The organism is Pseudomonas sp. TUM25319 (genome assembly GCF_056388475.1).
This window is the reverse complement of sequence record NZ_CM150751.1, coordinates 2,581,971-2,639,185: the sequence shown is the minus strand read 5'-3', so window position 1 is coordinate 2,639,185 and position 57,215 is coordinate 2,581,971. Positions and strand designations below refer to the sequence as shown.

Here is a 57,215-nt window from a genome sequence, read left to right as displayed (position 1 = left end):
TTCTGTCGGAGCCAGATCGTTCACGCACAAATGAAGCCTGCCTTGTGGGAGCTGGCTTGTCGGGGCGCCGAACCGCAGCGATGAGGACATTGAGGACGACGTAAAAAGAGGACCATCGACCATCACACCAACCTGCCGGGCGCTGCCGGATATTTCCGAAAACGGACACCGAAAACCGTCGCCGAAGCATTTGCTTACATTTTTACCGACGGGTTTTCGATTCTCATCCGTCCTTATAAGTGCAGCCCTCAGGTTGAGCGTTGGCTCGACCCCACTTTTTACGAACAAGACAGAAGCAATGGCCCAACAATCGAAAAAGTCCAAATCCAGGTTGTGGTTCCTCGTCCACAGCTGGCTCGCCCTGCCGATCTGGTTCTTCGTGCTGATCGTCTGTGTCACCGGCACCCTGGCGGTGGTCAGCCAGGAGATCGTCTGGCTGGCCAACCCCGACGTGCGCGCCAGCAAGCCCGATGGCGACGCCGAGCGGCTGAGCTTCCAGCAGGTGCTCGATGCCCTGCACAAGGCCGAGCCGGACATGGCCGTGCGCTTCATCAGTCAACCCGACGGCTCGCACTTCGCCCTCAACGCCGCGGTGACCTTCCCCGACGGCACCGCGCCGACCCTGTACGTCAACCCCTACACCGGGGCGATCCAGGGCAAGAGCCCGGACTTCAACTTCGAAGGCTTCACCCGCGCCCTGCACGGCTGGTGGCTGGTGCCCTTCACCAACGGCTACAGCTGGGGCTGGTACCTGGTGTCGCTGCTGGGCCTGCCGATGCTGGCGTCGCTGGTCACCGGGCTGGTGGTCTACAAGAAATTCTGGAAAGGCTTTTTCAAACCGGTACTGCGCTTCAACCACGGCGCGCGGATCTTCTGGGGCGATTTCCATCGCCTGAGCGGCATCTGGTCGATCTGGTTCATCGCGGTCATTTCCATCACCGGCACCTGGTTCCTGATCCAGGCGATCCTCGGCGACAACCACATCACCATTTCCACCGAGCCGATCACCCCGGTCATCGCCCGCGAGGACGTGCCGCTGTCCGACAGCCGCGCGCCGGTGCAGCGCATCGACCTGGACGAAGCCACGCGCATCGCCACCACGCAGATTCCCGGCCTGGACGTGACCTTCGCGCAACTGCCGTCCAACGCCTACGGCCACATCTACCTGGGCGGACGCGGCTGGTATCCGCTGATGTTCCAGACCGCCAACGTCAACCCCTACACCCAGAAGGTCGATGCCTCGTTCCTGGTCTCCGACCGCTCGGCCCTGGAGTTCGTCACCGAATCCATGCGTCCGCTGCACACCGGTGATTTCGGCGGCCTGACCATCAAGCTGATCTGGGCCTTCTTCGGCCTGATCCTGTCGATGATGGTGCTCAGCGGCCTGCTGATCTGGACCAAGCGTACCGCCCAGGCCACCGCCGCCGCGCTCAAGCGCAGCGAGAAGAAACCGCGGCCGCGCAAGGTCGCCCAGGAAACCGCAACGGAGGTGCAGCCATGAGCCAGGCCCAGACCGCCATCGCCACCCCGAGCCCGCTGAAGCAGTGGTGGCTGAAATGGCGCTTCCACCTCAACATCCTGCTGTTGCTGATTCCGCTGGGCTTCATGCCCAAGTACTTCGCCGACCAGAAGCTGTTCCGCGGCGAAAGCGGCCTCGGCGCGACGCCCATCGAAAACATCCAGGTCGGCCCCTGGAGCCTGACCCTCGCCGAACTGCGCGACGAAGCACCGCGCCAGGACGGGCCGGCCGGCTACTTCAAGGCCTTCAACGCCGCGCTGTGCAACACCTGCGGCAGCGAGGTCAAGGCCGTCTACCTGCGGATCGGCAAACCCCGCAGCCTGCGCGCCGCCGGGACGATCTTCTTCGGCAACACCTACCGCATGGGCACCAGCCTGCCCGTTCCCGAACGCACCCGCGCCGACGCCGAACTGTGGATCACCGTCGAAGGCTGGGACGGCAGCATGCACCAGGCCTCGGTCCCGCTGGCCAAGGCATCCCCGGCGACCGTCGCCTGGCTGAACAAACAAGGAGGCAAACGATGAAACTCAAGGCCGGCAGGCTCGCCCTGCCTCTGTTGCTGCTGGGCCTGGCGGGCCCGGCGATGGCGCACAACCCGATGTGCCAGTGCGAACCGATCGAAGGCGAGCAGATCAAGTGCACCGGCGGCTTTTCCGATGGCAGCGGCGCCCCCGGCGTGACCCTGGATGTGATCGGCTACGACGAAACCGTGCTGGTACCCGGCAAGCTGGGCGACGACTCGACCCTGACCTTCAAGCGCCCCGCCGGCGAGTTCTACGTGCTGTTCGACGCCGGTCCCGGCCACGTCGTGGAAATCGACTACGCCGACATCGGTGAACCATGAGCCGGGTCCAGGTGGTGCGCCCGGCCGGCGCTGGGCATGAAACCCTCTATGTACTGCTGTTCAGCCTGCTGATCCTGGCGCTGGCCGCTACGGTGGTGACACTGCGCGGCGAGCGCCAGGACGAAACCGCGATCGAGGCCCATCAACTCGATGCCCGCCGCGACCTCAACGCCGCCGAGCAAGGCATTTACACCGACCTGCGGGTGGCCTTCGACGAGATCCAGGCGCGCCGTGAAGAAGAACCGGGCCTGGCCAGCGTCGAGTTGCTGGTCGAAGAAGGCTTTGCGCCCTTCGTCACAGACGCCAGCAGCGTCACCCGGGGCGCCCACCAGTGGCGCGCCGTACCCGGCAACGCCTACCTGGGCCTGAGCCCGCGTCCGGACACCGCCGGCAGCTTCCTGTTGCTGGTGCCCGAGGCCCACGACGGCGCTGCCGACGTCTGGCTCAACCGCGACGTCGAGCCCGCCCTGCCCGCCGAACTGACCACCAGCGCCCTGCAAGCCGGCGGCTGGAAGCAGATCGCCGCCCACTATGACGCCGGTGTCACCCGCCAGCATCAGCACTGACCGCCAAGGAATGCCCATGCTCCGCTCCGCCCTCGTCCGTGTTTTCAGCCTGTTCGTCGCCCTCGCCCTGCCTGCCCTGGCCCTCGCCGAAAACGGCAAGCCGCTGCGCATCGGCATCACCCTGCACCCTTACTACAGCTACGTCAGCAATATCGTCGGCGACCGCGCCGAGGTGGTGCCGCTGATTCCGGCCGGCTTCAATCCCCACGCCTACGAGCCCCGCGCCGAAGACATCAAGCGCATCGGCTCGCTGGACGTGGTGGTGCTCAACGGCGTCGGTCACGACGATTTTGCCGACCGCATGATCGCCGCCAGTGAAAAGCCGGGCATCGCCACCATCGAATCCAACGCCAACGTGCCGCTGCTGGCGGCCACCGGGATCGCCGCCCGTGGCGCCGGCAAGGTGGTCAACCCGCACACCTTCCTGTCCATCAGTGCCTCCATCGCGCAGATCAACAACATCGCCCGCGAACTGGGCAAGCTCGACCCGGACAACGCCAAGTACTACAGCCAGAACGCCCGCGAGTACGCCAAGCGCCTGCGCAAGCTGCGCGCCGACGCCCTGGCGCAACTGACCGAAGCACCGAACCCGTCGTTCCGCGTCGCCACCATCCACGCCGCCTACGACTACCTGGTGCGCGAGTTCGGCCTGGAAGTCACCGCGGTGGTCGAGCCGGCCCACGGTATCGAGCCGAGCCCGGCGCAACTGAAGAAAACCATCGACCAACTGCACGCGCTGGACGTGAAGGTGATCTTCTCCGAGATGGACTTCCCCTCCGCCTACGTCGAGACCATCCAGCGCGAAGCCGGGGTCAAACTGTACCCGCTGACCCATATCTCCTACGGCGAGTACACCAAGGAGAAATACGAGGTGGAGATGAAGCGCAACCTCGACACCGTGGTCCGCGCGATCAAGGAGAACCAGGCATGACCGTCGCCGAGAACGTGTTCGCCACGCCCCGCGGCCCGTCCATCGAGTTCGCCGGCATCGACCTGACCCTCGGCCGCACGCGCATCCTCGATCAGGTCAGCTTCAACGTGGCGGCCGGCACCGTACATGCCATCGTCGGTCCCAACGGCGGCGGCAAGAGCTCGCTGATCAAGACCCTGCTCGGCCAGATGCCGCATCAGGGCCGCCTGGCCCTGGACTGGCCGGACGCGGCCCAGGTGATCGGCTACGTGCCGCAGTCGCTGGAGTTCGACCGTGGCCTGCCGATGACCGTCGATGACTTCATGGCCGCCATGTGCCAGCGCACCCCGGCCTTCCTCGGTCTGTCGCGTCGGGTGACGCCGGCCATCGACGCAGCGCTGGAGCGGGTCGGCATGCTCGACAAGCGCAAGCGGCGCATGGGCGCGCTGTCTGGCGGCGAGCGCCAGCGCGTGCTGCTGGCTCAGGGGCTGATCCCGGCGCCACAGCTGCTGGTGCTGGACGAGCCGATGTCGGCACTGGACGAGGCCGGTATCCAGGTGTTCGAACGGCTGCTGCAGGAGTGGCGCCAGGCCGGCACCACCGTGCTGTGGATCGAACACGACCTGGAAGCAGTGACCCGCCTCGCCGACCGCGTCACCGGCCTGAGCCGGCGGGTGCTGTTCGACGCGCCGCCCAAAGAAGCGCTGACGCCCGAGCGGCTGCTCGGCCTGTTTTCCATCCACCCGCGCAGCGAGAGCACCGCCTGATGAACTACGAAGAATTTCGCCTGCTGATCCAGGGCTGGGCCGCCTCCGGCTACCTGCCCGAGGCCCTGGCCTATGGCTTCGTGGTCAACGCCCTGCTCGCCGGGTTGATGATCGGACCGGTACTGGGCGGCCTCGGCACCCTGGTGGTAGTCAAGCGCTTCGCCTTCTTCTCCGAAGCCGTGGGCCACGCGGCGCTGACCGGCGTGGCCATCGGCATCCTGCTCGGCGAGCCCTACACCGGCCCCTACGGCAGCCTGTTCGGCTACTGCCTGCTGTTCGGCATCCTGCTCAACTTCCTGCGCAACCGCACCGGTCTGTCACCAGACACCCTGATCGGCGTGTTCCTCTCGGTGTCGCTGGCCTTGGGCGCGAGCCTGCTGCTGATGCTGGCCGGCAAGATTAACGTGCACATCCTCGAGAACGTGCTGTTCGGCTCGGTGCTGACCGTCAGCGGCCACGACCTGGTGGTACTGGGCATCGTCGGCGCACTGGTGCTGGGCCTGGCCCTGCCGCTGTACAACCGCATCATGCTGGCCAGTTTCAATCCGCAACTGGCAGCCGTGCGCGGCGTCGCGGTGAAGAGCCTGGACTACCTGTTCGTGGTGCTGGTGACCCTGGTCACCGTGGCGGCGGTGAAAGTCATCGGCGCCATCCTGGTGGGGGCGCTGCTGGTGATTCCGGCGGCAGCGGCGCGGCTGGTGAGCCAGTCGCTCAAGGGCTTCTTCTGGGCCTCGGTACTGATCGCCACCTTCAGCACCCTGATCGGTATCCTCCTGCCCATCGTCTTCGACCTGCCCGTGCCTTCGGGTGCAGCGATCATTCTGGTCGCTGGCAGCTTCTTCGCCCTCGCCGCGCTGGCGCGCGGCGTGATTCCCCGCCTGCAAGGAAACCCGGCATGACTCCTACCCTCAAGCACCTGAGCCTGGCCCTGCTGCTGGCCGGCCTGCCCCTCGCCAGCGTCGTCCAGGCGGCGACCCCACCGGCTGCGCAACAGCGCGCCGGCATTACCGTGCTGGCGTCGCTGCCGGTGACCTACGGCCTGGGCAGCCTGCTGCTGGACGGCACCTCGGTGAAATTGCAGCGGGCAGCGCCGGCCAACATTCCGGCCAGCCGCCAGCCGTCATATTTCAGCGGGCGCGGCCTGCCCAGCCTGCAGAAAGCGGCCGGCCAGGCTGATGCGGTGATCGGCCTGCGTTCGATCTGGCGCGATGACCCGCTGTACCCGGTGGCGCGTCGCACCAATATCCGCATCGTCGAAATCGACGCGGCCAAGCCGGTGGACGGCGCCCTGCCGGGCATCGCCGTGCAGGGCAACGACGCGTTCTCCGGCTACCCGTGGCTGAACCCGACCAACCTGGGGCGCATGGCCGATGTGCTGGCCAACGACCTGGGGCGTCTGTCGCCCGCCGACCAGGCGAAGATCCAGGCCAACCTGGCCAGCGTCAAACGCCAGTTGCTCGACCTCAGCGCCAGCAGCGAAGCGAAGCTGGCCGAGGCGGATAACCTGAGCGTGGTGAACCTGTCGGATCGCCTTGGCTACCTCATCGGCGGCCTCAACCTCGACCTGATCGACCATCCGCAGGTGGCCGACGACCAGTGGAGCGCGGAACAGCTCAAGCACCTGGGCGATGAATTGAAGGGGCAGGATGTGGCGCTGGTGTTGCACCACAAGCAGCCGAGCCAGGCCGTGACCGAGGTGATCGCCGCCTCCGGGGCGAAGCTGGTGGTGGTGGATACCGACAGTGCCGATACCCTGGCCGGGTTGAAGGCGGGTGTGGAGCAGGTGGTGGGGGCGCTCGTCGGCCGTCAGGGGTGAAGCCGGCCGTTTTGTGGAGGGACTGATGGCCTCATCGCCGGCAAGGCCGGCTCCCACAGGATGGACTGCGTCTGGCAGTCCAATCTGTTGTGGCTGGCTTGCCAGCGATGACCCCCCCCGCTACCGCTTCATGCAGCGCTGATACCGCTCATCCACCCGTTTGGCGAACCACGCCGTGGTCAACTGACGGGTGATCTTCGGGCTCTTCAGCTCGATCCCCGGCAACACCGCCCGCGGCACGGGCTTGCCGGCAGTCTTGTCGGCCAGCGCCATCACCTGCTGGTACAGGCGGGTTTCCTCGAATTCATGACGGTCGCCCTTCTCCAGCTGGCTACGAATCGTCGGGTTGCGCATGCCGAACCGCTCACCCAGCCGCCGCGCCGCCTGTTCGGTGGCACCCGGCAGGATCGAGCCCGGCGCGATCAGGTCGCCGTCCAGCGCCAGCTCCACTCCCGTGACCCGGCTCAGCGCGCTCTGGAATGCCGCATTGCGACTCGCATACCACCCCGCATTGAAATCGGCGAAGCGGTACAGCGGCTGCTCGTAGTTGGCCGGATACCCCAGCAGGTGGGCGATGCCGAAATACATTCCGCCGCGCCGGCTGAACACTTCGTTGCGCAGGCTGCCGTCGTAGGTATAGGGATAACCACGGGCATGGGCCTGGGCAAACTCGATGCTGACCTGCATCGGCCCGCCGGTGTGCACCGGGTTGAGCCCGCCGAGCAAGGTCTTGCCCAAGGGCAGCGAACCGATCAGCTCATCGTAGAGCTGGCTCAGCTCACGCTCGCTGCGTACCGCGGCCAGGCGCTGGTTCCAGGTCTTGCCGTTGGCCGAGCGGGTATCCAGGGCGGCATCCACCAGCGCCTTGGGCACGAACACCCTGGCGGCGCGTCGGTCGATCTCAGCGCGGGCGATGCGGCCCAGGTTGGGCACCTTGGGGTCGGCGCTGAAGGTGGATTCCTGCTCGGTCACCGCCAGCACCGCACAGATATTGGACTGGCTGGGATCGAGCTTCTGGCTCGTGAACGCCGTCTCGATGTCCCGCGCCCAGCCCTGGCGGTCGCTGACGCTGGCCGGCAGCAGGGCGGCAATCCGCTTGCGCACCTGCTCCGGTGCCGCTTGCTCGGGGCCGCGCTGGCCGGTACAGCCGGCAACCACGACCAGCAGCGCAACGACCAGCCAGCGAGCGCTCAGGGCTGCTCTCCCACCAGGAAGGTCTTGCTGATGTGGCGGAATTTTTCGTGTCCGGCGCTGCGCATCAGTTCGAACAGGACCATCTCGCGGCTGACGATCTGCGCCCCGGCATCACGCATGCGCTCGAGCCCCGTGGCCTTGCTGAAGGCGGTGCGGCTGTCGCAGGCATCGGCGACGACGAACACCTGCTTGCCCGACTCGCGCAGCTCGAGCACGGTCTGCAGCACACAGACATGGGTCTCCATGCCGCAGACGATCACCTGCTCGCGCTGCAGCAGCGTCTCTGGCAGGCATTCACCCGCGACACAGGAAAAGTGCTGCTTCTCCACCACGATGGCGCCCGGCGCTGCCTCAAGCAGGCTGGCCACGGTCTGGCCAAGGCCTTTGGGGTACTGCTCGGAAATCACCGTCGGCACCCCCAGCTCGGCGGTCGCGGCCAGCAGCCAGCGGGTCCGGGCCAGGGTGCCGGCGGGGTCGCTGACCGCGCCGATGAGTTTTTCCTGAACGTCGATGACCAGCAGCGTGGCCCGGGAGGCGTCGATCAGCATTGCGCGAGAATCCTTGCAGTCGGGGAAAGGCCGACTATGGAACGCTCAGCCGATGCTGGCAACCTCCGCAGGCTCGGGAAGCGCATGCCCGCCTCCGGGGCAGCAGCGTCAGGTGAACCTGATCGCGTACCTCACCGGCAAATGATCCGACGGCCCCGGCACCCCGACCTCGCCGGGAGCGACCGGCTCGGTGGAGCCGTTGACAACGGCATAGTCGAGCATCGCACGGGCCGAGGTACCGGGATGGGTATCGCCTGCGGCAGGCTCGACGCGGGCGATCTGCGGCGGCGACACCCAGTTGCCGGCCCCTGACGGCGCTTCGGTCGGCGGACGCGGGTCGCGGTTGAAGTCGCCCAGCATGACGAACGCGGTCCCGCCGTGCCAGCTCACCTCACGCAGTAGGCGCGGCGCATTGGCGCCGCCACCGGAGAGCGCGTGAACGTTGTACACCGTGATCGGCTCCGCCGTGCCATGCACCAGGCGTACGCCCAATGCCGGCCGATAATCCGGAACACCGCCGCTGCCCACCAACCCATCGGACACCACCACGACACCGTCCAGGTCGAATCCCGACGATTGCGCCACCACAATGGCCAGGTTGACCCGCAGGCGCTGCACATCGAGGAAAAACACGTCATACCACTCCGGCCGGGTGGCCGTGCCGGCCTGCCAGACGTGCTGGCCGACCTCATGCTGATGGCCGTACTGGTCCTGGACCCGGTGGCGCATGATCAAGCGGGCCGACGGCGGCACCGCACCGGCTTCCTGGACCACCACGACGTGGTTGGCCCGCGCCAGTTGCAGCACGGCGGTGCGCCACTTGGCCTCGGAACCGAGCGACGATCCCTGCAGGTTCCAGGTCGAGACATGCAGGGTGAACGGAGCGCGGCGCCTGGCGCGCCCGATCTCCACCACCGGTGAACCTTCGGGCGTTGCCACCCGCGCATGGTGGTAATCGGCAATGGCCCCTTGCAGGCGAATGCAACTGTGCCAGGGACCATAGGCAGCACCCACGATGATCTGCAACAGGCGCAAGGCGTCGAACGCATCCTGCTGCGCCGGGCCCTCTTCGGCCTGCAGGCCATTGAGGATCAATCCATGGTGAATCTGGTAGAACATCACCAGCACCGGGTAGCCGTCCGCCCGTGAGACGCGCCCGATCTGGCCGATGGGTGTGCGGTGGTTGTAGACCCTGCGCAACACGGTGCCGATACCCTGGGCCCGACGCGCCTGCAGCGCTTCGTTCCGGGAGCGCATGTACAGCAGCGACAGGCGATGGATGAGGTAGGCCGCAGTGTGGCGGGCATCTTCGGGGCATGTGGTGAGCAACCGCAGGATATCGAGCACAATGATCTCGAACTGGGCGATGAACAGGTCATCGTCCATGATCGGCTGCAGCGCGTTGTCGATGTAGTTTCGTATCGAAGCATCAACAGGCATGTAGGAACTCCTGAGCCAGGAAAAACAATGGCGAACGATCCCCTTGTTCAGGGCTTTACGCGGTAGACCACCACGAGGGTGTCGTTGAGTACCGCGACGCCTGGACTCGCGTCGGCATCCACCGTGCTGCTGCGAACAGGCAGGCCGATCGCATTGCCGTCGTAGCCGAACTGATGAAGTTCTCCGACCCCGTTGTTTTTGCAGACCACCAGTACCTTCAACAAACCGTTGTGGACCACGGCGCCAACTGAAGGCCCGTCATCCTGGGCGACCAGCAACTGAGGTCGGGTACTGTGTTCGCCACTGATCTTGATCAGGTAGTAACCATCACTGGCCTTGTAGAGCAGATGGATCAACCCCTGATACTCGACGACCACCGGGCTGACGCTGGCACGGATGGGAACCATGTCGTCCATCACCGTTGTCGAGCGTGTCCAGCTTTTAAGGTCAGGGGTGGTGACGTAGAACACATTGCCGCTTTCCCAACGGTAAAACAGGTACAGCCGTCCCGAATGCACGACAGTGCCTGGGGTCATGACCACCCGCGAAGGCAAGCCCGGCGCGTCCTGAATCACGAATTGGCGCAAAGCGGTGTCGTAGGTCGCCAGCACGGTACTCCCCAGCTCACTGATGGCCAGAACGTGCAACGCGCCGTTGAACGTGAAGATATGCGGCACATGATGGGTACGCAGTTCCTCGAAGACCGACTGCGGCTCGCTCCAGCCCGCTGCCGGGGTCCAGCGCATGTATTTCGGCCGGCCCGGAAGGCTGCTTCCATCGATGTAGACGCAGTACAGCCTGCCCTCGAATTCGGTGACGCGGCACCCTTGTTCCGATTCCGCCGGGGTTTTGAGGGCGTTGTCCAGGAAGCACGATGTAGTTTGGGTGAGATAGAGGTTCATGGGTTGCCTTCTCCAGTGAGCGAGTCAGCGAGTAAAGCGCTTGCGCCCCGCGCCTGAAGCCATTCGCCATCCCTCCGGGCCGTACGAATCGGGCCTTTCTCCGACGGTTTTGCAACCAGGCCCCGGCCAGGGTTTCCTTCGAACCCCGCCCGACGCCGCTTGTCTACACTTGCAACCTTCCTTCTGCGCGAGTCCAGCACCATGAACCGGCTACTCCTGCTGTTCTGCTCCGCCCTGCTCGCCTTCAGCCCTGTCACACGGGCCGCGCCGACCCCGATCCACTTCGGCGACATCACCTGGGAGAGCGGCAGTTTCACCACCGAACTGCTGCGCTTCATCGTCGAGCACGGTTTCGGCTACCCCACCGATACCCTGCCCGGCAGCACCGTCAGCATGGAGGTGGCGCTGGCCCGCAATGACATTCAGGTAATCGCCGAGGAATGGGCTGGCCGCAGCCCGGCGTGGGTGAAAGCCGAGCAGGCCGGGCAGGTGTTCGCCGTCGGCGACACGGTGAAGAACGCCGATGAAGGCTGGTGGGTGCCGGAATACGTGGTCAAGGGCGATCCGCAACAGGGTATCGCGCCAATGGCCCCGGACCTGCGCACGGTGACCGACCTCAAGCGCTACCCCAAGGTCTTCGAAGACCCGGAAGCGCCCGGCAAAGGCCGCTTTCTCAACAGCCCCAGCGGCTGGACCTCGGAAACGGTCAACAGCCAGAAGCTGAAAGCCTATGGCCTCGATGACCTGTACGTGAACTTCCGCAGCGGTTCGGGGGCAGCGCTGGATGCCGAGATCACGTCGGCGATACGTCGGCACAAGCCGGTGCTGTTCTACTACTGGTCACCCACGCCGCTGATGGGGCGCTTCAAGTTGCTGCGACTGGAAGAGCCGCCCTTTGATCCCGCCGCCTGGGCGACCCTCACCGATGCCAGCCACCCGCACCCCCGGGGCAGCCGCTCGTTGCCGGCGAAACTGTCCATCGGGGTGTCGGCGGCGTTCCGTCAGCAGTATCCCGAACTGGTGGAGTGCTTCGCCAGGGTCGACCTGCCGATCGACACCCTGAACCGGGCCCTCGCCGAGATGAGCGAGAAACGCCAGCCACCGGCGGAAGCCGCCCGGGCATTCCTGCAAAACACGCCGCAGCTCTGGCAGTCCTGGGTCCCGAAAGAGGTGGCCGACAAGGTCTCGGCGGCCCTTGCCCAGGAACAGGCGCGGCGCCGTTAGGCGCCGCGCCGAACGGGGTGGACAGCCTCAGCCTTGTTGCAGCCCCGCCCGGTAGGTCAGGGTCTGCAGCAAGGTGGTCTCGTCTTTCCGGAACTGCTCTTCCAGCTCGCGGATCCGCGTACTGCTCTGCTCCGCGCTGTCATCGGGATAGCGGTCGAACAGCTCCGTGACGCTGTTTTCGAAGTTGTCTTTCAGCCTACGAAACGCCTCGGCGTGGGTTTCCCGCAGATACGTCGTCCAGAAGTCGCACTGGCTGGCGTAGTCCAGCATGGCCTGGCCCGTCTCATCGGCAGTCACCCGCTCCAGTGCCCGGTCCAGTTCGCCGGCGCGGATATCCGCCACACTGCGAAACAGCATGTGCCGCGGCGGCTGAGGAAGGTCCAGCGTTTCTGCCCAGCGCAGGCGATAGGCCAGACGCACTTCGGCCTCATCGCGCCCCACGGCCTGCTCGCGGGCAATGCTATCGAGCCGCTGCGAACGGAACAGCCGGCGCATCAGTCGATAAAGCTCCTCGCCGCGGTGCTCGGCAGGCACCTCGCGCAGGGCCCGACGCGTGTACACCTGGATCTCCATCTGGTTGAACTCCATGCGGATGCCGTCGGGGCAGGTGTCGTAATCACGAAACTGCTGCAGCGGCTCCTGGGCCATGCCATCGAGCAGCGCGCACAACGACGGGTCTTCCACCGCAGCCTGCAGGACCTCCCGGACACGGCCGGTCAACTCGACGCGGACGCCCGCATTGCGATAGTCGGCGCTTTGACGCAAGCGCTCGATCAGACCGAGCAAGTTGCCCGCCGAGCCGCCCTCCTGCAACTGCTCCCAGTGCCTGGTGAGGGCTTCGTTTTCTTCCACCGTGCCGGCGTTCCACGCCTCGGCCCCCGCCGGAGCTTCATCGCCGGCGGCTTCGGTTTCTGCCTCGTCCCAACTGAACTCCGCCTCCGAATCGGAGCTGTGCGCCTCGTTGTGCAGGCAGGCGATTTCCGGCGGAAGGTCCATGGCAAAGGAATAGGGACGGTTGAAATGCTGCGACATGTGGGCGCGGGTCATCACCTCGCGACTCAACGGATTGCCACGCAGCGACACTTCGGTGGCGCCCAGCTCGGAGCGCCGGTTCTCCAGCAGAAACGCCGGCAGGTCGGTCAACTGGTTGCCGTCCAGGTTGAGGAACTCGATATTGGCCGGAAGCAATGGCTGCAGCCACTCCGGCCATTGGGTCAGCGCCATCCTGGCCAGGCTGATGCTTCTGCCGCGGTCGTTCCAGACCCTCATATTGCTGATGTCACCCAACCGGTTGCCATCGAGCTGGACGTAACCCAGCGAGGGCATCCCGCCCAGAAAATCCATGGTCTGCTGGTCGATGGTCAAACCCGCGTCCGTCACCGAAAGGTCTTGCAGGCCGGTCAGCCCTGCCAGCTCCGGCGGCAGCCTGTCCAGAGGCTGGGCCACACCGGTGACCTGCAACTCTTCCAGGTTGTTGAACCGTCGCAGGAAACGCCCGAGCGCCGCCGCATCGCCGCTCGGGCGGACCAGTTCCATGCGCCGGACCCGCTGAAGGAAAAAGGCGGGCAAGTCGGCCACGAAATTGTCCAGCACCGGCTCCTGCAGATTGAGCATGGGCCGGTGGCCGACTTCCAGTTGATCGCGCCAGAACCCGAGCATGGTTTCGACCATCAGCCGCCGTGACCCGGCCGGCTCTGCCGCATCCGCTGGCGTGCTCAGCTCGCCTTCGACCCAGCGCTCCAGTACCTCGCTCAACCCGGCATGCTCTTCCAGCCCGCGATTGATCTGGCTCTCCATGGCGGCGGAGACCGTCATCTGATAGGTGAAGCCTTGCCCTCGCTGCTCACTCAACCGAAGGTCCATCACCGTGCTCCAGAGCAACCGGTTACCGTCCAGGTTCAGCCGTATCGGCTGCGTCCGGGTGGCCGCATTGCTGAACGCCTCGGCGGGCAGTTGCGTCAGGTGGTTGCCGGCCAGGGACACCTCGCCGATCCGGCTGATCGCCGTGCTGTCCAGCCACAGCGGCCAGCGCTGCAGGTTGCACCCCTCCAGCCCCAGAAAATCCAGCCGCAGACCTTGCAATCCGTTGATCTCCATTTCATCCAGGCGATTTCCGCTCAGGTCGAGGCGACGCAACTGGCGCAAACGGGCCAGGCTGTCGATCTGCACCCGGGCAATCCGCAAATGCAGGTTTACCAGGCGCAGTTCCTGCAGAAGCGGGGCCGACTCGGCGATGAACGGCAACGACGACCAGGGCCAGTTGCCGCCCCGTATCTCCAGCGAGGTCAGCGCCGGGAACTGGCGCAGCACCCGATCCCAGCCGCCGCGGCGAATGGTGGCGCCGTCTGCGGCCATTTCGAGGCCGGACAACGGCACCACATTGCACAACTCCAGACGCTGGACGCCCTCGCAGAAATTCGCCGGCAGATAGTCCGGGAAGTCGCCAAGGTGAACCGCGTCCAGCCTCAGCGGCTCGACCGCCTGGCCACGCTCGGGAAGAATCCGGCTTCGCCAGTGCCGCCACAGGGCCGCTTCGATGCGCTGGCGGCTGTTCTGTTGCAGCCACTCCAGCTCAGGGTCGATGGCACTGGTCCGTTGTATCAGGCTCTGTCGCAACACCCGTGACTCTTCCAGAAGCAGGTCCAGACGCCGGTCGATCTGCGCCCGGCTCAACCCTGCCCCATAAAGGGTTTGCAGGGTTTCCTCGGGGTGAGCATCGGTGAGTTCGAGCAGACGCAACTTGTCCAGCAGGGTCGCTTCGCTGACGGGGCTGCCCGGCCGGCCACTCAGGGGATAGCCAATACGCCCGTCGGCCAGGCGCATGGGTGAACGCGTCCCCGGTTCGAGCGCTTGCATGTTCAGCAGGCGACGCAGCCGGGCCTCGTCAGGCGCGGGCAGTGCGCGCATCTTCTCCTGCAGGGACGCTTTGTCGACAATACCCAGCGCTTCCCGGTGTGGCGTTGAAAGGCACTGCAATACCGCGTCGTACCAATCGCGGGTGACCTGCCCCTCTGCCGCCCGATAGCCTTCAGCGCTCTCGATCAGCACCCGCAGCTCGGCCGCGTTCTGCTCGCCGATGCGCCCCAGCAGGTTGCCGTGGGCCCAGCCGTCACGCGACTCCAGGGTCAACGCTGGCGGCCAGTCGGGAAGCGATGCCAGGCGGTCCCACAGCAGCCGGCCGCTGTCGGGGTTGTGGCCGATGTCCAGGTAGAGCCCTTCGCGGGCACGGGCCAGGCGCACCTTGTGCTGATAGGCCCGGGCTTCTTCGGCGACGCGCAACGGCACCCGGCCTTCCTCGCTCAGCCGCGACCACTCGCCCGGGGAAATCTGGGCCAGGATCTCGTCCACCACCTGATTGGGCAGCCCGGGAAACTGCCGTTGCAACAGCAGCCCCTCGGCCGACAGGGCCGGCTGCAGTTGCTCCCAGGCGGCGTCGAAGGTCGCGGTATCCAGCGTACCTTCGGTCTGAAGCCGCTCGGCCAGGTGAAAACGCTGCGCGACATCGCGCAGCAGGGCCGGCGCCTGCCCCCCTTCGACCAGCATGTGCCTCAGCTCGGCTTCGCGGATATTGCTCACCGCCAAGACCTGCAGCGCACGCTCGTCTGAGAGCCCCGCATAGAGCGGCCCCAGGCGACGGAACAGGCTCAGGCCCTGCCAGGTCTGCGGCTCATCGAGCTCGTGCAACCAGGTGCCCGCACCGTTGTGCCGCAGTGCCGGCTGGTAGGCGAACGGTCGAGAAGGATGCTCCAGGCGAAACACGCCATCGGCGCCCTGCTCGACCGCGTAGGTCTGCCCGTCCAGCTTCAGCCACTGGCGCCCCTGATGCTCGTAGAGCCCCTGCGCATCGGGCTCCAGTTCCGGCGGCAGCGCGATGTCGCGGGCGAACGGGGCGAGATCGGGCTTCCACCAACGGGTACTGCCATCGGCCAGCCGCACCGGACGCAGGCTCTCCAGCGCCGACGGCAGCTTCACCGCGCCTGCCGAAGACGCGACTCCCAGCGCTGCCGCGACGGCCACATTCTCGACCACGTCCATCAGGTAGGCCAGTGCCTGGTCACGCTCGCCCTTCGCCAGACTGTCGATGCCCTCGAAGATCTCGTAGCCCGCCTGCGCGGCCGCCACCGCCATCATCAGCTCGCCCAGGCCTGGCACCACGAACCCCGCGACATTCAACACATTGACCGTCACCGTGGTGAAGTAACGCACCTTGTCCATGAGTGACTTGTGGTCCTGGGCGGCCGTAGGTACCGCGTGGAAGCGCCCGTCAGCGCGCAGGGCCGCCAGCTTGCGCGCCAGCAGCGCGTCAGGCAGCGCCAGTTCCAGGGGCACCGTCTCGAACCGTGGCGATGCCTGCACATCCAGGGTGCCTTCCTCATACCAGCCACCTTTGTTCCAGCGCCTGGGGTAGAAGGTCTGGTACAGCCGGCGCAACAGCACGGCACGCTCGCGGGCCGGAATGAAACGGGCGAAGAAGGTGCGGTAACCGGCATCGCGCAGGCGCCTGCGCAGTTCCAGGCAGGCGGCCTGGGCAGAACTGAACTGCTGCATCACGCAGACCGGATCGCCGGGAACATACAGCACCACCGGAATGATCAGGTCCCGCGCCAGCTGCGGCAGGCGGAACAGCAGCACGCCAGTCAGTTCCACGTCCCACAGCTCGATCGCCGCGCAATACGATTTGTCGGTATCGGGCGCCGTCTTCGCACTCACCAGCGCCTGCAACGTGTAGTAGGCGGCCTTGGTGATCTGCGAACGCAGGCAGGCCAGGTGAAGATGGAGCTGCAGCGTCGATGCCTCGACGGCTTTGAAGGTGCTGCTGCGCCGCTCGCCGGGCGGGTTGAACACGCTGTCGATCAGGCGCTGGTATCGCCCGCCCAGGTCCAGCTCACGGCACAGCGCGGCGAAGGCCGAAGGCGCCATGGCCACCGCGATCTGTTCGGGATTCGACTCAGGACCGGAAACCCAGAAGATCCGCGCCAGTTGGCCGTCCTTGTCCATGCCGCCGGGCTCGGCTTCATGGGCTTCGAAATTCTGCAGGGCCGCGTCCAGCAGCGACTGGGTCGCCGCCTTCAGGGCCTGCACCACCCGCACCACGGGATCCTGGGACAGGGCGAGGAAGGAGTCATCCACCACCACCCGAGCGGCATTGAACAGGCGAATCGTGCGCACATCCAGATCAAGGCCGAAACGCTCCTTGATCGCCGCCCGCAGCAAGGGCTCGGCGAAATCCCCGGGGGCCGGCAGCTCGGTCAGCCAGCGCCTGACCAGGGTTTCGTTGCTGCGATGGCTGGCGTACTCCTCGTGCAGTGTCGCCAGCAACGATGGCGAGTGGCCAAGTGTCTGTTCCACCCATGGCAATGGCGGCATACCCGTGCGCCGCAGCGCGCTGCGCTCGGCCTCGGTCGCATCGAGCAGGGTGGATGGCAGCTTGCGGGTGATGAGTTGGTGAAGTGGGGCAAAGCCTTCGGCAGCTTCGCCCGGTAGCGCGTTCGACTGTGGAGTGGCGGACATTTGAGCACCTGTCTTCCGTGAAAGGAGGACTCAGCGTAAAGGCGCTCGCGGACCGAAAAAAAACGCAAATTACCTATCGAAGCGTGCCGGGACCGATCAACAATCAGCACCTGTTCCAGCGCTATGTAACACCCCTGGCCCCCCTGCAAACGGACGACGAATTGCCGTGGTGAATCTGCCCTCAGACGTTTCCGATCTGCACGGGATGTATTATCGTGGCCGTCTGCGCTGTGCGCGGCCTGACTTTTCAGGCAATTGCCAACCGATTCGAGGGTGCCATGAGCAACGAAAGCATTAACTGGGACAAGCTGGGCTTCGATTACATCAAGACCGACAAGCGCTACCTTTCGGTGTGGCGCAACGGCGAGTGGGACGCGGGCACCCTGACCGAAGACAACGTCCTGCACATCAGCGAAGGCTCCACTGCCCTGCACTACGGCCAGCAGTGCTTCGAAGGCCTCAAGGCATACCGCTGCAAGGACGGCTCGATCAACCTGTTCCGCCCTGACCAGAACGCCGCGCGCATGGCCCGCAGCTGCGCCCGCCTGCTGATGCCGCACGTACCGACCGACGTCTTCGTCGAGGCGTGCAAACAAGTGGTCAAGGCCAACGAGCGCTTCGTTCCGCCCCACGGCAAAGGCGCGCTGTACCTGCGTCCGTTCGTGATCGGCGTGGGTGACAACGTCGGCGTCCGCACCGCGCCGGAGTTCATCTTCTCGGTCTTCGCCATCCCGGTCGGTTCGTACTTCAAGGGCGGCATGACCCCGCACAACTTCGTCATTTCCAGCTTCGACCGCGCAGCGCCACAAGGCACCGGTGCCGCCAAGGTCGGTGGCAACTACGCAGCCAGCCTGATGCCAGGCGCCGAGGCCAAGAAATCCGGCTTCGCCGACGCCATCTACCTCGACCCGCTGACCCACAGCAAGATCGAGGAAGTCGGTTCGGCCAACTTCTTCGGCATCACCGGCGACAACGAATTCATCACCCCGAAATCCGCCTCGGTGCTGCCGGGCATCACCCGTCTGTCGCTGATGGAACTGGCCGCCTCGCGCCTGGGCCTGAAAGTGATCGAAGGCGACGTGCTGATCGACGAGATCGGCAAGTTCAAGGAAGCCGGCGCCTGCGGTACTGCTGCAGTCATCACCCCGATCGGCGGTATCCAGTACAACGGCAAGCTGCATGTGTTCCACAGCGAAACCGAAGTCGGCCCGGTCACCCAGAAGCTCTACGCCGAACTCACCGGCATCCAGAGCGGTGACGTCGAAGCGCCAGCGGGCTGGATCGTCAAGGTCGCCCTCTAAGCTGCAAGCCGTAAGCTGCAAGCTGCAAGAAAAAGCCGATGCACCGCGCTCCGCTTTTCTCTTGCAGCTTGAAGCTTGCAGCTTGAAGCTCCCTCCCCCCCAACATAAATTTCCTTTAATCCGGGCCTTGCCTATTCTTTGGCACAATCAATTACCACACGTTGCCCAGGTAAGAGCATGCCCCGCGTACTGACTATCGAAGACGATGCCGTCACCGGCCAGGAGATCGTCGCCGAACTTTCCAGCCACGGCCTGGAGGTCGACTGGGTCGACAACGGCCGCGAAGGCCTGGCCCGCGCCATCGCCGGCGGCTACGACCTGATCACGGTCGACCGCATGCTGCCCGAGGTCGATGGCCTGACCATCGTCACCACCCTGCGCAACCTGAAGATCACCACGCCGATCCTGATGATCAGCGCCCTCTCCGATGTCGACGAGCGGGTCCGCGGCCTGCGGGCCGGCGGCGACGACTACCTGACCAAGCCCTTCGCCTCCGACGAAATGGCCGCCAGGGTCGAGGTATTGCTGCGCCGCAACAGCGTGCCCATGACCCAGACCCGCCTGCAGGTCGCCGACCTGCAACTGGACCTGATCAGCCATGAAGCCCGCCGTGGCGAGCAGTCGCTGAACCTGCTGCCTACCGAGTACAAGCTGCTGGAGTTCCTCATGCGCCATGCCGGCCAGGTCATCACCCGGATGATGATCTTCGAGGAAGTCTGGGGGTATCACTTCGATCCCGGCACCAACCTCATCGATGTGCATATCGGCCGCCTGCGCAAGAAGATCGATGCGCCTGGCCAGACGCCGCTGATTCGCACCGTGCGAGGCTCCGGCTATGCCATTGCCGAACCCGTCTAAAGGCTGGAGCTCGTCCACCAGCCGTCTGCTGGCGCTGTACAGTTTCCTGTTCGTGGCCTGGAGCAGCATCCTCATGGGGGTGCTGTATTTCGAGGTTTCCAGCTACCTGAACAAGCTCACCCGGCATTCCCTGCTGCAACGCCAGCACCTGTTCGCCCACATGAGCGGCAAGCAACTGGACGACGCCCTGGTCGCCAGCCAGGCCTTCGAGGAACGCAGCTTCGATGCCTACGGCCTGTTCGACCCGCAGTTCAACCCGCTGGGCGGGCAGATCCGGCAGATGCCGGTGGAACTGGGCCTGGACGGCCGCATCCACGAAATCAGCCGCTGCCTCGACGCCGACGACCCGCGCCTGCCACGGGACAGTTGCGACGCGGTAGCGATCAAGGTCCGCGACGGCCGCTGGCTGGTGCTGGTGCGGGACAACGGCTCGCTGTTCGTGGTCACCCGGATCATTCTCCACGCCCTGCTCTGGGGCCTGTCACTGACCATCATTCCCGGTATCGCCGGCTGGTACTGGTTGCGCCGCCGGCCGCTCAAGCGCATCCGTGCAATCCAGGCCACTGCCGAACAGATCGTCGCCGGCGACCTCACCCGCCGCCTGCCGCTGTCGCAACGGCGGGACGAACTGGACATGCTGGCCGCCATCGTCAACGCCATGCTCGACCGCATCGAGCGGCTGATGCACGAGGTCAAGGGCGTCTGCGACAACATCGCCCACGACCTGCGCACGCCGCTGACCCGCCTGCGCGCGCAGCTCTACCGGATCCGCCAGCAGGCCGGCGACGACGCCCCCCAGGCCGAGGCCATGGAACAGGCGATCGCGGAGACCGACACGCTGATGGCGCGCTTCCGCGGACTGTTGCGCATCAGCGAGCTGGAAGACCGCCAGCGCCGTGCCGGCTTCGTCGAACTGCCGCCACAGGCCCTGCTGGAAGAGCTTCACGACTTCTACCTGCCACTGGCCGAGGACGGCGAAATCGCCCTCGAACTGCGTATCGCCGAGCCGCTGCCGTCCCTGTTCGGCGACCATGAACTGCTGTTCGAAGCCCTGGCCAACCTGGTGGGCAACGCCATCAAGTTCACCCCTGCCGGTGGCCGGGTGCGGATCAGCGCCGACAGCGACGCCAACGGTGTGCAGATTACTGTGGAGGACAGCGGCCCGGGGATTCCGGTGGACGAGCGGGAAACGGTGTTGAAACGCTTCTACCGCAGCGAGGAAGGCCACCGCCATGCCGGTTTCGGCCTGGGGCTTTCGATCGTCGCGGCGATCGTCGACCTGCACGGGTATCAGCTGGAGGTGGGGGAAAGCGAATGGGGAGGTGCGCGGTTGGTGGTGCACTGCCGCGGGCAGGTTTGAACGGCTGATGGCCTCATCGCTGCGGTTCGGCGCCCCGACAACGCCGGCTCCCACATGAACTGCATGTGCAGGACCCTGTGGGAGCCGGCGTTGCCGGCGATGAGGCCATCACCGGCAACAAAGAACTCAGTCGGCCAGGCGCCAGGTGGTCTCGCCTTTCTTGTCTTCCAGCACCACGCCCATGGCCGCGATCTGGTCGCGAATCCGGTCGGATTCGGCCCAGTTCTTCTCGGCCCGTGCCTGCAGGCGCGCCTGGATCAGCGCTTCGACTTCGGCGGCATCGACCTTGCCTTCGGCACCCGCACGCAGGAACTCATCGGCCTCCAGTTGCAGCACACCCAGCAAACCACCCAGCTCCCGCAGGCGACCGGCGAGACCAGCAGCAGCTTGTGCATCGCTCTCGCGCAGACGGTTGATCTCGCGGACCAGGTCAAACAGCACGGCGCAGGCTTCCGGCGTGCCGAAGTCGTCGTTCATCGCGGTGGCAAAGCGCTCGACATACTCCTCGCCACCCTGTGGCGCCACCAGCGGCAGGCCGCGCAGCGCGTGGTAGAAGCGCTCCAGCGCGCCTTTCGAGTCGCGCAGGCTGTCTTCGGAATAGTTGATGGCGCTGCGGTAGTGGCTGGACACCAGCAGGTAACGCACCACTTCCGGGTGATACTTGTCGAGCACGTCGCGGATGGTGAAGAAGTTGTTCAGCGACTTCGACATCTTCTCGCCGTTGATGCGGATCATGCCGCAGTGCATCCACGAGTTGGCGTACTGCTTGCCGGTGGCGGCTTCGCTCTGGGCGATCTCGTTCTCGTGGTGCGGGAATTCCAGGTCGCTGCCGCCACCGTGGATGTCGAAGCTCTCGCCCAGGCAGCAGGTGGACATCACCGAGCACTCGATGTGCCAGCCCGGACGGCCCGGGCCCCATGGCGACTCCCAGCTCGGCTCGCCCGGCTTGACGCCTTTCCACAGGACGAAGTCCAGTGGGTCCTGCTTGGCCTCGTCCACTTCGATCCGCGCACCGATGCGCAGGTCTTCGATCTTCTTGCGCGACAGCTTGCCGTAGCCGACGAACTTGCCGACGCGGTAGTACACGTCGCCATTGCCCGGCGCGTAGGCGTAGCCCTTGTCGATCAGGGTCTGGATCATCGCGTGCATGCCGGGGATATGGTCGGTGGCACGCGGCTCCAGGTCCGGCGGCAGGATGTTCAGGCGGCGCTCGTCCTCGTGCATCGCATCGATCATGCGCGCGGTCAGGGCATCGAAGGTCTCGCCGTTCTCGTTGGCACGGTTGATGATCTTGTCGTCGATGTCGGTGATGTTGCGCACGTAGGTCAGGTCGTAGCCGCTGTAACGCAGCCAGCGGGTGACCAGGTCGAAAGCGACCATGCTGCGGCCGTGGCCCAGGTGGCAGAAGTCGTACACGGTCATGCCGCAGACGTACATCCGCACCTTGTTGCCGTCCAGCGGCTTGAATACTTCCTTGGTCTTGCTCAGAGTGTTGTAGATGTTAAGCACGAAAATTCCTCAGCTGCCCCAGGAGTCACGCAGGGACACGGTGCGGTTGAATACCGGACGGCCTGGACGGGAGTCTTTCAGGTCGGCGCAGAAGTAGCCTTCGCGCTCGAACTGGAAGCGGTCTTCAGGCTGGGCGTTACCCAGCGACGGCTCGGCACGACAACCGCTGAGCACCTGCAGCGAGTCTGGGTTGATGTTGTCGAGGAAGCTGCCGCCCTCTTCGGCTTTCTCCGGGTTGGCCGCACGGAACAGGCGGTCGTACAGGCGGACTTCGCACTCGACGCTGCCTTCGGCCGGCACCCAGTGGATCACGCCCTTGACCTTGCGGCCCTCGGGGTTCTTGCCCAGGGTGTCCGGATCGTACGAGCAGCGCAGTTCGACGATGTTGCCGTCGGCATCCTTGATCGCCTCGTCGGCGCGGATCACGTAGCTGCCGCGCAGGCGCACTTCACCGGCCGGCTCCAGGCGCTTGTAGCCCTTCGGCGGCTCTTCCATGAAGTCGTCGCGGTCGATGTACAGCTCGCGGGCGAACGGCAGGACGCGCACGCCCATGTCTTCCTTCGGATGGCGCGGCAGTTCGAGCTGCTCGACCTGGCCTTCCGGGTAGTTGGTGATGACCACTTTCAGCGGACGCAGCACGCACATGGCGCGCGGGGCGTTGCGGTCGAGGTCGTCACGGATGCTGAACTCCAGCATCGACATGTCGACCACGCCGTCGGAACGGTTGGTGCCGATCATTTCGCAGAAGTTGCGGATCGAGGCCGGGGTATAGCCGCGGCGACGGAAGCCCGAGAGGGTCGACATGCGCGGATCGTCCCAGCCCTCGACGTGCTTCTCGTCCACCAGTTGCTTGAGCTTGCGCTTGCTGGTGATGGTGTAGTTCAGGTTCAGGCGGCTGAACTCGTACTGGCGCGGCTTGGTCGGCACCGGCAGGTGGTCGAGGAACCACTCGTACAGCGGGCGATGGCCTTCGAACTCCAGGGTGCAGATGGAGTGGGTGATGCCTTCGATGGCGTCGGACTGGCCGTGGGTGAAGTCGTAGTTCGGGTAGATGCACCACTTGTCACCGGTCTGGTGATGGTGGGCATGACGGATGCGGTAGAGGATCGGGTCGCGCAGGTTCATGTTCGGCGAGGCCATGTCGATCTTCGCCCGCAGCACGCGCTCGCCGTCCTTGAACTCGCCGGCTTTCATGCGGGCGAACAGGTCGAGGTTTTCCTCGACGCTGCGCTCGCGGAACGGGCTGTTCTTGCCAGGCTCGGTGAGGTTGCCGCGGTATTCCCTGGCCTGCTCGGGGGTCAGGTCGCAGACGTAGGCGTTGCCGGACGTGATCAGGTCCACGGCCCAGGCATGCAGCTGGTCGAAGTATTCGGAGGCGTAGCGCACCGGGCCGGTCCACTCGAAGCCCAGCCACTTGACGTCTTCCTGGATGGCGTCGATGTACTCCTGGTCCTCTTTGGCCGGGTTGGTGTCATCGAAACGCAGGTGGCAGGCACCGCCGAATTCCTTGGCCAGGCCGAAGTTCACGCAGATCGACTTGGCATGGCCGATGTGCAGGTAACCATTGGGCTCAGGCGGGAAACGGGTGACGATGCTGCTGTGCTTGCCCGAGTCCAGGTCGGCCTGCACGATCGGGCGCAGGAAATTGACGGGAACGGCTGGCGCGCCTTTGGCGGCATTGGGAGCGGTGTCAGCGGTGGGCTTGCTCATTAGGATCCTTGGAATTCCGGTCTTCGGCCCGGGTAGGCCGGTTGAAACAAAGCGCTTATCATAGCCGAAGCCGTCGCGCCGCCGACAGCACCGCGCCGACAAACCGGCTGGATAATCACGGCGCACGGTAAAAAAATCGATTTCAGCGCCGCCACAAGCTTCAAGCGGCAAGCCACAAGAGAAACCGATGCGCTTTTTCTTGCAGCTTGCGGCCTGAAGCTTGAAGCTACGCCCCCTTCAAAATGCCTTCAAAAGCGAGTTCAAACATGGCCAAAGTCAAACTGAGCACCAACCACGGCGACATCATCCTGCAACTGGACGCTGAAAAAGCGCCACTGACCGTGGAAAACTTCCTCCAGTACGTGAAAGACGGCCACTTCGACGGCACCATCTTCCACCGTGTGATCAAGGGTTTCATGATCCAGGGCGGCGGCTTCGACACCAACATGAGCCAGAAGAAAACCCGCGCCAGCATCCAGAACGAAGCCGACAACGGTCTGCCGAACAAGAAGTACTCGATCGCCATGGCCCGTACCATGGAGCCGCATTCGGCCTCCGCGCAGTTCTTCATCAACGCCACCGACAACGGTTTCCTCAACCACAGCGGCAAGAACGTGCAGGGCTGGGGCTACGCGGTGTTCGGTGAAGTGACCGAAGGCAAGGACGTGGTCGATGCCATCGAAGGCGTTGCCACCGGTTCCAAGGCTGGCCACCAGGACGTGCCGAAGGACGACGTGGTCATCCAGAAAGCCGAGATCATTGAGTGATACTGCTGATCTCCGATCTGCATCTGCAAGAAGAACGCCCGGATATTACCCGGGCGTTTCTTGATCTGCTGGCCACCCGCGCCCGCGATGCACGAGCCCTGTACATCCTGGGCGACTTTTTCGAAGCCTGGATCGGCGATGACGGCATGACGCCGTTCCAGACCTCCATCTGCCAGGCGTTGCGCACGCTGAGCGACAGCGGCACCCAGGTGTTCCTGATGCACGGCAACCGCGATTTCCTGATCGGCAAGGCGTTCTGCAAGGCCGCCGGTGCCACCCTGCTGCCGGACCCCAGCGTGGTGGAGATGGGCGGCGAGCCGGTGCTGCTGATGCACGGCGACAGCCTGTGCACCCGCGACGAAGCCTACATGAAGCTGCGCCGCACCCTGCGCAACCCGCTGAGCCTGTGGATCCTGCGGCACTTGCCGCTGTCCACCCGGCGCAAGCTGGCGCGCAAGCTGCGCAGCGAGAGCACGTCGCAGACCCGCATGAAGGCCAACGACATCATCGACGTGACCCCGGAGGAAGTGCCGCGGATCATGCGCGAACGTGGCGTGCGCACCCTGGTCCACGGCCACACCCACCGTCCGGCGATCCACAAGCTGACCCTCGACGACGGCAGCGCCGCCCGGCGCATCGTCCTCGGCGACTGGGACCGCCAGGGCTGGGCCCTGCAGGTGGACGAGCACGGCTTTCAGCTCGCGCCGTTCGAGTTCGCCTGACCCCGCGCCTCGCGGGTTCTACCGCGAAGCGCTGCCGACCTGAGTCCCCCGCCGCCGCAATGTCTGCGACGGCAACTCGCCGAACCGCTGCCGGTACCCCTCGGAAAACCGCCCCAGGTGCATGAAGCCGTAATCCATCGCCAGTTCGGTGACGCTGCGTACCGGACAGGTGGCGTCGCCCAGGCATTCGTGCAGCCGCTCGAACTTGCGCTGCAACACGTACTGCTTGGGCGTGGTGCCCAAATGCCGGTCAAACAGCGCGTAGAACGAACGCAGGCTCATGCAGGCCTGTTCGGCCAGGACCTCGGCCGGCAACTCCAGCTTCAGGTTGCGCTCGATGTAGTCGAGAATGCGCTCCAGGCTCGCCCCGGGCGATCCCAGGCTCTCGCGCCGGATATTGGTGCTCATCAGGGTCAGCAGCTTGCTCACCAGGATCTGGCTGTAGTGCCCTTGCACCCGTGGCAGCGAATCGCTGACCTCGGCCTCCTGACAGACCATCGCCAGCAGGTTGACGAAGCCTTCCAGCTCGTCGAGCCGGTAGTGGTTGCGCAGGAAACGTACGCCATCGCTGGGCCGCTGCCAGCGCTGTTCGTCACACAGGGCGTCGAGCAGGCGGGTCGGCACCTTGAGGATGAATTTCTCGCAGTCCTCGGAATAGGTCAGGTCCACCGGCTCGTCGGGGTTGATCAGCAACAGCTCGCCCGGCAGCAGGTAGCGCTCGCCTTGCCGGCCGCGCCACAGGCAATTGCCGTCCAGCAGCACTTGCAGGTGATAGATGGTGTCCAGCGCCGGCGAGGTGACGCGCACGCTGCCACCATAGCGAATCCGGCACAGGTCCAGTTCGGCGAACTTGCGGTGGCTCAGGCTGGCCTGGGGATGGGTGGTGCGGGACAGGCCGATGCAGTGCTGGCCCACATGCCGGTTGACATAGTCGGAAACGGCGTACGGGTCGGCATGGTGGAACACGCTACTGCGCTCGCTCAGCAGGCGGCTTTCCATAGGCAAGGCACTCGATATCGTTATTGTTCTGTTCGCCGTCGCTCGATGGCGCCGGTCGTTCACGGTGGTTCGATTCTAGCGCCACGGCCGGCAGCCCGATCCGGCAGCCGACCGTCGGCGGATAACACTCACACTAAGCAAACACCGGAGGCCGGGCAAACGCGCCATCGACGAAATCGTGCGGACAACGGACACACCGCAGCCCGGCCTTGGGCGATCAGCGGACACTCAGAACAGTTGCCACGTATAACTGAGGATCAGCCGGTTCTCGTCGATGTCGCTGCGGTAGTTCGAGCGTGCCATGGCATTGCGCACGCGGATCCCCAGCCCCTTGAACGCACCGCTCTGCACCGCGTAGGTCAGGTCCAGGTCACGCTCGCGGTCCTTGCCTTCGTAGCCCTGCCCGGTGTCGACGTTGTCGCCGGTGATGTAGCGCACCGACGCGGTCAGGCCGGGAATGCCCAGGGCGACGAAGTTGTAGTCGTAGCGCAGTTGGTACGAACGCTCGTCGGTGTAGGCGAACTCGTAGGTCGGCACTTCGTTGCCCAGCGGCGTGATATTGGCGAACACCCGCGGGAACGGGCTGTCGCCGTACATCGCCTGGTAGCCGGCATGCAGCGCGTGGCCGCCCAGGCGTGCGGTGAACAGTGAGAAGAACGCCTGATTGTCGATGCGCCCGAGCAAGGCATCGCCCTGCTCCCAGGCATTGAAATAGCCGAGGTTGGCGCTCAGTACCCAGGCCCCCACGGGCTGGCTGTGCTTGAGGCCGACGAAACCCTGGCGATAGATATCCTCCAGTTGCCCGAACCACAGGCTGGCACTGCTCTGACCACCGTTGAAGGCATAGTCGCCGCCCAGGTAGTCGAAGCCGTCGCTCTCGGCCTGGCGTTGCGGAACATGACCGAGCATGGCGTTCATCCTGCCGTCGCCGGCTTCGTTGCGCAGGTGGGTCGAGCGCAGGTGCCCGGCCTGCAGGGTCAGGCCGTCGATCTCGCTGGAACTCAGGCTCAGGCCCTGGTAGGTCGGCGGCAGCAGGCGGATGTCGCTGAACGTCAGCACCGGCAGGTTGGGCTGCAACTCGCCCACCCGCAGCTCGGTCTTCGACAGACGCACCTTGAAGGTCGGCGCCAGCCGGCTGTACTCGCTGGCGGCGCGACCGTCACCGTGCACCGGCAACAGCCCGGTGTTGACCCGGTCGGGGCTGCTGTCCAGGCGAATACCCAGCAGGCCCAGGGCATCCAGGCCGAAGCCCAGGGTGCCGGGGGTGTAGCCGGACTTGAAATCGAGGATGAAGCCCTGGGCCCACTCCTCGGCCTTGGACTGCCGGTTGGCGCCGACGATGTCGGAGAAGTCGCGGCTGAAGTAGTAGTTGCGGGCGCCGAGGGTCGCCTTGGCGTCCTCGAAGAAGCCGCTTTCGGCGGCCAGCAGGTGTGGGCTGAGCAGGCTGATGCCCAGTGCGACGCAAGGGGTGTGGTTCATTCCGAAGCTCTCTTGATCTTGTTGTTATGGGTAAGGCGCTGGAATACGAAAGGTCGCGGGTGACGGTGCTCCTTCTAAGGGTCGCGGCGCAGGACCGCGCGAGGTTGTGGCGCGCGCAGGCGCAACAGGCCGTGGGCAGCAAGACCGAACAGCAGCCCCCAGAACGCCGCCGACAGGCCGAGGAAAGACACGCCGGAAGCGGTCACCAGGAAGGTGAACAGGCCAGCGTCGCGCTCCGTCGGCTCGACCAGGCTGCGGGTCAACGCCTCACTGATCGCGCCATACAACGCAAGCCCGGCCAGTGCGGCGATCAAGGCGGCGGGAAAGGCGGCGAACAGCGACATCAAGGTCGCCCCGGCAATGCCCAGCAGCAGGTACAGCAGGCTGCCGGACAGCGCGGCGATGTAGCGCCGGCGCGGGTCTTCGTGGGCTTCGCGGCCGGTGCAGAGGCTGGCGGTCACCGCCGCCAGGTTCAGGCCATGGCAACCGAACGGTGCCAGCAGCGCACCGCCCAGGGCACTGGCGCTGATCAGCGGGCTGACCGGGGTCGGGTAGCCGGCGCTGCGCAGCACCACCATGCCCGGCATGAACTGCCCGGTCAGGGCCACCAGCACCAGCGGCAAGGCCAGACTGAACAACGCGGCAAGGCTGAAGTGCGGAACGATGAACTGCGGCGAGGCCAGCTCAAGGACCAGGGCTTCACCGCGGAACTGCCCACTGCCGACCGTCACCAGTGCCCCTACCAGCAGTACCGCCGCCACCGCGTAGCGTGGCCGCAGCCGACGCATCAGCGCATAGGTGACGAACATCGCCGACACCAGCAGCGGTTGCAGCGGCAAGGCGCGAAACACCTCGACGCCGAAACTGAACAGAATGCCAGCCTGCATGCCCGCAGCGATGGAGCCCGGCAGGCGCGCGATCAGCCGGTCGAAGGCGCCGCTCAGGCCGATCAGCAGCAGGATCAGATTGGCCAGCAGGTAGGCGCCAACGGCCTGTTCCAGCCCCAGTTGCGGCAGCGCCGTGACCAGCAGCGCCGAACCGGGGATCGACCAGGCGATCACCACCGGCACCCGGCAGCGCAGGCTGAGCGCCGCGCCCAGCACCGCACTGCCGAGGGAGACGGCCCAGACCCAGGACGACAACAGTCCGTGGGACAGCCCGGCAGCCTCGGCGGCGTGGAAGATGATCACCAAGGGGCCGGCGTAGGAAATCATCGTCGCGATCAGGCCGGCGACGATGGCGGACAGGGAGCAGTCCTGGATCAGGTGTCTCATGGCAGTGCTCCGGCGCGGATCATGAAGTCTCTGGCCTAAAACCCTGTAGGAGCGGCTTTAGCCGCGATTGGTCGCGCAGCGACCACAAAACCTGTATCCCGGGTGTGTCATCCCGACCGGGGACTCAGGCTTTACGACGGCTACGCCGCCGTTCGCGGGCTGAAGCCGCTCCCACAGGGGGTTCCATCAGCATTGAGATAGCCGGTCAGGCCTCCTGCAAGGCCCGTGGACGGTTGCTGCGGGCTTCGGCGTCGCTGTCCGCCGCCTTCTGCAGGTGGAAATCGAACACCAGCTCGGCATGCCGTCCTTCGGCGCCCTCATGGAACACCACGTCGCCCACCAGGCCATCGCGGGTGGCGTAGGCGAAGTCGTCCCACAGGTATCGGTCGCCGGACAGGTTGATCTGGGTGGTCAGGTGGCGATGCCCCGGCGCCGAGATGAAGAAGTGCACGTGGGCCGGGCGCTGGCCGTGGCGGCCCAGCAGGTCGAGGCATTCCTGGGTCGGCCCTTGCGGGTCGCAGCCATAGCCGGACGGCACGATGCTGCGGGCGCGGTAACGGCCTTCGCTGTCGGTGATGATCCGCCGGCGCAGGTTGTAGTCCGACTGGCTCTGGTCGAAGAACGAATAGGTGCCGCGGGTATTGGCGTGCCACAGGTCGACAGTAGCGCCGGCCAGCGGACGGCCCTCGGGGTCGAACACCCGGCCTTGAAGCAGCATCGGCGTGGCGACGCCCGCCTCGCTGCCGTCATCCATGCGTGCCTCGCCCTGGCTGATGGGCGCCCCCGCCACGTACAACGGGCCTTCGATAGTGCGCGGGGTGCCGCCGGTGAGGCCGGCCTCGGCGTCCTTGGCGTCCTGCAGCAGGTCGAGGAAATGCTCGATGCCCAGGCCCGCCACCAGCAGCCCGGCCTCGCCGCGCCCGCCGAGGCGATTGAGGTAATCGACGGCGTGCCAGAACTCGTCCTCGCTGATCTCCAGGTCTTCGATCAGCCGGGCGGTGTCCTGCAGCACGCGCTGGACGATGCGTTTGAGGCGCGGGCTGCCCTCGTCATTGCCGAAGCCGGCGGCCTGCTCGAAAAAGCCCTGGATGGCGGCAGTCTGGGAAATCTTCACGGTCATGATTGCGGTCCTCTCTTTGTTCTTGTGATGGCGCGAAAATCAGCGGTCGTCGCTGTGGATCGACGAGGGATGCCGGCACAGGCCGTTGACCTCGATATCCATGTAGGGAAACAGCGGCAGTTGCATCAGCAGGTTGTGCAGGTCCTCGACGCTGGGCACGTCGAACACGCTGTAGTTGGCGTAGTGCCCGGCGATGCGCCACAGGTGGCGCCAGCTGCCCTCGCGCTGGAGGTTCTGCGCCAGGGCCTTTTCGTCGGCCTTGAGCTGCGCAGCCTTGGCCGGGTCCATGTCGACCGGCAGTTTCACCGTCATCTTTACGTGGAACAGCATGGGGTTCTCCTTGGCTTAGCGACGGGCGAAGCGCTTGAGTTGCGCCTCGTCCAGGGTCAGGCCGAGGCCTGGGGTGCGTGGAACGTGCAACTGGAAATCGCGATAAACCGGCGCCTCGTTGACGATCTCTTCGGTCAGCAGCAGCGGCCCGAACAGCTCGGTGCCCCAGGTCAACTGGCGCAGGGTGAGGAAGGCGTGGGCCGAGGCCAGGGTGCCGACCGAGCCCTCGAGCATGGTTCCGCCATACAGGGCGATGCCCGCCGCCTCGGCGATCTGCGCGGTGCGCAGGACAGCGCGAGGGCCACCGTTCTTGGCGATCTTCAGGGCGAAGATGCTGGCGGCACCGTCGGCGGCGAGGCTGAAGGCGTCTTCCACGCTTTCGATGGATTCGTCCGCCATGATCGGTGCCGGGCTGCGCTGGTTGAGGCGGATCTGGCCGCCACGGTTGATGCGCGAGATCGGCTGCTCGATCAGGTCGATGCCGTTGTCCCCCAGCACCTGGCAGGCGCGCAGGGCCTGGGACTCGTCCCAGTACTGGTTGACGTCGACCCGCACGCTGGCCTGCTCGCCCAGTTCGCGCTTGATGGCGATCACGTGCTTGAGGTCCTGCTCCACCGGGTTGGCACCGATCTTCAGCTTGAACACCCGGTGGCGGCGGATCTCCAGCATGTGCCGGGCTTCGGCGATGTCCCGGGCGGTGTCGCCGCTGGCCAGGGTCCAGGCCACCTCCAGGCTGTCGCGCACGCGGCCGCCAAGCAGTTCACTGACCGGCAGGCCAAGACGCTTGCCCTGGGCGTCCAGCAACGCACTCTCGATACCCGACTTGGCGAAGGTGTTGCCCTTGGCCAGCGTGTCCAGCCGGAGCATGGCGGCGTTGATGTTGTCCGCCGCCAGGCCATTCAGGGCCGGCGCCAGGTGCGCGTCGATGTTGGCCTTGATGCCTTCGGGGCTCTCGTAGCCATAGGCCAGGCCGCCGATGGTGGTGGCCTCGCCGATGCCTTCGACGCCGTCGCTGCAGGTCAGGCGCACGATCACCAGCGTCTGCTGCTGCATCGTGTGCATCGCCAGCTTGTGCGGGCGGATGGTCGGCAGGTCGACGATGATCGCCTCCAGCCGTTCGATTGTCGGGCTTGTCATGCAAGGCCTCCGGTGGCTTCAGGAAAAAGGGTTCAGGCCTCGACCGCCGTGGCCACGGACTGGCGCCGGCCGCTGGCCAGGTGCACGGCCATGGCCAGGGCGGCGACCGCGCCGGGGATGGCGAAGGCGAGGAAATTCAGTTGCAGCGGCAGGTTGATGCCCATCAGCGCGCCCCCCAGCAGCGGGCCGACGATGGCGCCATTGCGGCCGATGCCCGAGGCCCAGCCAAGGCCGGTGGAACGCACCGACAGGCCGTAGAGCTGCGCGGCGCCGGCATAGAGCAGGATCTGCGTGCCGATGGTGGTGGCGCCGGCAATGAAGATCAGCAGGTACAGCACCGGCATCGGGCTGTTGACCCCGAGCAGGCTGATCGACAGCGCCGCAGCGAGGAAGAACGCCACCTTCACCTTGACCAGGTTGTAGCGATCGCCCAGCCAGCCGCCGAGGATGGCCCCGGCCATGCCGCCGAAGTTCAGCGCCAGCAGGAACGACAGGCTCGACCCGAGGCTGTAGCCGGCGTTGGCCATCAGCTTGGGCAGCCAGGAACTGAGCGCGTAGACCATCAGCAGGCAGCAGAAGAACGCCAGCCACAGGGCCAGGGTGCGCACCGCCAGGCCGTTGCGGAACAGCTCCAGCACCGAGGCGCCCTGGCCCTTGCGGTCGCTGGCCTGCAGCACGTCGCCGGGCTGCAGGTCGCAGGCCGGATCGAGGCGCTTGAGCAAGGCACGGGCTTCGTCCGTACGGCCCTGGCGAACCAGGAAACCGATGGACTCGGGCAGGTAATACAGAATCACCGGCAACAGCAGCAGCGGCAGCGCGGCGGCGAAGAACATCGACTCCCAGCCAAAGCGCGGCAGCAGGAAGATGCCGATGCCAGCGGAGAGCATGCCTCCCAGCGAATAGCCGCTGAACATGATTGCCACCAGGGTGCTGCGCAGGCGCTTGGGCGCGTACTCGTTCATCAGCGCCACGGCGTTGGGCATCAGTCCGCCGCAGCCGAGCCCGGCGAAGAAGCGGTAGAGGCCAAACTCGGTGGGGCTGGCGGCGAAGCCGTTGAGGATGGTCGCCCCGGAAAACAGCGCGAAGCAGATGGCGATGCCCTTCTTGCGCCCGATGCGGTCGGCCAGGCTGCCGAATACCAGGGCGCCGAACATCATGCCGAACAGCGCGTAGCTGCCCAGGGCGCCGGCCTGCAGGGGCGTCAGGCCCCACTCCTTCATGATCACCGGCAGCACCACGCCGTAGATGAACAGGTCGTAGCCGTCGAAGATCAGCAGCAGGCCGCACCAGGCCATGACCATCCAGTGAAAGGGGGAAAAGCGTGCGTTATCGATGATCGGGTGGATATCAAGGGTTCGCATGGCATCTGTCTCTCTTGTTTTTGTTGTTCGAGGAAAACCTTGCCGGGGTGGCGCTCAACCGAGGTCGCCGCCCCCCACCGGCAGGACGGTGCCGGTGATGTAGGAGGCCTCGTCGGAGGCCAGGAACAGGATCGCGCCGACCTGTTCGTCGATGCTGCCGTAGCGGTTCATCAGGCTGCTGGCAAGGGTCTGGTCAACGATCTGCTGGTACCAGCCCTTCTCTTCGGCGCTCTGCTCCTCGGCATTGCGCGGGATGCGCCGGGGTGGCGCTTCGGTGCCGCCGGGCGCGGTGGCGTTGACCCGGATGCCGCGGCCGGCGGTCTCGAAGGCCAGGCAGGCGGTCAGCGCGTTGACGCCGCCCTTGGCCGCGCCGTAAGGCACACGGTTGACGCCACGGGTGGCGATGGACGAGACGTTGACGATGGCGCCACGCCCGCGTTCCAGCATGTACGGCAGCGCCGCGTGGCAGCACCACAGGGTGGGGAACAGCGAGCGGCGTACCTCGGCCTCGATCTGCGCCGCGTCGTAGTGTTCGAAGGGCTTGGCCCAGATGGTGCCGCCGACGTTGTTGACCAGGATGTCCAGCTGGCCGAAGGCGTCCACGGCCGCCGCCATGACCCGGGTGCAATCGCCGTGCAGTTCGAGGTCGGCGGTCAGGGTCAGCATGCCCTCGCCGGCAAGTTCGTGGACCAGCTCGGAACGGTCCACCGCCACCACCCGCGCGCCCTCGGCCTTGAGCCGCCAGCACACGCCCCGGCCAATGCCCTGGGCGGCACCGGTGACCAGGGCGACCTTGCCTTGGAATCGGTTGTTCATGTTCAACTCTCCTGAATCGGCAGTGAGGCTGCCGGCCCCATCGCCGGCAAGCCGGCTCCCACAATAAAAAAGGGGCCGCCCGCACCCGCACGATGCGGGCAGCCCCATGAGCAATCCGGCCGGGCGATCAGGCCGCCGCCGCGAACTTCTCGAAATAGAAGTTCGCCGGGGTGATGCCCTGCTCGCGCAGGTACTTGCTGACCGCCTCGACCATCGGCGGCGGGCCGCACAGGTACACATCCACGTCGCCTTCGTTGAGGTGGCCGGGTTCGATGTGCTGGGTCACGTAGCCCTTGCACGGGTACTGGCTGTCGGGGTTGGCCACGCAGGCGGCGAAGGTGAAGCCGGGGATGCGTTGCGCCAGGTCTTGCAGGCGCTCCAGCTCCACCAGATCGAAGTCGTTGGTCACGCCGTAGATCAGGTGCACCGGGTGCGCACTGCCCTGCTCGGCGATCTTCTCCAGCATCGCGGTGAACGGCGCGAGCCCCGTGCCACCGGCCAGCAACAGCAGCGGGCGCTGGATCGGCCGCAGGTAGAAGCTGCCCAACGGGCCGGCCAGGGTCATGCTGTCGCCGGCCTTGGCCAGCCCCGTGAGGAAGCGGCTCATCAGCCCGCCCGGCACGTTGCGGATCAGGAAACTCACCTCGCCTTCCTTCGGCAACGAGCTGAAGGAATAGGCGCGGCTCTGGTCGCTGCCCGGCACCTTGAGGTTGACGTACTGCCCCGGCAGGAACGCCAGGCGGCTCAGGGACTCGCCCTTGATCGACAGCGAGATGGTGCTCTGTGACAACTGGCGCACATCGCTGATGGCCGCCTCGAAACTGGCCTGCTCGGTCTTGCACAGTTGCGACGAGGCCGGGATGCGCACCACGCAGTCGCTCTCGGCGCGCATCTGGCAGGTCAGCACGTAGCCCCGGGCGATCTCGTCCTCGCTCAAGGCATCCTCGATGAAGTTGTCGCCCAGGTCATAGCGCCCGGACTCCGCCTGGCACTTGCAGGTGCCGCAGGCGCCGTCGCGGCAGTCCAGCGGAATGTTGATGCCCTGGCGATAGGCGGCGTCGGCCACGGTTTCGTGCCCGTCAGCCTGGATGAAACGGGTGACCCCGTCCTCGAAATTCAGCGCGATCTGGAAGCTCATGGTGCACCTCGCGGGCGAGTCCGGCCGCGGCGCGCCCACTGGCACACCGACCGGCCCTCGCCGATACCTCAGATGTGATAGATGTCGATGACCTGACGGACGTAGTCGTTCTTCAGCACCACTTTCTTGCTCAGGATCAGCGGCTGTTCGCCGCGCAGATCGAGGGTGTAGAAGCTGGTGCCGAAGTAGCTGTCGGTGGTCTTGTAGCGGAAGCTCAGGGTGTGCCAGTTGAAGCGCACACGGCATTGCTCCGCATCCTGTTCGAGGATCTCGATGTTGGCGATGTTGTGGGAGGTACGGGTGTCCGGCACCGTGGCGCTGGAGCGCTCGGTCTTGATGCGGAACACCCGGTCTTCCAGGCCGCCGCGGTTGCCGTACCAGATCAGCGAGATCTCGCTTTGCGGATCTTCGGTGAGGCGGTCGTCATCGTCCCAGGACGGCATCCAGAAGGTCGCGTTGGCAGCGTAAAGCTCCAGCCATTGGTCCCACTGGGCATCGTCCAGGTAGCGCGCTTCGCGGTAGAGGAAATCGCGTACGGTGTCATGCAGGTTCATTGCACGGCCTCCACGGGAATCAACGACGGCTCCTGCTGCTGCAGCGCCTTGAGCATGGTTTCCTGCCAGTACTTGTGCTGCAGCACGAACAGGCCCTCGTCTTCGGTGCGTACGCCGGACAACAGCGGCCGCAGCTCGATTTCCTTCGCCGCTTCATCGGCACCTTCGATCCAGTGGGCCGCGCCGCGGGACATATCGTTCCAGCCGGTGCCGCCGCCGTAGCCGGTCTGGCAGGAGCGGAACTCTTCCAGATCGTCCGGAGTGGCCATGCCGCTGACGTTGAAGAAGTCTTCGTACTGGCGGATGCGCTGGGCACGGGCCTGGGTACTCTCGCCCTTGGGCGCGATGCAGTAGATGGTGATCTCGGTCTTGTTCACCGAAATCGGCCGGGCGATGCGGATCTGCGAACTGAACTGGTCCATCAGGTAGACGTTGGGGTACAGGCACAGGTTGCGCGAGTTCCCGATCATCCAGTCGGCACGAGCCTGGCCATGGTCGGCCACCAGCTCGGCGCGGCGCTCGAAAGCGGGCCGGTCCTCGGGGTTGGCCCAGCGGGTCCAGAGCAGCAGATGGCCGTGGTCGAAGGAGTAGAAGCCGCCGCCCTGCTTGGCCCAGGCGCCGGCGCTCATGGTCTTGATTTCTTCCCCGGCTTCGCGCTGCTTGCGCTGGTTCTGGGTGGCGGCGTAGTTCCAGTGCACGGAACTGACGTGGTAGCCATCGGCACCGTTTTCCGCAGTGAGCTTCCAGTTGCCTTCGTAGATGTAGGAACTGGAACCGCGCAGCACTTCCAGGCCTTCGGGGGACTGGTCGACGATCATGTCGATGATCTTCGCCGACTCGCCCAGGTGTTCCACCAGCGGCTTGACGTCGGCCTTCAGGCTGCCGAACAGGAAGCCGCGATAGGACTCGAAGCGTGCCACCCGGGTCAGGTCGTGGGAGCCGTCGCAGTTGAAGCTGTCGGGATAGCCGGCGTTGGCCGGGTCCTTGACCTTGAGCAGCTTGCCGCTGTTATTGAAGGTCCAGCCGTGGAACGGGCAGGTGTAGCTGGATCGGTTGCCGCGCTTGTGCCGGCAGAGCATGGCGCCGCGGTGGCTGCAGGCGTTGAGGAAGGCGTTGAGTTCGCCGTCCTTGTTGCGGGCGATGAAGATCGGCTGGCGGCCCATGGTGAGGCTGAGGAAGTCGTTCTTCTCGGGGATCTGGCTTTCGTGGGCCAGGTAGATCCAGTTGCCCTCGAAGATGTGCGTCATCTCCAGATCGAACAGGCGCGGGTCGGTGAACATCTCCCGCTTGCAGCGGTAGACGCCCGATTCCCGGTCGTCCTCGAGCATGGCATTGAGGTAGTCGAATCCCAGGGACATGGCCAGGGTCTCCATTGTTATTGTTCAGGCCAGGTCAGGTTAGGGGCGCAGGGCGCGGGGCAATATCCGGATCGTGCAGACCGTTATCCACTTTGTGCACGCAGCTTCAGGTGCGTATCTGTCTTGGACAAAAGCTTACAAAGCGAAGGGGCAATGACCGACATACGCCAGTTCTGGCGGTGCTATCGTATGGCCATTATGTGAACTGGTTCACACAACAGCACAGCCGAACATGGATGCCGGAAACCATTGCAATAGACGGGGCGTTATCCGAAAAGCCAGACGAGTAGGACTTTATAGGGAGATAGACCGCATGAATGCTCAAGCACAAGTGGGTGGCTGGACCGAACTGCACGCGCTGGACTCCAGCGAACAGGAGGTATTCAACCAGGTCACCTCGCAACTGATCGGTGCGAAGTACGAGGCACTGGAAGTCCGCTCCCAAGTGGTCAATGGCATCAAGTACCAGTTCGTGGCTGACCAGACCATTCCTGGCTACGAAAGCTCCAAGCGTGTGGCTGTGGAAGTCTATGCACCGGCCGGCGGCACCCCGAGCATCATCTCGATCACCACGCTGCTGCTGGGCTGATCGCATCAACCCTCGGGCGCATGGATCGCGCGCCCGAGGGCTTCCCGCCTTCTCTCAATGCCCGCCCGATGCCGGCCCGGCCTTCGCCGCGAACGGCGGTTTGGCCAGCCACACCAGCAGAATCAACCCCGCGAAAATCCAGCCCATCAGGGTGAAGTAATCCACCGTCGACATCATGTACGCCTGGCTGCTGAGCATCTGTTCCAGCTGCCGGTACGACGCGCCCCCTGCCCCACCCAACTGATTGAGCGCCTCGCGGGTCGCCGGCTCGTAAGTGCTGATGCTTTCGCTCAGGTAGGCATGGTGCTGGTCGGCGCGGCGGATCCAGATCCAGGTGGTCAGCGACGCGGCGAAGCTGCCGCCCAGGGTGCGCAGGAAGGTCGCCAGGCCAGAACCGTCGGCAATCTGGTGCGGCGGCAGGTCGGAAAGCAGGATGCTCAAGGTCGGCATGAAGAACAGCGCCACGCCAATGCCCATGAACAGCTGCACCAGGGCGACGTGCTGGAAGTCCACTTCGTGGGTGAACTGGGCCCGCATGAAGCAACTGAGGCCGATCGCCAGGAACGCCAGCCCGGCCAGCAGACGCAGGTCGAAGCGGTGCGCGTACTTGCCGACGAAGGGCGACATCAGCACCGGCAGCAAGCCGATCGGCGCCACCGCCAGGCCCGCCCAGGTGGCGGTGTAGCCCATCTGGGTCTGCAGCCATTGCGGCAGGATCAGGTTGATCCCGAAGAAGCCGGCATAACCGCCCACCAGCACGATGGTGCCGATGCGGAAGTTGCGGTGGACGAACAGCCGCAGGTTGACCACCGGGTGCTTGTCGGTCAGCTCCCAGATAATGAACACAGCGATGAACACCACCGAGATCAGGCTGCCGATAACGATGAAGTTCGACTCGAACCAGTCCAGGTCATTGCCCTTGTCGAGGACGATCTGCAAGGCGCCGACGCCGATGATCAGGCTCAGCAGGCCGATGTAGTCCATCGGCTGGCGGCTGGTCTGCACCGGCCGCGTGCGCATCTGCTGACGCACCACGGCCGCGGCGAACAGGCCGATGGGCACGTTGATGAAGAAGATCCACGGCCAGCTGTAGCTGTCGGTGATCCAGCCACCGAGGATCGGCCCGGCGATCGGCGCCACCACCGTGACCATCGCCAGCAACGCCAGGGCCATCCCTCGCTTGGCCGGCGGGTAGACGGCGATCAGCAGGGTCTGGGTCATCGGGTACAACGGCCCGGCCACCACGCCCTGGAGCACGCGAAAGCCCACCAGTTCCGGCATCGACTGGGAGATACCGCAGAGGAACGAGGCCAGCACGAACAGCAGTGTCGCCCAGATGAACAGCTTCACCTCGCCGAAGCGCCGGCTCAGCCAGCCGGTCAGCGGCAGGGCGATGGCGTTGCTCACCGCGAACGAGGTGATGACCCAGGTACCCTGCTCCGAACTCACCCCAAGGTTGCCGGAAATGGTCGGCAGCGCCACGTTGGCGATGGTGGTGTCGAGCACCTGCATGAAGGTCGCCAGCGACAGGCCGATGGTGGTCAGCAGCAGGCTCGGCGGAGTGAACGAGGCCTGGTTGCTCATCGCTGGGCAGTCTTGTCGCTGGCGCTGTTGTCGTGGATCAACCGGGCGATCAGGGTGTCGGCCTCGGCCAGTTGGCGGTCATACACCTGGGTGGCGAAGCTCGCCTTCTGCGGCGGCTGCTGGGCCAGTACCGGGCCGCTCTGGTCGTGCAGGTCGACGTCGACCATGGTCGACAGGCCGATGCGCAGCGGATGGGCCGCCAGTTGCTCGGGATTGATGTGCACCCGCACCGGGACGCGCTGGACGATCTTGATCCAGTTACCCGTGGCGTTCTGCGCCGGCAGCAGGGCGAAAGCGCTGCCGGTGCCGGCACCGAGGCTGTCGATGGTGCCGCTGTATTTCACCTCGCTGCCGTACAGGTCGGTGGTGATGTCTACCGGCTGGCCGATGCGCATGTTGCGCAGTTGGGTTTCCTTGAAGTTGGCGTCGATCCACAGCTGGTCCAGCGGAATCACGGCCATGGTCGCGGTGCCCGGCTCCAGGCGCTGGCCCAGTTGCACGGTGCGCTTGGCGACGTAACCGGTGACCGGCGCCACCAGGGTGGTGCGGGCGTTGGCCAGGTAAGCCTGGCGCAGCTCGGCGGCAGCGGCCTGTACCTCTGGATGTGACGAAATTACGGTGTCATCCACCAGCGCGGTGGTGGTGTTCAGTTGCTGTCTGGCGTTGCTCAGGGCGCTCTGGGCCGAGGCCAGATCGTCACGGGCGTGGGACAGCTCTTCCTGGGAAATCGCACCACCCGCAGCAAGCGTCTTGCGGCGGTTGAAGTTTTCCTGGGCCTTCTGCAACTCGGCCTGGCGCGCCGCCACCTGGGCCTTCATGCCATCGACGTTGCTGTACAGCCCGCGCACCTGGCGCACGGCACGGGCCAGCTTGGCCTCGGCGGCCTGCAGGCCGACCTCGGCGTCGCTGGGGTCGAAGCGGATCAGTTCCTGGCCGGCGTGCACCAGATCGCCGTCATCGGCGCCGATGCTCACCACGGTGCCACTGACCAGGGGCGTGATTTCCACCACATTGCCGTTCACATAGGCGTCGTCGGTGCTCTCGGTCCAGCGCCCGTAGAGCTCATGCCAGGCCCAGGTGCCCGCACCCAGGGCCAGCACGATGAGCAGCAGGCCCAGCAGCCAGGTCTTGCGCTTGCGCTGATTGTTCACGTCCTGCTCGTTGACGGCAGTGTCCGAAGTCGGGGTAGCCATTGATCGATACCTTGGCGTTAGGGATGGCGGGAGGCCGGCGATGCTGCCGTAGCCTGTTGTTGTCCGGGGGCCGCGTCGGCCTGGAAGCCGCCGCCGAGGGCCTGCATCAGCAGGATCGAACGGTCGATGCGCTGGGCATTGAGCTCGGCCAGTTGGCGCTGGGCCTGCAGCAGTTGCTGCTCGATGCTGAGCACGTCCAGGTAATTGCCGATGCCGGAGCCGTAGCGCTGCATCACGGTGTCGTAGGACTGCTGGGCGATGTCGGCGGCGCGCTGCTTGGCGATCACCTGCTCGCCGAGGGCCCGCAACTGGTCGATGCTGTCGCTGACCTCACCCAGGGCGTTGACCAGCGACTTGTTGTACTGGGCCACGGCCAGGTCGTAGTCGGCATCGCGGGCGTCGAAATCGGCGCGCAAGCGGCCGCCGTCGAAGATCGGCAGCGACACGGTCGGCGCGATACTGAAGAAGCGGCTCGGCGCGCCGAAGATCGCATCGCCCAGCAGCGCCTGGGTGCCGGCGGCGGCGGTCAGGTTGAGGTTGGGGTAGAAGCGGGTCTTGCTGGCATCGATCGATTTGCCGGCCGCCTCGACCCGCCAGCGCGCGGCCACCAGGTCGGGACGACGACCGAGCAGTTCGGCAGGCAACACCGATGGCAGCGCTACGACGCCGGGCTTGAGCACAGCGGGACGGGCGATCTGTTGCGCACGGTCCGGACCCTTGCCCAGCAGTACGCCCAGGGCGACCTGGGCACTGTGCAATTGCTTCTGCGCATTGATCGCCTGTTCTTCGGAACTGGCCAACAGACTCTCGCTCTGCTGCAACTGGTATTCGCTGTCGATGCCGGCGGCCAGGCGACGCTTGCCCAGGTCATACAGTTGCCGGGTGCGCTTGAGGTCGTCCTGGGTCAGGTCATTGACGATGTAGGCCTGGCCCAGCTGGCTGTAGGCGCGGGCGACGTCGGCGGCGAGGGTCAGGCTGGCGGCCTGGCGATCGACCTCGGCGGCGCGGGCCTGGCCCAGCGCGGCTTCCCAGGCGGCGCGCTGGCCGCCCCAGAGGTCGAAGCTGTAGTTGAAGTCGAGGCTCAGGCTGCGCAGGGTCGAATAGCGCCCGCCCTGCCCGGCCGGATCCTGGTCCCGTGCCAGCCGCGAACGGCTGACACTGGCATTGGCATCCAGGCTCGGCGTCCGTTCGGCATCGGCGGCCAGGGCCGCAGCGCTGGCCTGGTGGGCACGGGCACTGGCGATCTGCATGTCCGGGCTGTCGCGCAGGGCTTCGCCGATCAGGCTGTCCAGTTGCGGGTCGCCGAGGCTGCGCCACCAGTCGCTCTTCGGCCAGGCGGCCGGCGACAGGGTGATGCCCTCGAGGGTCTTCCCGGCTTTCAGTTCGGCGGCGTCGAGGCGCTTGCCTTCGGTGGTGAGGCCTTTGTAGCTGGCGCAGCCGGCCAGGCTCAGGGCCAGGACCAGCAGGCTCAGGCCGGTACGCAAGGTCGTGGTGTTCATGACTTGTCGCTCACCCGCAAGGCAGTCAGCGCATCGCCGGCGTTGAGCAGGACCTTGGTCAGCAGCGCCGCCAGGGTTTCCAGCTCCTCCGGCGCCAGCACGCCCACCAGTTCGTTCATCGCGGCGGCGCCGATATGCGGCAGGCGGTCGGCGAGTTTCTGGCCGTCTTCGCTCAGCACCACGCGCACCTGCCGGCGGTCTTCGGGGCAGCGGCCACGGGTAATCAGGTCTTTCTGTTCCAGGCGATCGAGCATGCGGGTCATGGAGCCGCTGTCGAGGCCCAGGTAACGGCACAGTTCGGCGGGGGTATCGACGCCGTACTGGGCAACGATGATCAACACCTTGAACTGCGCGGCGGTGACACCGAAGTCCTGCAGGTGGGTGTCGAGAATGCGGTCCTTGACCAGCGCGGCACGGCCCAGGAGCAGGCCGATGGTGCAGGTCTGGAAGTTTTCGGGGGTGAAATGCGACATGAGGTAGAACCCTGCTTAGGCAGCGATGTAAGCAAATATGTCTGCTCAGGCATTAGTTGTCCAGGCATTTATTAGCTTGCTTGCTATTTTTGCGACGAAAGGCCGAGCGGATCAGTCGGGTATCAGGACGGAAGCGGACGGCGCGAAGGAAGCCTCGCGCCAGGAGAAATCAGGCAGGAATGCCGCTGTGGAAGCGCATTTCGGTGTCGGGCGAGAGGATCAGTTCGGCTTCGGCGGCGCGGACCTTGACGATGGTCCGTTCGATATCTTCGGCGTCGCCATACAGATGGGCGAGTTTCAGGTAGCCCTGGTAATGACGCGACTCGCTCTTGAGCAGGCCGTGATAGAACTTGCCGAGTTCTTCGTCCAGATGCGGGACCAGTGCAGCGAAACGCTCGCAACTGCGGGCTTCGATAAAGGCCCCGACCACCAGGGTATCCACCAGCTTGACCGGCTCGTGGGCACGCACCAACCGGCGCAGGCCCGAGGCATAGCGACCGGCATTGACCGGGCGCAGCGGCACCTTGCGGCGCTTCATCAGGCGCAGCACCTGCTCGTGGTGCACCAGTTCCTCGCGGGCCAGGCGCGACATCATGTGGATCAGGTCGATGTGGCTGTTGTACTTGGCGATCAGGCTCAACGCGGTACTGGCAGCCTTGAACTCGCAGTTCTTGTGATCGATCAGCAGGGTTTCCTGGTCGGCCAGCGCGGCCTGTATCCAGGCATCCGGCGTGCGGCAACCGAGGAAGGCGTCGATTTCGGGGATGAGTTCCATGAGTCACACAGGGCTTGAAGGCGAGGGGCGGCGATTATACCGACGCCAACGGCGATCACCAGTGACTATGCTTTGATATGCATCAAGCTCCGTCGCACGGGCCGCCGACTATAGTCAGGCATTGGTCGTCATTTCCGAAGGGAGTTCAGACTCATGCAAGCCGTACGCAGCATTCTCGTGGTCCTCGATCCCGAACACGCCCATAGCCGCGCCCTGACCCGGGCCAAACTCATCGCGCGGACCACCGGCGCGCGCCTGCACCTGCTGATGTGCGACCGCAAGCACGACCACAGTGCCCTGCTCAGCCTGCTCAGCAGCCAGTTGCACGACGACGGCTACGACAACGTCACCTACGAGCAGGCCTGGCACGACACCCTGCACGAATCGATCATCGATGTGCAGCAGGCCGAAGGCTGCGAACTGGTGATCAAGGAGCACCGCCCCGACAACCCGCTGAAAAAAGCCCTGCTCACCCCCAGCGACTGGAAACTGCTGCGCCTGTGCCCGGCGGCGGTCCTGATGGTCAAGACCGAGCGGCCGTGGACCGGCGGGGTGATTCTCGCCGCCGTCGATGTCGGCAACAACGACCAGGACCACCGCGTACTTCATGGCGACATCATCGACCACGGCTACGCCATCGCCGGCCTGGCCAAGGGCGACCTGCACGTGATCAGCGCCCACCCCTCGCCGATGCTGTCGGCGGCAGATCCGGTGTACCAGCTCAAGGAAACCATCGAGGAGCGCTACCGCGAGGCCTGCGCGGCGTTCCAGGCGGAATTCGACATCAGTGACGAGCGCCTGCATGTGGCCGAAGGGCCGGCAGATGTGTTGATCCCCTACACCGCCAGCAAACTGGATGCGGTGGTGACGGTGATCGGCACCGTGGCCCGCACCGGCATCACCGGGGCGCTGATCGGCAACACCTCGGAAGTGGTTCTGGATGCGCTGGAATGCGATGTGCTGGTGCTGAAGACGGCGGACGTGGCGGCGCAGTTGAACGAGCTGGCGCAGGGTTGAACATTTGCTCGTCCGCAGCCCGGGCGCCATGCACAGCGCATGGCACCCGGGCTGGCACGTCGCTCCTAAACCCGTGAGGCGATTTTCGTCGCGGCAAACGCAATACTGTCGGCATTCCTGGCAGCAATCCGCGCGCGAAGCGCAGGCGTATTCTTGAACGCATTCATGGCCTGGGTCACGGTCATGTACTGCGGCGACCACGGCTCCCCGTAGGTCATGACAGCCGGGTCGACCTTGATCACGTGCCACTGGTTGAGCAAAGCGACCTCATTGAACAGACCCGCCACATCATTGACGTCGCTTCTCTTGATGCGCCCCTTGTCAACGATGGCCGCCGAATCTTTCTCCGGGGCCGCGTCCTTGAGATAAAAGAAGTCCTGGGTCCCCACCCCCACCGTGCGAATCCCTGGCGAGCGCCGCAGATGGCTCAACTCATGGATCAATACCTGGGTCCGCATCTCGTCGCTGGTGGTCGCAGCGAAAAACAGGTCGTGGACCAGAACCCGCCCGGTAAAGTCGTAAGGTTCAACTTCGGCGACCGTATCACCGCCCACCTCCGTGACCCTCGTGAACTTTTCATGACCGGGATAGTGCAAATCATACTCGGCAAGGATCTGCTTGGTCTGCTGCCAGGTCGCCACGACATCGCGGGCAACCTGTCGATGGTCAGGCCCGAAAAAGGTCTTCATCTGATCGGCGGGCAAGCCCTGTAGCCTGGTGACCTTGTCCAGCACCCCAGAGGCTGCGTGCAGGGATTGCCTGACCTGGTTCCGTTCCTGTGATGAAAACTGCGACAGCCCCCTCGCCAGGACCTGATAGGTCGCTGGCGGCGGTTGAAATCCACCACCTTGCGGCGACTGCAACATCAACCCCCGTGCATCGAAGTAGCTCACAGGGTTATTACCCACCATCGAGAACAGGTTCAAACCGTCCACCGTGCCGGCAGGGTCGGCGCTCAACCAGCGCCCCAGCCAGGACTGGTAATAGCGATGGCCGTAGTAATACAACCCGGTCAGGTCCCGCTCCTTGCCAGAGTAGCGGATCGTTTTGTAGCTGGCCTCCACCACGCTGCGGGCAGCCCACACCGACGTACCGCCATAGGGATAATAGTCCTCGCGGCTGATGGTCCGTCCGGCGCCATCGACTTCCAGCAAGCTGCTCCCAATAAGATCGGAGTAGCTGTAGCGCAACTGGTCGTTGTCAATTTCCACCGGTTTGCCGCTGACCCAGTGCAGAAGGCGCACCTGTACACCGACGTTCTGATCCAGACAAATCACCTGCAGTCGCTCCTGCTCTACACCCTGCGCCGCAGTGGTACGCAACTCCAGGCCCGGCAGATAGAGCACCCGCCGCACGAACGGGGTGCCCTTCCCCCCCTGACTGGCGACCTTCAGCACCCGCTGGCTGGAGGCATCGTAACGATAGTGCTCGCTGTCCTCCTCTGCGCCACCCAGCACCACTCTTTGCAGTTCTGCGCGTGGGGTCCAGTACAACGATTGCCCAGGCTGCAGTATTCGCTGCTGACCGCCTGGAGTGAACAAGGCATCCACCTTGAGCGGGTCGCTCGCCAGCGTGCTGGAAACCCCGCGGCAACTGCGATTGCCCAACGTGATATCGACGGTATGACTGCTATTGGCAGCCGGGGAACTGTGACGAATACGCGTCAGATTGCCACTCTCATCGTAAAGGTAATTGCGGCTGTAGTTCGTGCAGGTGGCGTCGTCGGCGAGCTGCGATATCGCAGCCAGGCAGGAACGGCCGGAGTTCGCCATCTCGCGGCCGCTGGCGGCAACCAGCCGATACAGGCTGTCATAGACGCAGGTGCTTTGTGGCAGTACCTGCTGATTGCGCCAGAACCGAACCTGTTCGGCACGGTTGCCGACGCCGAGCACGTTGCCAACGGCGTCGTACTGGTAGCAAAGATCGAGCAGCACCTTGCCTCCGAGCGGGTGCCCCGCAGGCCGCACAGCCTTCATGGTCGCCAGGCGCTGCGTTTCGGGTTCATAGCCGTAGGTGACCACGACGCCATTGCCATGCTCTTCACGCAGTATCTGCCCGGCACTGGAATAGGCCATCGCCACCACAACCCCCTGCTCGCTGGCATCCCTGCGCTGCAACCAGCGCGCCTTCGGCGATCCAGCAACGTCATAGGCCTCGCGGCGCCGGTTGCCCTCGCTGTCGATGGTGGTCAGCACCGCCCCGGTGGCATCCACGGTCGTCAATGTGGTGAACGCCTGCGAGTCCGGTGCCAGCCTTGCCGCCCAGGCGAGCGGATCGTCGCCCTGCCAATCGACAAGGGTTGCCGGGTTGTCGGCATCATCGGGCAGCAACCGGCTGATCGAGTGCGGGGCACCAGCAAGCGACACGGCGTTGACCTGAAGCAAACCCGCCGTGTCGTAGTGCTTGACGCATTGACCGGCAAGGTTCAGGGCCTGCTCTTCCTCGGTAACACCACCATAGACGAAGCGCTCGATCACCCGCAGGGTGCCATCCGTCGTCTGCTCGCTCACCATCAACGGCCTGCCCGGTGACGTGGCGTCCTCATACACCCAGGTATGCGTGACTGCTTGTTCGAAGTCATCGGAATCGTCGGCGGCAATGCGAATGTTGCTCAACGCCTTGCTGCGCCGGCCGGCGGCATCGTTGAGGACAATCGAGGTGCCAGCATCGGCGCTGCGGGTGTGCAGGACATTGCCGGCAAGATCCGTCCGATACCTGAAGTTCGCCAGCCCGGACGCATGCAGACGCGAGTCGGCGCTATGCACTAGAAACCCGGCAGCACCGTACCGATGCCGGCTCACGAGTGAGCGCGTCATTTGCGGGGTATCCGGATGTCGGAGGTAAGCAACCTGGCGCAGGGCCAGGCCGCGGCCGTCAAAGGCGGTTATCGTCGGGGTATGCCGGTCAACAGCGCCAGAAGAACTGTCCATGAAAGGTGCTCCATCGCTCAAGGGTGATAGGCGGCATCTGTCAGGAACTACACACGACCCAAACTCCTGAGATAGGAGAAGGTATAGAACATCACCGAACAACTCTTCCAGCACCGCGTTGGCAATGGCAACGGCAAGAGGGTTATCCCAATGCATCCTTGAGAAAACCCGGCGCGATGTAGCGCTGGTAGTGGGCCTCTGACAGCAGGAAGAATTCGGTGTCGATGGCATCGCGCAACTCCGGCAGCTCCCAGTTGCGAAACTCCGGCAGCAGCACCAGCCCGTAGGCCTCCAGCTCGCGAATCACCCGCGCGCCGCGGGCGATCAACTGGTAGGCCCAGCAATATTCCGACTGATGGGGCACGTAGCGGATCTTGCGCTGCTCCAGTTGCTGGCGCAGCCGCTCGGTGTCGAAGACTTCGAGCTTGGCCGTCATGACCTGCACCAGCAATTGCTCCAGGCGCAGCCACACGGCACGTTTTTCATCCTCGTTGTAGCCGTTCCAGTGGATCACTTCATGGTGGAAGCGCTTGCAGCCACGGCACACCAGATCCCCGTAAACCGTGGAGCAGAGGCCGACGCAAGGCGTCTTGATGGACTGATTGGACATGGGCAAATCGACAGCATGGCAACGAAACAAGCCGCCATGTTAGCCCTTTGTCTAACCCGGTGCACTCGCTAAAGTCTTCACCGTCGCCTTACCTTTATTCTGAATTTGCCGTAGAATCATCCGGCCTTTTTAAGGCACCAATGTCCGTTAGAAGCTGTTTTCAAAGCGTCACGAGCACAGTTCATCCAGTAGAACGGCGTTGGTTCGGGAGATTCAGCCCTGAATGTCCCGTACCAGCCCTCATCAGCCTCCGTTCTGCAGGCGTAAAACTTTGAAAGCAGCTTCTGTAAGGATTTCCTGCAACTCTGGCTACGCGGCTCAAAAAGCCGTATTTGCGCATGAGTGCGGATTTTCTGGATGAGCGTCCCGGACACCCATTTGGGACCACTGATGAGGGTAATAACTGTGCTTGAAGCCTACCGCAAACATATCGAAGAGCGTGCAGCCCTGGGTATCGTTCCCCAGCCGCTCAACGCCGAACAAACTGCAGGCCTGGTCGAGCTGCTGAAAAACCCGCCGGCCGGCGAAGAAGCCTTCCTCGTTGAACTGATCACCGACCGCGTTCCGCCGGGAGTCGACGAAGCTGCCTACGTCAAGGCCGCGTTCCTCTCCGCCATCGTCAAGGGCGACGCCAACTCCCCACTGATCGACCGCAAGCGTGCCACCGAGCTGCTGGGCACCATGCAGGGCGGCTACAACATCGCCACCCTCGTCGAGCTGCTGGATGACGCCGAACTGGGCGCCGTCGCGGCCGAACAGCTCAAGCACACCCTGCTGATGTTCGATGCCTTCCACGATGTGGCCGAAAAAGCCAAGGCCGGCAACGTGCACGCCAAGGCTGTCCTGGACTCGTGGGCTGCCGGCGAGTGGTTCACCACCCGTCCTGCCATCGCCGAGAAATACACCCTGACCGTGTTCAAGGTGCCTGGCGAAACCAACACCGACGACCTGTCCCCTGCCCCGGACGCCTGGTCGCGCCCTGACATCCCGCTGCACGCCCTGGCCATGCTGAAAATGGCCCGTGACGGCATCGAGCCCAAGCAGCCTGGTTCGGTCGGCCCGCTGGCCCAGATCGAAGCCGTCAAGGCCAAGGGCTTCCCGGTCGCCTACGTCGGTGACGTGGTCGGTACCGGTTCTTCCCGTAAATCGGCTACCAACTCCGTGCTGTGGTTCTTCGGCGACGACATCCCGTACGTGCCGAACAAGCGCGCCGGTGGCTTCTGCTTCGGCACCAAGATCGCCCCGATCTTCTACAACACCATGGAAGACGCCGGCGCCCTGCCGATCGAATTCGACTGCACCAACCTGGCCATGGGCGACGTCATCGACGTCTACCCGTTCAAGGGTGAAGTCCGCCGTCACGGCAGCGACGAGCTGGTCACCAACTTCGAGCTGAAAACCGAAGTCCTGCTGGACGAAGTCCGCGCTGGCGGCCGTATCCCGCTGATCGTCGGCCGTGGCCTGACCGAAAAAGCCCGTACCGAACTGGGCCTGGGTGCCTCCGACCTGTTCAAGAAGCCAGAGCAGCCTGCCGACACCGGCAAGGGCTACACCCTGGCACAGAAAATGGTCGGCAAGGCCTGCGGCGTGACCGGCGTTCGTCCGGGCACCTACTGCGAGCCGAAGATGACCACCGTCGGCTCCCAGGACACCACTGGCCCGATGACTCGCGACGAGTTGAAAGACCTGGCGTGCCTGGGCTTCTCCGCCGACCTGGTCATGCAGTCGTTCTGCCACACCGCGGCCTATCCGAAGCCGATCGACGTCACCACCCACCACACCCTGCCGGATTTCATCCGCACCCGTGGCGGCGTGTCCCTGCGTCCAGGCGACGGCATCATCCACAGCTGGCTGAACCGCATGCTGATGCCTGACACCGTCGGCACCGGCGGCGACTCGCACACCCGCTTCCCGATCGGCATCTCCTTCCCGGCCGGTTCCGGCCTGGTCGCCTTCGCCGCAGCCACCGGCGTCATGCCGCTGGACATGCCGGAGTCGATCCTGGTCCGCTTCAAGGGCAAACTGCAACCTGGCATCACCCTGCGTGACCTGGTTCATGCCATCCCTTACTACGCGATCCAGAAAGGCCTGCTGACCGTCGAGAAGAAAGGCAAGAAGAACGCCTTCTCCGGCCGCATCCTGGAAATCGAAGGCCTGAACGACCTGACCGTCGAACAAGCCTTCGAACTGTCCGACGCCTCGGCCGAGCGCTCCGCTGCAGGTTGCACCATCAAGCTGCCGGAAAAAGCCATCGCCGAGTACCTGCAGTCCAACATCACCCTGCTGCGCTGGATGATCGGCGAAGGCTACGGCGACGCCCGCACCCTGGAGCGCCGTGCGCAAGCCATGGAAGCCTGGCTGGCCAACCCTGAACTGCTGTCTGCCGACGCCGATGCCGAATACGCCGAGATCATCGAGATCGACCTGGCCGACGTCAAAGAGCCTGTGCTCTGCGCGCCGAACGACCCGGACGACGCCCGCCTGCTCTCGACCGTACAGGGCGAGAAGATTGACGAAGTGTTCATCGGTTCGTGCATGACCAACATCGGTCACTTCCGCGCTGCCGGCAAGCTGCTGGACAAGGTCAAGGGTGGCATTCCTACCCGTCTGTGGCTGGCTCCGCCAACCAAGATGGACGCCCACCAGCTGACCGAAGAAGGCTACTACGGCATCTACGGCAAGGCTGGCGCGCGCATGGAAATGCCAGGCTGCTCGCTGTGCATGGGTAACCAGGCACGCGTACAGACCGGTTCGACCGTGGTCTCCACCTCGACCCGTAACTTCCCGAACCGCCTGGGCGACGCGACCAACGTGTACCTGGCTTCGGCCGAACTGGCCGCAGTCGCTTCGATCATCGGCAAGCTGCCGACCGTCGAGGAGTACATGGAGTACGCGAAGAACATCGACAGCATGGCTGCCGACGTTTACCGCTACCTGAGCTTCGACCAGATCGCCGAGTTCCGCGAAGCTGCTGCGAACGCCAAGATCCCGGCTGTTCAGGTCTAAGCTGCACCGGCAATGAAAAAACCCCGCTGAGATAGCGGGGTTTTTTTTGAGCTGCAAGTTTCAAGCTGCAAGCTGTAAGTAAAAGCGACGCGGACTGCTCTGGCTTGTCGCTTGAACCGGCAATGAAAAACCCGCTGAGATAGCGGGTTTTTCAGAGCTTCAAGTTTCAAGCTGCAAGCTGCAAGCTGCAAGCTGTAAGCAAAAGCGACGCGGACTGCTCTGACTTGCAGCTTGAAGCTTAAAGCTTGCAGCTCAGAAGCAATCCCCCGGCACCCTCACCCAGCCCTCCATCAACACCCGCGCACTGCGGCTCATGATGGCTTTGGTCACGGTCCACTGCCCGTCCACTTGCTGCGCCTGCGCCCCCACACGCAAAGTGCCGGATGGATGACCGAAGCGAACGGCTTCACGCTCGCCGCCGCCCGCCGCCAGATTCACCAGTGTTCCGGGAATCGCCGCCGCCGTACCAATAGCCACCGCCGCCGTGCCCATCATCGCGTGGTGCAGCTTGCCCATGGACAATGCCCGCACCAGCAGGTCGATATCAGGTGCCCGAACCTGCTTGCCGCTGGACGACAGGTAGTCCGCCGGCGGCGCGACAAAGGCGACTTTCGGCGTGTGCTGGCGACCGGCAGCCTCATCGATATGCTTGATCAGCCCCATGCGCACGGCTCCGTGGGCACGGATGGTTTCGAAACGGGCCAGGGCCTCGGCATCGCCGTTGATCGCGTCCTGCAGCTCGGTCCCGGTATAACCGATGGCGGCGGCATTGACGAAGATGGTCGGGATGCCGGCATTGATCAGGGTCACCTCGAAACTGCCGACACCCGGCACCTCGAGCTGGTCCACCAGGTTGCCGGTGGGGAACATCGCCCCGCCGTCACCGTCTTCATCGGCGGCCGGGTCGAGGAATTCCAGTTGTACCTCGGCCGCCGGGAAGGTCACACCGTCCAGCTCGAAGTCACCGGTTTCCTGAACCTCGCCGTTGGTGATGGGCACATGGGCGATGATGGTCTTGCCGATGTTGGCCTGCCAGATACGTACGGTGGCGATGCCATTGGCCGGGACACGGGCCGGATCGACCAGCCCGGCGCTGATGGCGAACGAACCGACCGCCGCCGACAGGTTGCCGCAGTTGCCGCTCCAGTCGACGAAGGCCTTGTCGATGGAGACCTGGCCGAACAGGTAATCGACGTCATGCCCCGGCTTGATGCTGCGGGAGAGGATCACCGTCTTGCTGGTGCTGGACGTGGCTCCGCCCATGCCATCGATCTGCTTGCCGTACGGGTCGGGGCTGCCGATCACCCGCAGCAACAGCGCATCGCGGGCGGCGCCAGGCAGTTGCGCGGCTTCGGGCAGGTCCTGGAGGTTGAAGAACACACCCTTGCTGGTGCCGCCACGGATGTAGGTGGCGGGGATCTTGATTTGCGGTATGTGGGCCATGAATAGGTTCCGTCAGTTCAATAGGTGAAACCCCAATCGCTGGCAACGCCAGCTCCCACAAAGGCCGTGCCGGACACTTGCCTTGTGACCGACAGAAACCTTGTGGGAGCTGGCATGGCCAGCGATGAGGCCCGGACAGCCAACATCGCAGTCCGGGGCTCGCCGATGTCAGGCCGCGCCGTCCAGGAAGTCCTGGGCAAAGCGCTGCAACACGCCACCGGCCTCGTAGATCGACACCTCTTCGGCGGTATCCAGGCGACAGGTCACCGGCACTTCGACGCGCTCGCCATTCTGCCGGGTGATGACCAGGGTCAAGGTCGCCCGCGGCGTGCGCTGGCCAACCACGTCGTACAGCTCGCTGCCATCCAGCTCCAGGGTCTTGCGGTCAGTCCCCGGCTTGAACTCCAGCGGCAGTACGCCCATGCCCACCAGGTTGGTGCGGTGGATGCGCTCGAAGCCCTCGGCAACGATGGCCTCGACACCCGCCAGGCGCACGCCCTTGGCCGCCCAGTCACGGGACGAGCCCTGGCCGTAGTCGGCACCGGCGACGATGATCAGCGGCTGCTTGCGCTCCATGTAGGTCTCGATGGCTTCCCACATGCGGGTGACCTTGCCTTCCGGCTCGATCCGCGCCAGCGAACCCTGCTTGACCTTGCCGTTTTCCTGGACCATTTCGTTGAACAGTTTCGGGTTGGCGAAGGTGGCGCGCTGGGCGGTCAGGTGGTCGCCGCGGTGGGTGGCGTAGGAGTTGAAGTCCTCTTCCGGCAGGCCCATTTTCGCCAGGTACTCGCCGGCCGCGCTGTCCATCATGATGGCGTTGGACGGCGACAGGTGGTCGGTGGTGATGTTGTCCGGCAGCACTGCCAGTGGCCGCATACCCTTGAGCGTACGCTCGCCGGCCAGGGCGCCTTCCCAGTACGGCGGACGGCGGATGTAGGTGCTCATCGGACGCCATTCGTACAGCGGCGCCACTTTCGGCCCCTTGTCTTCCTCGATGGCGAACATCGGGATATAGACCTGGCGGAACTGCTCCGGCTTCACCGAGGCGCGGACCACAGCGTCGATTTCCTCGTCGCTCGGCCAGATGTCCTTGAGGCGGATTTCCTTGCCATCGACCACCCCCAGCACATCCTTCTCGATGTCGAAGCGGATGGTCCCGGCGATGGCGTAGGCCACCACCAGCGGCGGCGAAGCGAGGAACGCCTGCTTGGCGTACGGATGGATACGGCCGTCGAAGTTGCGGTTGCCCGAGAGCACGGCGGTGGCGTAGAGGTCGCGGTCGATGATCTCCTGCTGGATCTTCGGGTCCAGCGCGCCGGACATGCCGTTGCAGGTGGTGCAGGCAAACGCGACGACGCCAAAGCCCAGCTGCTCCAGCTCGTCGGTCAGGCCGGCTTCGTCCAGGTACAGGGCGACGGTCTTCGAGCCGGGCGCCAGAGACGACTTGACCCACGGCTTGCGGGCCAGGCCCAGCTTGTTGGCATTGCGCGCCAGCAAGCCGGCGGCGATGACGTTGCGCGGGTTGCTGGTGTTGGTGCAACTGGTGATGGCGGCGATGATCACCGCGCCATCCGGCATCTGGCCCGGGACGTCTTCCCAACTGCCGGCGATGCCCTTGGCCGCCAGGTCGCTGGTGGCGACACGGGCGTGCGGATTGGACGGGCCGGCCATGTTGCGCACCACGCTGGACAGGTCGAAGCGCAGCACCCGCTCGTACTCGGCGTTGACCAGGCTGTCGGCCCACAGACCGGCGGCCTTGGCGTAGGTCTCGACCAGCGCCACTTGCTGCTCTTCACGACCGGTGAGCTTGAGGTAGTCGATGGTCTGCTGGTCGATGGCGAACATCGCCGCAGTGGCGCCGTATTCCGGGGCCATGTTGGAAATGGTGGCCCGATCGCCCAGGGTCAGCGCACGGGCGCCTTCGCCATGGAATTCCAGGTAGGCGCCAACCACTTTCTGCTTGCGCAGGAATTCGGTCAGGGCCAGCACCACGTCGGTCGCGGTGATGCCCGGCTGCGGCTTGCCGGACAACTCGACGCCGACAATCTCCGGCAGGCGCATCCAGGACGCACGACCGAGCATGACGTTCTCGGCTTCCAGGCCGCCGACACCGATGGCGATCACCCCCAGGGCATCGACATGCGGGGTGTGGCTGTCGGTACCGACGCAGGTGTCGGGATAGGCCACGCCGCGCTCGGCATGGATCACCGGCGACATTTTCTCCAGGTTGATCTGGTGCATGATGCCGTTGCCCGGCTGGATCACGTCGACGTTCTTGAACGCTTTCTTGGTCCAGTTGATGAAGTGGAAACGGTCTTCGTTACGGCGGTCCTCGATGGCGCGGTTCTTCTCGAACGCCTGCGGGTCGAAGCCGCCGCACTCCACGGCCAGCGAGTGGTCGACGATCAGTTGCACCGGCACCACCGGGTTGACCTGGGCCGGATCACCGCCCTTGTCGGCGATGGCATCGCGCAGGCCGGCGAGGTCCACCAGCGCGGTCTGGCCGAGGATGTCGTGGCACACCACGCGGGCCGGGAACCAGGGGAAGTCGAGGTCGCGCTTGCGTTCGATCAGTTGGCTCAGGGAGGCATCCAGGGTGGCCGGATCGCAGCGGCGCACCAGGTTTTCCGCCAGTACGCGAGAGGTATAGGGAAGCCGGTCATAGGCACCCGGCGCGATCGCATCGACCGCCGCGCGGGCATCGAAATAGTCCAGGGCGGTGCCTGGCAGGGACTTGCGGAATGCGGTGTTCATGGTCAGGTCGGCTCGGTCACGGTGTTCGTTTGTGTCGATCATTTATTTTCAGGGTCTGCACTGCCCACTGTGGGAGCTGGCTAGCCAGCGATAGGGCCAGACCAGACAAAGGCGATGTTCCTCCTGGCCTCATCGCTGGCAAGGCCAGCTCCCACAGTGTTCAGCGCTGCGCCATGGATCTGTGTCAGCGCTGCTCGATCGGCACGTATTTGCGCTGCTCGACGCCGGTGTACTCGGCGCTCGGACGGATGATGCGGTTGTTGGCGCGCTGCTCGAAGACGTGTGCCGCCCAGCCGGTCAGGCGCGAGCAGACGAAGATCGGGGTGAACAGCTTGGTCGGAATGCCCATGAAGTGGTACGCCGAGGCATGGTAGAAGTCGGCGTTCGGGAACAGTTTCTTCTGCTCCCACATGGTCTTGTCGATGGCCTCGGAGACCGGGTACAAGACCTTGTCGCCCACTTCGTCGGCGAGCTTCTTCGACCAACCCTTGATCACCTCGTTGCGCGGGTCGGACTCTTTGTAGATCGCATGGCCGAAGCCCATGATCTTGTCCTTGCGCTCGAGCATCTGCAGCAGTTCGGCAACGGCTTCCTGAGGGCTCTGGAAGCGCTCGATCAGTTCCATGGCCGCTTCGTTGGCGCCGCCGTGCAGCGGGCCGCGCAGCGAGCCAATGGCGGCGGTGACGCAGGAGTACAGGTCGGACAGGGTCGAGGCGCAAACCCGGGCGGTAAAGGTCGAGGCGTTGAATTCGTGCTCGGCGTAGAGGATCAGCGAGACGTTCATCACCTTGACGTGCAGTTCGCTCGGCTTCTTGCCGTGCAGCAGGTGCAGGAAATGCCCGCCAATGGTGTCTTCGTCGCTGGTGCAGTCGATGCGCACGCCATGGTGGCTGAAGCGGTACCAGTAGCACATCACCGCCGGGAACAGCGCCAGCAGGCGGTCGGTCTTGTCGCGTTGCTGGTCGAAGGTCAGCTCCGGCTCCAGGGTGCCGAGCACCGACGAACCGGTACGCATCACGTCCATCGGATGGGCGTTGGCAGGAATCCGCTCCAGCACTTCCTTGAGCGCCTGCGGCAGGTCGCGCAGGGTTTTCAGGCGGGCCTGGTATTCGGCCAGTTGCGCCTTGTTCGGCAGTTCTCCGTAGAGCAGCAGGTAGGCGACTTCCTCGAACAGGGCATTTTCCGCCAGGTCGCGCACGTCGTAGCCGCGGTAGGTCAGCCCGGCACCGGCCTGACCGACTGTCGACAGTGCAGTCTGCCCGGCCACCTGGCCACGCAGACCGGCTCCGCTGAGTACTTTTGCTTCGGCCATGGGGTTATCTCCTTTCTTGAATTTGTTATGGAAGCTATCTGGCTAATCGGTCGCCTGGATCAGGCTTTCTTCTGCGCGAACAGAGCGTCGAGGCTTTGTTCGAACGCGTGGTAGTTGATGGCGTCGTACAGCTCCATGCGGGTCTGCATGGTGTCGATCACGTTCTTCTGGGTACCGTCACGGCGCAGCGCGGTGTAGACGTTTTCGGCAGCCTTGTTCATGGCCCGGAAGGCCGACAGCGGGTACAGCGCCAGGGAAACGTCGGCGCTGGCCAGCTCCTCGGTGGTGTACAGCGGCGTGGCGCCGAATTCGGTGATGTTGGCCAGGATCGGCGCGCGCACACGCTCGGCGAAGGTCTTGTACATCGACAGTTCGGTGATCGCTTCCGGGAAGATCATGTCGGCGCCGGCTTCGATGCAGGCGGCGGCACGGTCCAGCGCCGCTTCCAGGCCTTCGACGGCCAGGGCGTCGGTGCGCGCCATGATCACGAAGCTGTCATCGGTACGGGCATCGACGGCGGCCTTGATGCGATCGACCATCTCCTGCTGGGAGACGATTTCCTTGTTCGGACGATGGCCGCAACGTTTGGCGCCGACCTGGTCCTCGATATGGATGGCGGCGGCGCCGAACTTGATCATCGACTTGACGGTACGGGCCACGTTGAAGGCCGAGGAACCGAAGCCGGTGTCGACATCCACCAGCAGCGGCAGGTCGCAGACGTCGGTGATGCGGCGCACGTCGGTGAGCACGTCGTCCAGGCCGGTGATGCCCAGGTCCGGCAGGCCGAGGGAGCCGGCGGCAACACCGCCACCGGACAGGTAGATGGCCTTGAACCCGGCGCGCTTGGCCAGCAGGGCGTGGTTGGCATTGATGGTACCGACCACCTGCAACGGGTGCTCGGCGGCTACCGCGTCGCGAAAGCGCTGGCCGGGACTGCTTTTCTGACTCATGACTCACCTCGTGGGCTAGTGGCGTCCAGGTAGTGACGCTCGATAT

Annotated in this window: 47 protein-coding genes (1 of these 47 only partly in view); 17 read left to right on the top strand and 30 right to left on the bottom strand. The window is 64.8% G+C overall.

The features are described 5' to 3' along the window. Positions 1-298 precede the first annotated feature (298 nt). Genes AC05QJ_RS12550 through AC05QJ_RS12515 form a run of 8 tightly spaced genes read left to right on the top strand, consistent with a single transcriptional unit; the run spans position 299 to position 6,422 of the window. Entirely contained in the window at positions 299-1,501 is a 1,203-nt protein-coding gene (locus AC05QJ_RS12550) for a PepSY-associated TM helix domain-containing protein (RefSeq protein WP_476747160.1), read from the top strand. Beyond that, positions 1,498-2,043: a thiamine pyrophosphate-binding protein gene (locus tag AC05QJ_RS12545; protein ID WP_476747159.1), complete on the top strand. Its 546-nt coding sequence runs from the start codon at positions 1,498-1,500 to the stop codon at positions 2,041-2,043. The genes AC05QJ_RS12550 and AC05QJ_RS12545 overlap by 4 nt, the downstream gene beginning before the upstream one ends. Then, the gene (locus tag AC05QJ_RS12540) at positions 2,040-2,363 is read left to right on the top strand and encodes a hypothetical protein (RefSeq protein WP_476747158.1); all 324 of its coding nucleotides are present in this window, start codon (positions 2,040-2,042) and stop codon (positions 2,361-2,363) included. The genes AC05QJ_RS12545 and AC05QJ_RS12540 overlap by 4 nt, the downstream gene beginning before the upstream one ends. Continuing rightward, positions 2,360-2,929, top strand: a complete 570-nt coding sequence (locus tag AC05QJ_RS12535) for a DUF6162 family protein (RefSeq protein ID WP_476747157.1) — start codon at positions 2,360-2,362, stop codon at positions 2,927-2,929. Before AC05QJ_RS12540 ends, AC05QJ_RS12535 begins: the two co-directional genes overlap by 4 nt. A gap of 16 nt (positions 2,930-2,945) precedes the next feature. Further along, positions 2,946-3,860 carry a metal ABC transporter solute-binding protein, Zn/Mn family gene (locus AC05QJ_RS12530; RefSeq protein WP_476747156.1) on the top strand — a complete coding sequence of 305 codons (915 nt, stop codon included), beginning with the start codon at positions 2,946-2,948 and terminating at the stop codon, positions 3,858-3,860. Beyond that, positions 3,857-4,606, top strand: a complete 750-nt coding sequence (locus AC05QJ_RS12525; RefSeq protein WP_476747155.1) for a metal ABC transporter ATP-binding protein — start codon at positions 3,857-3,859, stop codon at positions 4,604-4,606. Before AC05QJ_RS12530 ends, AC05QJ_RS12525 begins: the two co-directional genes overlap by 4 nt. Further along, the gene (locus AC05QJ_RS12520; RefSeq protein ID WP_476747154.1) at positions 4,606-5,505 is read left to right on the top strand and encodes a metal ABC transporter permease; all 900 of its coding nucleotides are present in this window, start codon (positions 4,606-4,608) and stop codon (positions 5,503-5,505) included. Before AC05QJ_RS12525 ends, AC05QJ_RS12520 begins: the two co-directional genes overlap by 1 nt. After that, on the top strand, positions 5,502-6,422 hold the full coding sequence (locus tag AC05QJ_RS12515) for a metal ABC transporter substrate-binding protein (RefSeq protein WP_476747153.1): 921 nt from the start codon (positions 5,502-5,504) through the stop codon (positions 6,420-6,422). The genes AC05QJ_RS12520 and AC05QJ_RS12515 overlap by 4 nt, the downstream gene beginning before the upstream one ends. A 120-nt stretch (positions 6,423-6,542) precedes the next feature. Here AC05QJ_RS12515 and AC05QJ_RS12510 read toward each other — a convergent pair whose 3' ends face one another. The 4 genes from AC05QJ_RS12510 to AC05QJ_RS12495 all read right to left on the bottom strand — a co-directional run bounded on the left by AC05QJ_RS12510 (position 6,543) and on the right by AC05QJ_RS12495 (position 10,506). Then, positions 6,543-7,616, bottom strand: a complete 1,074-nt coding sequence (locus AC05QJ_RS12510) for a DUF1615 domain-containing protein (protein ID WP_476747923.1) — start codon at positions 7,614-7,616, stop codon at positions 6,543-6,545. Further along, positions 7,613-8,164 carry a hydrolase gene (locus AC05QJ_RS12505; RefSeq protein WP_476747152.1) on the bottom strand — a complete coding sequence of 184 codons (552 nt, stop codon included), beginning with the start codon at positions 8,162-8,164 and terminating at the stop codon, positions 7,613-7,615. Before AC05QJ_RS12505 ends, AC05QJ_RS12510 begins: the two co-directional genes overlap by 4 nt. A gap of 108 nt (positions 8,165-8,272) precedes the next feature. Continuing rightward, the gene (locus AC05QJ_RS12500) at positions 8,273-9,604 is read right to left on the bottom strand and encodes an endonuclease/exonuclease/phosphatase family protein (RefSeq protein ID WP_476747151.1); all 1,332 of its coding nucleotides are present in this window, start codon (positions 9,602-9,604) and stop codon (positions 8,273-8,275) included. A 47-nt stretch (positions 9,605-9,651) separates the two neighbouring features. Beyond that, on the bottom strand, positions 9,652-10,506 hold the full coding sequence (locus tag AC05QJ_RS12495; RefSeq protein WP_476747150.1) for a hypothetical protein: 855 nt from the start codon (positions 10,504-10,506) through the stop codon (positions 9,652-9,654). 201 nt (positions 10,507-10,707) lie between these two features. On the opposite strand from AC05QJ_RS12495, the gene AC05QJ_RS12490 reads away from it, so the two are divergent. Next, positions 10,708-11,730 (top strand): ABC transporter substrate-binding protein, encoded by a 1,023-nt coding sequence (locus tag AC05QJ_RS12490; RefSeq protein ID WP_476747149.1) that lies wholly within the window; start codon positions 10,708-10,710, stop codon positions 11,728-11,730. Between the two features lie 27 nt (positions 11,731-11,757). Here AC05QJ_RS12490 and AC05QJ_RS12485 read toward each other — a convergent pair whose 3' ends face one another. After that, a complete protein-coding gene (locus AC05QJ_RS12485; RefSeq protein ID WP_476747148.1) occupies positions 11,758-17,241 on the bottom strand; it encodes an NEL-type E3 ubiquitin ligase domain-containing protein in 5,484 nt (1,827 codons plus the stop codon). A gap of 278 nt (positions 17,242-17,519) precedes the next feature. Between AC05QJ_RS12485 and AC05QJ_RS12480 the strand changes: the two genes are divergently transcribed. The 3 genes from AC05QJ_RS12480 to AC05QJ_RS12470 all read left to right on the top strand — a co-directional run bounded on the left by AC05QJ_RS12480 (position 17,520) and on the right by AC05QJ_RS12470 (position 20,760). Then, positions 17,520-18,542 (top strand): branched-chain amino acid aminotransferase, encoded by a 1,023-nt coding sequence (locus AC05QJ_RS12480; RefSeq protein WP_476747147.1) that lies wholly within the window; start codon positions 17,520-17,522, stop codon positions 18,540-18,542. Positions 18,543-18,719: 177 nt separating this feature from the next. Further along, complete coding sequence (locus tag AC05QJ_RS12475) at positions 18,720-19,400, top strand: response regulator transcription factor (protein WP_476747146.1); 681 nt, start codon at positions 18,720-18,722, stop codon at positions 19,398-19,400. Further along, positions 19,378-20,760, top strand: a complete 1,383-nt coding sequence (locus AC05QJ_RS12470) for a sensor histidine kinase (protein ID WP_476747145.1) — start codon at positions 19,378-19,380, stop codon at positions 20,758-20,760. The genes AC05QJ_RS12475 and AC05QJ_RS12470 overlap by 23 nt, the downstream gene beginning before the upstream one ends. A 126-nt stretch (positions 20,761-20,886) precedes the next feature. On the opposite strand, the gene cysS is transcribed toward AC05QJ_RS12470, so the two are convergent. Together cysS and AC05QJ_RS12460 are read right to left on the bottom strand one after the other, a co-directional pair. After that, a complete protein-coding gene (gene cysS / locus AC05QJ_RS12465; RefSeq protein WP_476747144.1) occupies positions 20,887-22,269 on the bottom strand; it encodes a cysteine--tRNA ligase in 1,383 nt (460 codons plus the stop codon). Positions 22,270-22,278: 9 nt separating this feature from the next. Beyond that, on the bottom strand, positions 22,279-23,979 hold the full coding sequence (locus AC05QJ_RS12460) for a glutamine--tRNA ligase/YqeY domain fusion protein (protein WP_476747143.1): 1,701 nt from the start codon (positions 23,977-23,979) through the stop codon (positions 22,279-22,281). A gap of 266 nt (positions 23,980-24,245) precedes the next feature. Here AC05QJ_RS12460 and AC05QJ_RS12455 point away from each other — a divergent pair, with 266 nt between their 5' ends. Further along, positions 24,246-24,746, top strand: coding sequence for a peptidylprolyl isomerase (locus AC05QJ_RS12455; RefSeq protein WP_476747142.1), 501 nt, complete (start codon positions 24,246-24,248; stop codon positions 24,744-24,746). Continuing rightward, positions 24,743-25,468: a UDP-2,3-diacylglucosamine diphosphatase gene (lpxH, locus tag AC05QJ_RS12450; RefSeq protein ID WP_476747141.1), complete on the top strand. Its 726-nt coding sequence runs from the start codon at positions 24,743-24,745 to the stop codon at positions 25,466-25,468. Before AC05QJ_RS12455 ends, lpxH begins: the two co-directional genes overlap by 4 nt. Before the next feature lie 18 nt (positions 25,469-25,486). Here lpxH and AC05QJ_RS12445 read toward each other — a convergent pair whose 3' ends face one another. The 11 genes from AC05QJ_RS12445 to benA all read right to left on the bottom strand — a co-directional run bounded on the left by AC05QJ_RS12445 (position 25,487) and on the right by benA (position 37,034). After that, positions 25,487-26,467: an AraC family transcriptional regulator gene (locus tag AC05QJ_RS12445; RefSeq protein ID WP_476747140.1), complete on the bottom strand. Its 981-nt coding sequence runs from the start codon at positions 26,465-26,467 to the stop codon at positions 25,487-25,489. A gap of 228 nt (positions 26,468-26,695) precedes the next feature. Next, entirely contained in the window at positions 26,696-27,946 is a 1,251-nt protein-coding gene (locus AC05QJ_RS12440; RefSeq protein WP_476747139.1) for an OprD family porin, read from the bottom strand. Between the two features lie 74 nt (positions 27,947-28,020). Beyond that, complete coding sequence (locus AC05QJ_RS12435; protein ID WP_476747138.1) at positions 28,021-29,220, bottom strand: benzoate/H(+) symporter BenE family transporter; 1,200 nt, start codon at positions 29,218-29,220, stop codon at positions 28,021-28,023. A 205-nt stretch (positions 29,221-29,425) separates the two neighbouring features. Then, positions 29,426-30,340, bottom strand: a complete 915-nt coding sequence (gene catA, locus AC05QJ_RS12430) for a catechol 1,2-dioxygenase (RefSeq protein WP_476747137.1) — start codon at positions 30,338-30,340, stop codon at positions 29,426-29,428. Between the two features lie 39 nt (positions 30,341-30,379). Continuing rightward, on the bottom strand, positions 30,380-30,670 hold the full coding sequence (gene catC / locus AC05QJ_RS12425; RefSeq protein ID WP_476747136.1) for a muconolactone Delta-isomerase: 291 nt from the start codon (positions 30,668-30,670) through the stop codon (positions 30,380-30,382). Positions 30,671-30,685: 15 nt separating this feature from the next. Further along, the gene (locus AC05QJ_RS12420) at positions 30,686-31,807 is read right to left on the bottom strand and encodes a muconate cycloisomerase family protein (RefSeq protein WP_476747135.1); all 1,122 of its coding nucleotides are present in this window, start codon (positions 31,805-31,807) and stop codon (positions 30,686-30,688) included. A 32-nt stretch (positions 31,808-31,839) separates the two neighbouring features. Further along, positions 31,840-33,168, bottom strand: a complete 1,329-nt coding sequence (locus AC05QJ_RS12415) for an MFS transporter (RefSeq protein ID WP_476747133.1) — start codon at positions 33,166-33,168, stop codon at positions 31,840-31,842. A gap of 54 nt (positions 33,169-33,222) precedes the next feature. Further along, complete coding sequence (locus AC05QJ_RS12410) at positions 33,223-33,984, bottom strand: 1,6-dihydroxycyclohexa-2,4-diene-1-carboxylate dehydrogenase (RefSeq protein WP_476747132.1); 762 nt, start codon at positions 33,982-33,984, stop codon at positions 33,223-33,225. A gap of 127 nt (positions 33,985-34,111) precedes the next feature. Continuing rightward, positions 34,112-35,122 carry a benzoate 1,2-dioxygenase electron transfer component BenC gene (gene benC, locus AC05QJ_RS12405; protein WP_476747131.1) on the bottom strand — a complete coding sequence of 337 codons (1,011 nt, stop codon included), beginning with the start codon at positions 35,120-35,122 and terminating at the stop codon, positions 34,112-34,114. 68 nt (positions 35,123-35,190) lie between these two features. Further along, positions 35,191-35,676 carry a benzoate 1,2-dioxygenase small subunit gene (gene benB, locus AC05QJ_RS12400; protein ID WP_476747130.1) on the bottom strand — a complete coding sequence of 162 codons (486 nt, stop codon included), beginning with the start codon at positions 35,674-35,676 and terminating at the stop codon, positions 35,191-35,193. Next, positions 35,673-37,034: a benzoate 1,2-dioxygenase large subunit gene (gene benA / locus AC05QJ_RS12395; protein WP_476747129.1), complete on the bottom strand. Its 1,362-nt coding sequence runs from the start codon at positions 37,032-37,034 to the stop codon at positions 35,673-35,675. Before benA ends, benB begins: the two co-directional genes overlap by 4 nt. A 313-nt stretch (positions 37,035-37,347) precedes the next feature. Between benA and AC05QJ_RS12390 the strand changes: the two genes are divergently transcribed. After that, complete coding sequence (locus AC05QJ_RS12390) at positions 37,348-37,623, top strand: cystatin family protein (protein WP_476747128.1); 276 nt, start codon at positions 37,348-37,350, stop codon at positions 37,621-37,623. A gap of 54 nt (positions 37,624-37,677) precedes the next feature. On the opposite strand, the gene AC05QJ_RS12385 is transcribed toward AC05QJ_RS12390, so the two are convergent. The 5 genes from AC05QJ_RS12385 to AC05QJ_RS12365 form a co-directional block, all read right to left on the bottom strand. Then, complete coding sequence (locus tag AC05QJ_RS12385; RefSeq protein ID WP_476747127.1) at positions 37,678-39,207, bottom strand: DHA2 family efflux MFS transporter permease subunit; 1,530 nt, start codon at positions 39,205-39,207, stop codon at positions 37,678-37,680. Then, the gene (locus AC05QJ_RS12380; protein WP_476747126.1) at positions 39,204-40,400 is read right to left on the bottom strand and encodes an EmrA/EmrK family multidrug efflux transporter periplasmic adaptor subunit; all 1,197 of its coding nucleotides are present in this window, start codon (positions 40,398-40,400) and stop codon (positions 39,204-39,206) included. The genes AC05QJ_RS12385 and AC05QJ_RS12380 overlap by 4 nt, the downstream gene beginning before the upstream one ends. A 17-nt stretch (positions 40,401-40,417) precedes the next feature. After that, positions 40,418-41,899 carry an efflux transporter outer membrane subunit gene (locus tag AC05QJ_RS12375; protein ID WP_476747125.1) on the bottom strand — a complete coding sequence of 494 codons (1,482 nt, stop codon included), beginning with the start codon at positions 41,897-41,899 and terminating at the stop codon, positions 40,418-40,420. Continuing rightward, positions 41,896-42,372 carry a MarR family winged helix-turn-helix transcriptional regulator gene (locus AC05QJ_RS12370; RefSeq protein ID WP_476747124.1) on the bottom strand — a complete coding sequence of 159 codons (477 nt, stop codon included), beginning with the start codon at positions 42,370-42,372 and terminating at the stop codon, positions 41,896-41,898. The genes AC05QJ_RS12375 and AC05QJ_RS12370 overlap by 4 nt, the downstream gene beginning before the upstream one ends. Before the next feature lie 169 nt (positions 42,373-42,541). Further along, positions 42,542-43,147: a MiaE family protein gene (locus AC05QJ_RS12365; RefSeq protein WP_476747123.1), complete on the bottom strand. Its 606-nt coding sequence runs from the start codon at positions 43,145-43,147 to the stop codon at positions 42,542-42,544. 153 nt (positions 43,148-43,300) lie between these two features. Here AC05QJ_RS12365 and AC05QJ_RS12360 point away from each other — a divergent pair, with 153 nt between their 5' ends. After that, positions 43,301-44,164, top strand: coding sequence for a universal stress protein (locus AC05QJ_RS12360; protein WP_476747122.1), 864 nt, complete (start codon positions 43,301-43,303; stop codon positions 44,162-44,164). A gap of 65 nt (positions 44,165-44,229) precedes the next feature. On the opposite strand, the gene AC05QJ_RS12355 is transcribed toward AC05QJ_RS12360, so the two are convergent. Both AC05QJ_RS12355 and AC05QJ_RS12350 read right to left on the bottom strand, forming a co-directional pair. Then, the gene (locus AC05QJ_RS12355) at positions 44,230-47,094 is read right to left on the bottom strand and encodes an RHS repeat-associated core domain-containing protein (RefSeq protein WP_476747121.1); all 2,865 of its coding nucleotides are present in this window, start codon (positions 47,092-47,094) and stop codon (positions 44,230-44,232) included. Positions 47,095-47,236: 142 nt separating this feature from the next. Continuing rightward, complete coding sequence (locus tag AC05QJ_RS12350) at positions 47,237-47,704, bottom strand: DUF1289 domain-containing protein (protein ID WP_476747120.1); 468 nt, start codon at positions 47,702-47,704, stop codon at positions 47,237-47,239. Between the two features lie 405 nt (positions 47,705-48,109). On the opposite strand from AC05QJ_RS12350, the gene acnB reads away from it, so the two are divergent. Then, positions 48,110-50,710, top strand: coding sequence for a bifunctional aconitate hydratase 2/2-methylisocitrate dehydratase (gene acnB, locus AC05QJ_RS12345; RefSeq protein ID WP_476747922.1), 2,601 nt, complete (start codon positions 48,110-48,112; stop codon positions 50,708-50,710). A gap of 252 nt (positions 50,711-50,962) precedes the next feature. Here acnB and prpF read toward each other — a convergent pair whose 3' ends face one another. From prpF to AC05QJ_RS12320, 5 genes are all read right to left on the bottom strand, one after another. Then, positions 50,963-52,153 carry a 2-methylaconitate cis-trans isomerase PrpF gene (gene prpF, locus AC05QJ_RS12340; protein WP_476747119.1) on the bottom strand — a complete coding sequence of 397 codons (1,191 nt, stop codon included), beginning with the start codon at positions 52,151-52,153 and terminating at the stop codon, positions 50,963-50,965. Positions 52,154-52,321: 168 nt separating this feature from the next. After that, positions 52,322-54,907 carry a Fe/S-dependent 2-methylisocitrate dehydratase AcnD gene (acnD, locus tag AC05QJ_RS12335; RefSeq protein WP_476747921.1) on the bottom strand — a complete coding sequence of 862 codons (2,586 nt, stop codon included), beginning with the start codon at positions 54,905-54,907 and terminating at the stop codon, positions 52,322-52,324. 184 nt (positions 54,908-55,091) lie between these two features. Beyond that, entirely contained in the window at positions 55,092-56,219 is a 1,128-nt protein-coding gene (gene prpC, locus AC05QJ_RS12330; protein ID WP_476747118.1) for a bifunctional 2-methylcitrate synthase/citrate synthase, read from the bottom strand. Positions 56,220-56,278: 59 nt separating this feature from the next. Next, entirely contained in the window at positions 56,279-57,169 is an 891-nt protein-coding gene (gene prpB / locus AC05QJ_RS12325) for a methylisocitrate lyase (protein ID WP_075806801.1), read from the bottom strand. Then, positions 57,166-57,215, bottom strand: the final stretch of a protein-coding gene (locus AC05QJ_RS12320) for a GntR family transcriptional regulator (protein WP_476747117.1). Its footprint extends 661 nt past the window's final position; 50 of the gene's 711 nt are visible here — the last part of the coding sequence; its start codon lies off the right edge, out of view — the gene reads right to left on this strand; the stop codon is at positions 57,166-57,168. Before AC05QJ_RS12320 ends, prpB begins: the two co-directional genes overlap by 4 nt.

Bases quoted from the DNA above. Each gene is read 5' to 3' on its own strand.
- AC05QJ_RS12410 (WP_476747132.1), bottom strand. From the start codon at position 33,984: ATGAACAACCGATTCCAAGGCAAGGTCGCCCTGGTCACCGGTGCCGCC.
- prpB (WP_075806801.1), bottom strand. From the start codon at position 57,169: ATGAGTCAGAAAAGCAGTCCCGGCCAGCGCTTTCGCGACGCGGTAGCC.
- catA (WP_476747137.1), bottom strand. From the start codon at position 30,340: ATGACCGTGAAGATTTCCCAGACTGCCGCCATCCAGGGCTTTTTCGAG.
- AC05QJ_RS12530 (WP_476747156.1), top strand. From the start codon at position 2,946: ATGCTCCGCTCCGCCCTCGTCCGTGTTTTCAGCCTGTTCGTCGCCCTC.
- AC05QJ_RS12435 (WP_476747138.1), bottom strand. From the start codon at position 29,220: ATGAGACACCTGATCCAGGACTGCTCCCTGTCCGCCATCGTCGCCGGC.
- AC05QJ_RS12515 (WP_476747153.1), top strand. From the start codon at position 5,502: ATGACTCCTACCCTCAAGCACCTGAGCCTGGCCCTGCTGCTGGCCGGC.
- AC05QJ_RS12365 (WP_476747123.1), bottom strand. From the start codon at position 43,147: ATGGAACTCATCCCCGAAATCGACGCCTTCCTCGGTTGCCGCACGCCG.
- AC05QJ_RS12455 (WP_476747142.1), top strand. From the start codon at position 24,246: ATGGCCAAAGTCAAACTGAGCACCAACCACGGCGACATCATCCTGCAA.
- AC05QJ_RS12385 (WP_476747127.1), bottom strand. From the start codon at position 39,207: ATGAGCAACCAGGCCTCGTTCACTCCGCCGAGCCTGCTGCTGACCACC.
- AC05QJ_RS12420 (WP_476747135.1), bottom strand. From the start codon at position 31,807: ATGACAAGCCCGACAATCGAACGGCTGGAGGCGATCATCGTCGACCTG.
- AC05QJ_RS12460 (WP_476747143.1), bottom strand. From the start codon at position 23,979: ATGAGCAAGCCCACCGCTGACACCGCTCCCAATGCCGCCAAAGGCGCG.
- AC05QJ_RS12390 (WP_476747128.1), top strand. From the start codon at position 37,348: ATGAATGCTCAAGCACAAGTGGGTGGCTGGACCGAACTGCACGCGCTG.
- AC05QJ_RS12485 (WP_476747148.1), bottom strand. From the start codon at position 17,241: ATGTCCGCCACTCCACAGTCGAACGCGCTACCGGGCGAAGCTGCCGAA.
- AC05QJ_RS12520 (WP_476747154.1), top strand. From the start codon at position 4,606: ATGAACTACGAAGAATTTCGCCTGCTGATCCAGGGCTGGGCCGCCTCC.
- AC05QJ_RS12490 (WP_476747149.1), top strand. From the start codon at position 10,708: ATGAACCGGCTACTCCTGCTGTTCTGCTCCGCCCTGCTCGCCTTCAGC.
- AC05QJ_RS12480 (WP_476747147.1), top strand. From the start codon at position 17,520: ATGAGCAACGAAAGCATTAACTGGGACAAGCTGGGCTTCGATTACATC.
- AC05QJ_RS12545 (WP_476747159.1), top strand. From the start codon at position 1,498: ATGAGCCAGGCCCAGACCGCCATCGCCACCCCGAGCCCGCTGAAGCAG.
- AC05QJ_RS12540 (WP_476747158.1), top strand. From the start codon at position 2,040: ATGAAACTCAAGGCCGGCAGGCTCGCCCTGCCTCTGTTGCTGCTGGGC.
- AC05QJ_RS12360 (WP_476747122.1), top strand. From the start codon at position 43,301: ATGCAAGCCGTACGCAGCATTCTCGTGGTCCTCGATCCCGAACACGCC.
- AC05QJ_RS12550 (WP_476747160.1), top strand. From the start codon at position 299: ATGGCCCAACAATCGAAAAAGTCCAAATCCAGGTTGTGGTTCCTCGTC.
- AC05QJ_RS12415 (WP_476747133.1), bottom strand. From the start codon at position 33,168: ATGCGAACCCTTGATATCCACCCGATCATCGATAACGCACGCTTTTCC.
- AC05QJ_RS12440 (WP_476747139.1), bottom strand. From the start codon at position 27,946: ATGAACCACACCCCTTGCGTCGCACTGGGCATCAGCCTGCTCAGCCCA.
- AC05QJ_RS12375 (WP_476747125.1), bottom strand. From the start codon at position 41,899: ATGAACACCACGACCTTGCGTACCGGCCTGAGCCTGCTGGTCCTGGCC.
- prpC (WP_476747118.1), bottom strand. From the start codon at position 56,219: ATGGCCGAAGCAAAAGTACTCAGCGGAGCCGGTCTGCGTGGCCAGGTG.
- AC05QJ_RS12355 (WP_476747121.1), bottom strand. From the start codon at position 47,094: ATGGACAGTTCTTCTGGCGCTGTTGACCGGCATACCCCGACGATAACC.
- AC05QJ_RS12505 (WP_476747152.1), bottom strand. From the start codon at position 8,164: ATGCTGATCGACGCCTCCCGGGCCACGCTGCTGGTCATCGACGTTCAG.
- benC (WP_476747131.1), bottom strand. From the start codon at position 35,122: ATGAGCTTCCAGATCGCGCTGAATTTCGAGGACGGGGTCACCCGTTTC.
- AC05QJ_RS12350 (WP_476747120.1), bottom strand. From the start codon at position 47,704: ATGTCCAATCAGTCCATCAAGACGCCTTGCGTCGGCCTCTGCTCCACG.
- benB (WP_476747130.1), bottom strand. From the start codon at position 35,676: ATGAACCTGCATGACACCGTACGCGATTTCCTCTACCGCGAAGCGCGC.
- AC05QJ_RS12370 (WP_476747124.1), bottom strand. From the start codon at position 42,372: ATGTCGCATTTCACCCCCGAAAACTTCCAGACCTGCACCATCGGCCTG.
- AC05QJ_RS12500 (WP_476747151.1), bottom strand. From the start codon at position 9,604: ATGCCTGTTGATGCTTCGATACGAAACTACATCGACAACGCGCTGCAG.
- AC05QJ_RS12475 (WP_476747146.1), top strand. From the start codon at position 18,720: ATGCCCCGCGTACTGACTATCGAAGACGATGCCGTCACCGGCCAGGAG.
- AC05QJ_RS12445 (WP_476747140.1), bottom strand. From the start codon at position 26,467: ATGGAAAGCCGCCTGCTGAGCGAGCGCAGTAGCGTGTTCCACCATGCC.
- acnD (WP_476747921.1), bottom strand. From the start codon at position 54,907: ATGAACACCGCATTCCGCAAGTCCCTGCCAGGCACCGCCCTGGACTAT.
- benA (WP_476747129.1), bottom strand. From the start codon at position 37,034: ATGTCCCTGGGATTCGACTACCTCAATGCCATGCTCGAGGACGACCGG.
- AC05QJ_RS12495 (WP_476747150.1), bottom strand. From the start codon at position 10,506: ATGAACCTCTATCTCACCCAAACTACATCGTGCTTCCTGGACAACGCC.
- AC05QJ_RS12535 (WP_476747157.1), top strand. From the start codon at position 2,360: ATGAGCCGGGTCCAGGTGGTGCGCCCGGCCGGCGCTGGGCATGAAACC.
- prpF (WP_476747119.1), bottom strand. From the start codon at position 52,153: ATGGCCCACATACCGCAAATCAAGATCCCCGCCACCTACATCCGTGGC.
- AC05QJ_RS12525 (WP_476747155.1), top strand. From the start codon at position 3,857: ATGACCGTCGCCGAGAACGTGTTCGCCACGCCCCGCGGCCCGTCCATC.
- AC05QJ_RS12380 (WP_476747126.1), bottom strand. From the start codon at position 40,400: ATGGCTACCCCGACTTCGGACACTGCCGTCAACGAGCAGGACGTGAAC.
- AC05QJ_RS12470 (WP_476747145.1), top strand. From the start codon at position 19,378: ATGCCATTGCCGAACCCGTCTAAAGGCTGGAGCTCGTCCACCAGCCGT.
- catC (WP_476747136.1), bottom strand. From the start codon at position 30,670: ATGCTGTTCCACGTAAAGATGACGGTGAAACTGCCGGTCGACATGGAC.